This is a genomic window from Aureimonas jatrophae (assembly GCF_900104035.1).
In the GTDB taxonomy this organism is placed as follows: Bacteria; Pseudomonadota; Alphaproteobacteria; order Rhizobiales; family Rhizobiaceae; genus Aureimonas; species Aureimonas jatrophae.
Genome location: NZ_FNIT01000001.1, coordinates 835,698 through 891,518 on the forward strand (window position 1 = coordinate 835,698; position 55,821 = coordinate 891,518).

A 55,821-nucleotide genomic window follows, 5' to 3' on the forward strand; every position below is an offset into this window, starting at 1 on the left:
ATGCAGCGGAAAGCGGTCGGCGATGCGGTGGCGGATGTCGCGGATCACCGCGCCGGTCGGCGAGGTGACGATGCCGATGACGCGCGGCAGGAAGGGCAGGGGACGCTTGCGCGCCTGCGCGAACAGGCCCTCGGCCTCCAGCTTCAGGCGTCGCTCGTTGAGCAGCGCCATCAGGGCGCCGGCGCCCGCCGGCTCCATCTGCTCGATCACGATCTGGTACTTGGACGAGCCCGGGAAGGTCGTGAGCTTGCCGGTGGCGATGACCTCCAGCCCTTCTTCGGGCTTGAAGGCGATCTTCAGCATGGAGCCGCGCCAGATCACGGCCTCGAGCCGGGACTTGTCGTCCTTGAGGGCGAAATAGGCGTGGCCCGAGGAATGGGGGCCGCGATAGCCCGAGATCTCGCCGCGCACGCGCACATGCCCGAAGGCGTCCTCGACCGTGCGCTTCAGCGCGCCCGAGATTTCCGAGACCGTATACTCGGCGGCGTTCGTGCCGGCGGGCTCGGCCGCGGCCGCCCGGGCCGTCGTGCGGGCGCTCACCATGCGGCCACCGCTTCGGCGCGCGGCCGGACCGCACGGCCGGCCAGCGAGGCCGACACGCGCGGAGCCGGCAGGACGGGCTCGGTCACGAGGTTGCGCAACGAGGCGCGGATATGGTCGACAAGCGCGGCCGCCGCCGGCGAGCCGGCGTTGCGCCCCAGCATCACCGCGATCTGCGCGTCCGACAGCGCCGGAAACCCGTCCGCCTCGCCGAGCACCCGCATGCCGGGGCGTAGCGCGCATTCCGGCAGGACGCTGACGGCCAGGCCGGCGAGCACCGCCGAAGTCACGATCTGCGCCGACCAGGACGTGAACAGGATGCGGTGCGGCCGGCCGATCCGGTTCAGCGCCGCGATGCCCTCCTGGCGCCAGGCGCAGTCCGCGCGGCCGATGGCGAGCGGCAGCACCGGCTCCTCGTGCGTGGAATGGGCGGCGGAGGTCACGAAGTGCAGTGGCTCGGTGCGCACGATCTCCGACCAGGCGTTGGTGCGGGTCGGGCAGACGAGCGCGACGTCGAGGTGCCCCTTCTCGACATGCTCGATCAGGCTCGTCGTCGTCTCGCAGGCGATCTGCAGCTCGACGCGCGGGTTGGAGCGCACGAAGCGCGCCATGATCTCGGGCAGGAACCGCTCGGCATAGTCGTCCGGCAGGCCGATGCGCACGTGGCCCTCGATCGTCTCCTCGTCGAAGGCCGACAGCGTCTCCTGGCTGAGAACCAGCATGCGGCGGGCATAGCCCAGAAGCCGTGCGCCCGCATCGGTCAGCTTCACCTGCCGCCCCGAGCGCTCGAAGAGCTCCGTTCCCAGACGCTCCTCCAGGCGGCGGACCTGCATGGACACGGCCGACTGCGTCTTGAACACCTCCTCCGCCGCGCGGGTGAAGGAACCGGCGTCCACGATCGCCACGAAGGTGCGGAGCTGGTCGAGATCGAGAGGGGTCGCCATGGCGTTCATCCATCACGGTATCTGATGCAGACCATTCCAAACATTCGTTGGTCTGATCCGTCAAGCGGTTCTATCTCATTCTCAGCCCGACCGATGCGGCGTTCTTTTCCACCTCCCGGAACTCCCGTCCGGGCGGCCCGGCGAAGCTCTGTCCGAACGGTCCCGTTACCCCCCGGCCCAAGGAGATCCAGGCCATGTCGCTCGTCTCGCCCGCTTCCGAACTGTCGCTGTCCGCGCTCCTGCGCGCACCCGCCACCCTCGTCCAGGTCGCCCGCGCCATGGTGCGCACGCTCGTGAACCGACGCGCCGCCTATCGCGTCTCGGAACTGCCGGACTACCTCCTGACCGACATCGGCCTGAAGCGCGACGACGTTCATGCCGCGATGAACGCCGACTGGCGCGAGGATCCGACCCTCCGGATGGCGATCAGCGCCCAGAAGCGCCGGGCGCCGGTGCGGTCCGTCCGCCGGCCCTGAGGCCGCTGCACGCGACACGAAAAAGGCCCGCGCCGGCAGTCCCGGCGCGGGCCTTTTTGCATGGAGACGGCTGCCGTCAGGCGTCTTCGGATACGGTCTCGGCCGCCTGCGTGTCGGTGTAGGTCGCCAGCACCTTGTCGATGCGCCGGCCGTCGAGGTCCACGACCTCGAAGCGCCAATGGCCGTAGCGGATCGCCTCGCCGGCCTCGGGGATGTGGCCGAACTGATCGAGGATGAAGCCCGCGAGCGTCTCGTAGTCGCGCTCCTCGGGCAGGTTGGCGTTGCCGAGCGCGCGCTCGACGTCGTCGATCGGCATGCCGCCGTCGATCAGGAACGAGCCGTCCTCGCGCTTGACCACCGCGTATTCGTCGTCCGATCCCTCGGGCAGGGCGCCCGAGATCGCGGCGAGGATGTCGGTCGGCGTCACGAGGCCCTCGAACGAGCCGTACTCGTCGAGCACGATCGCCATGTGGATGTTGGCGGTGCGGAAGCGCTCCAGGAGCTTGAGCACCGGCATGGTCTCGTTGACGTAGAGCGGCTCGCGCACGGCGGCGCGGATGTCGACCGAGCCCGTGCGCCGGTACTGGTCGAGAAGCTCCTTGGCCTGCACGACGCCCACGAGGTCGTCGATGTCCTCGTTGGCGACGGGAAAGCGCGAATGGCCGCTCGAATGGATCTCGTCGAGGATCGCGATCGGGTCGTCGGCGAGCGACACCCAGGACACGTCGGGGCGCGGTACCATGATGGAGCGGGCGTTGCGGTCGGCGATGCGCAGGACGCCTTCCAGCATCTCGCGCTCCTTCTCCTCGAAGACGCCCGACTCGGTGCCCTCGGCGATCATCGCCTTGACCTCCTCCTCGGTCACCGAGTTCTCGGTCGTGGCGTTGGCGCCGACCAGCTTGCCGACGGCCTCGGTGGACACTCGCAGGAACCAGACGATCGGCGCGCCGATCATCGACAGGAAGCGCATGAACGGCGCGACGAAGCAGGCGATGCCCTCGGGATGGGCCAGGGCGAAGCGCTTGGGAACGAGCTCGCCCAGGATCAGCGAGAAGTAGGTGATCAGAACGACCACCAGCGCGAAGGCGGCGGTCTCGGCCGAGGCCGCGGGAACGCCCAGGGACTGGAGAAGCGAGGCGACCGGCGCGGAGAAGACCGAGCCGCCGTAGGCACCCGCGAAGATGCCGACGAGTGTGATGCCGACCTGGACCGTGGACAGGAAGCCGGTGGGATCCTCCACCAGCTTCAGGGCGGCGTTCGCCCCTCTCCGCCCGTTCTGCGCCATCTGCTGGAGCCGGATACGGCGGGACGACACCACCGCCAATTCCGACATTGCAAAGAACCCGTTCAGAAGAATCAGGAAAACGACGATCAGAAGGTTGAAGATCAGCATCCGGTGTCCGTGGGAGCGCGTCGGGCCCCCTGTTTCATCCGGCCGCAGTATAGGGTCTGGCTTGCCTTCACTCCATGGGGCAGGCCGCGAAACTTTCGTTGACCGGACGCGCGCCGGTTTTCATCAAGACTTGGATGACTTCTCGAAGCGCGAAAAGAGAGCCATCATGTCTCTGACCGCTTCGGCCTGCGCGGCCTGCGCATCCGACATCATGTCCCAGAACGAGGGGGGCGCTGCGCCCGCGCGCGGCGGCGACGACGCCGAACGCTTCGGGGCGGGCGCGGGCTGGAACAGGCTCGCGAACATGGCGAAGGGATCGGCGGCCGGCGGTGCGGCGCCCGCGGCGCCCGGCCAGCTCATCCAGGGAAGGCCGAGGCGCATCGCATCGGCGAAGAACGGCATGGACCCGGCGCCGGCGGTGCTTCCCGAGGGCCGGTTGAAGGCTTCCACCGCCGCCGCCGAGCGCTTCAGGGCCTCGGCCAGCGCCTGTCCCGCGTTGTCGGTCGGATAGTGGCGGCCCGCCATGCCGAGCATCGACTGGATCGTCAGTGCGCCGAGCGCGGGCATCATGGTCTGGATGACGTCCGGCGTCTGGCCGGTCAGGGCCGAGGCGCGCCGCGCCACCGCGTCGGACAGTTCCGGGCCGAACAGGGCATCCAGGAGACGCCGGCCGTCCGCCATGGACGGCACGGCACCGGTGCCCGGCACAAAGGCCTCAGCCGCCTGCGTGACGTCGGCCCAAGCCGCCGGATCGCCCATCGCCCGCCGAAGGCCCAGCATGAAGGCGGGCACCAGCGCGTCGGTCGTGGCGCGCATCTCCTCCTGGCTCAGCCGGAAGCGCTCTGCCAGGCGATCGGTCGCCTGTCCCGCGTCGGCCGCGCTCAGCCAGTCGAAGAAGTCGGGCATGGTGTCGAAGCCTTTCGGTGCGTGGAAAGGCCGAGTGTGGGGCCAACCGTGGTCCGCTGCCAAGGGCATGGCGGCCCACAAGCGGGCGGGACGGCGGGATCAGTAGGTCAGGTGGCGGAAAAGCGGCTCCATGCGCCGCTCCCAGGGTCCCTCGAACCGGCGCAGGAGCTCCTGCGCGGGCGTCGTTCCGCGCGCGGCCGTGTCCTCGAGCGGGGCCAGGAAGATCGTCTCGTCGAGACCGTCGCTGTTGAGCCGGTTGCGCCGCTCGAGGCCGCCCCGCGAGATCCCCAGCGCCTTGCGGGCGAGTTGGAGCGCCGTGCCGCCGCGGAACGGCGCGTCGAGACCCCGTTCGGGAACCGCCGCGCGCAGCGCCGCCACCTCCTCGAAGCCCCAGTCCCGCGTCATCGCCTCTGCTTCGGCCAGCGCATCCTCGTCGTAGAGAAGGCCGACCCAGAAGGCGGGCAGGGCGCAGATATCGCGCCACGGACCGCCGTCGGCGCCGCGCATCTCCAAGAAGCGCTTGAGGCGCACGTCCGGGAAGAGGGTGGAGAGATGGTTGGTCCAGTCGCCGAGCGTCGGCTCGGAATGCGGGAAGCGCCCCTGGCCCGCGCCGTCCAGGAACTGGCGGAAGGTGATGTCGGTGCAGTCGTGATAGCGCCCCTCGCGCGTCACGAAGTACATCGGCACGTCCAGCGCCCAGTCCACGTAGTCGCGGTAGCCGAAGCCCGGCTCGAAGGCGGCCGGCAGGAGGCCCGAGCGCCGGTTGTCGACGTCGCGCCACACGCCGCAGCGCCAGGACTGCTCGCCGTTCGGGGCGCCGTCCGTGAAGGGCGAGTTGGCGAACAGCGCCGAGGCCACGGGCTGCAGGCGCAGCGACACCGCCATCTTGCGCGCCATGTCGCGCTCCGAGGAGAAGTCGAGGTTCACCTGGATCGTGGTGGTGCGGAACATCATGTCGAGACCGCGCGTGCCGACGCGCGGCATGTAGCGCTCCATGATGGCGTAGCGGGACTTGGGCATGCGCGGCGTCTCGTCGAGGCGCCACAAGGGACTCGAGCCGAGGCCGAGAAAGTGCATGCCGAGCGGCTCGGCGACGCGTCGAGCCTGCGCGAGATGACGATTCGACTCCGCGCAGGTCTGGTGGATGGTTTCCAAAGGGGCGCCCGACAGCTCGAACTGTCCGCCCGGCTCCAGCGAGATCGCACCCTCTCCGTCGCCTCCGGCCAGACCGATGATGCGTCCCTCGTCGAGGATCGGCTCCCAGCCGGTCTCGGCTCCCATGCCCTCCAGAAGCGCCCGGATGCCGGTCTCGCCCTCGTAGGGCACGGGCGACAGGTCGGCGGGGCGGAACGGAAACTTCTCGTGCTCGGTGCCGATCCGGAACTCGGCGGGCGGACGCTCGCCCGAGCGGATGTGGTCGACGAGCTCGTCGATCGCTTGGATGGGCGTCAGGTCGCTGGTGTCGCGCGCCATGGGAAGCTCCGGCCGGAAGAACTGTCGAGGTCAGCGCCGGCGGAGCCGGACGGCGGAAAGGGTGTCTGCGGCGATTCCGGCCCTGGCGCAAGGGCGGAGCCGGCGAACGGTGCGGTCGCGCATGGGGATCAGCCCGTCCGCCAGTCGCCGGCCGCCGCCTGTACCACCGCAAGGGCGGCCACCGCCGCCGTATCGGCTCGCAGGATGCGGGGCCCGAGCGAGATGGCGCGCGCGAAGGGAAGAGCGAGCAGAAGGGTGCGCTCGGGCTCGGAGAACCCGCCCTCCGGCCCGATCAGGAGCGCGAGCGGCCGGCCGGCCAGGGGCGACAGAGCCGCGAGGGGCGATGCGCTCTCCGCCCGCTCGTCGCAGAACAGGAGCGTGCGTCCCGCGTCCCAGCCGCCCAGCACCGCGTCGAGGCGCCGCATCTCGCGGCATTCCGGCACATGAAGGACGCCGCACTGCTCGGCGGCCTCGATCGCGTTGGCGCGCGCGCGCTCGGCGTTGAAGCGGGGAGCCTGCGTGTGCTGGGTCTGGACCGGCTGGAGGATGCCCGCGCCCATCTCCACGGCCTTCTGGACGGTGTAGTCGAGCCGCGCCGACTTCAGGGGAGCGAAGAGGTAGACGAGGTCGGGGGCGGGCGGCTGCGGGCGCGTTTGCGCCTCGACCGCGATGCGGACCCGCCGCTTGCCCTCGCGGCGCAGCCGGGCCTGCCACTCCCCCGCGCGGCCGTTGAACACGAGGATCAGAGCCTCGTCCTCCAGACGCAGGACGTTCAAGAGGTAGTTGGTCTGGCCCGCGTCCGCCTCGATCTCGGTCCCGGCGGCCAGGTCCGCCTCGAGGAAGAGGCGCGTTCCCCTGAATTCGTAGTCGGGCATTTCGTCTCGCCACCTGCCGGGAAACCTTTGCGCGGCACTTCCCGTTGCGACCGCGACCCGCGACGCGGCGCCTATCGGAGGCACCGCCCGCCTGACCGCTTTCTAGGGGCGGCGCGACCGCTTTCCAGGGAGCCGCGCTCCGGTGGTCGGGCGACGGGCACGAACACGGGAACCGAAGAGAATGGATCTACGCATCAAGGGACGCACCGCCCTCATCACGGGCGCGTCGGGTGGCATGGGCTGGGCGGTCGCCAAGATCCTGGCCGAGGAAGGCGTCCGCCTCGTGTTGACCGACAAGGACGTCAAGGGCATCGAGGAGGAGGTTCTGCAATTGGGCACCGAGGCCTTCGCGGTGGGCGCCGACATGACCGTGGGCGCGGAGGTGGACGCGGTGGTCCGCCAGGCCGCCGATCGCTTCGGGGCGGTCGACATCGTGGTCCATACGAGCGGCATCACGGGCGAAAAGGGCGACCCGCTCGAGATGCGCGACGAGGATTATCTCGAAGCCTACCAGAACGACTTCTTGTCGGCGGTGCGCGTGGCGCGCGCCACGATCCCGGCCATGAAGGCGCGCGGGTGGGGCCGCTTCGTCGCGGTGGTGTCCGAGAACGCCACCCAGCCCTACTGGGAGGAGGCGACCTACAACACCGCCAAGGCCGCGCTCTCGGTGTTCGTGAAGGGACTTTCCTACAAGGCGGCCGCGGACGGGGTCCTGTGCAACACGGTCTCGCCCGCCTTTATCGCGACCGACATGACCGACGAGATGATGCAGAAGCGCGCCAAGGAGAAGGGCGTCTCGTTCGAGGAGGCGATCGAAAGCTTCCTGGAGGAGGAGCGGCCCGGCATCGTCCAGAAGCGGCGCGGCGAGGCCGACGAGGTGGCCGCTGCCATTGCCCTCCTCGTCTCGGAGCGCGCCTCGTTCATCAACGGCGCCAACATCCGCGTCGACGGCGGCTCGGTGCAGGCCGTGCAGAACTAGTGCAGAAGACGTCTTCGTTCGCGGCTTCCGTAAGGGCCGCGAACGCTTTCTTGAGACACGCCATGCCAAGGATCGTCGCGTTAGTCGCTCGGTCCTGAAGGCATCCCACCATGATTCCAGCGTCCTCGATTCCGGTCGCCGGTTCCCGGTCCGGCTTCCGTCTGGACTGGGGACTTCTGAAATACGGTCTGCGCCGCGATGCGCCGATCCATATGGTCGTACTTATGTTCGCGGCGGTTCTCTGGCCGTTCATCGGAGCCCACCCGATGGAGTGGTTGCTCACGCTGATCTCGCGCTTCACCAATTTTCTGCTTCTGTCGCTCGTGACCGCGATTGCCCTGCGGTTCTGTGTCTACGTCTCCCACCTGCGCCCCGCGAGCCCGATCCGTCAGCTCGTGGCGGATGCCGGCGAGGGCATGCGCGACGGGTTTCTGGAGCGGTGGCTGCCGTTGGCGCTGACCAGCGCGATCTTCATGGTCTGCTTCGCGCAGTTCAAGGCCAACATTCCCGAACTGACCGACGGCTTTCCGTGGGACGCAACTCTGGCCGCATGGGACCGGTCGCTTCACTTCGGTCGGCAGCCATGGGAATGGCTGCAGCCCCTGCTCGGATGGCCCGTCGTCACGTTCCTCATCAATCTGAACTACAACATGTGGTTCTTCTTCATGTGGGGCATGTTCTTCGTGTTTGCGGCTCAGGCGAGCGGTGCGACGGGACGCACCCGCTTTCTTCTCACCTTCTTTCTGACCTGGGCGATCGCCGGCAACCTCCTGGCCTTGACTCTATCTTCGGCGGGACCCTGCTACTACGCGCTCACCGTGGGAGGGGCTGACCCCTATGCGGGGCTGATGGCCTATCTGCGCCAGGCCGATACGGTGTTTCCGATCTGGGCGCTCGATGTACAGGACATTCTGTGGGCGCATTATCAAAGCGGCGACGCCGATCTCGGCATCTCGGCCATGCCCAGCCTCCACAACGCGATGGCTTTCCTGATGGTGCTGGCGTCCCGTGACCTCCACCCCCGCCTGCGTCCCTGGCTTGTCGCCCACATGGTGCTGGTGTTCGTTGGCTCGATTCATCTCGGCTGGCACTATGCGCTGGACGCCTACGTCTCGTTCGCCGTGACCGGAGCGATCTGGCTCGCGGTCACGCCCTTCGCCCGGCGCTGGGACGCGCGCTTTGCGACCGCAGCCGTCTAGGCGCGGACGCGCCGAGACCATTTGCGGCTTCGCATCCGCCGGCATCCCGCGTTAGGATCGTTCCAAAAGATCCCGGGAGGTCGCCCATGACCATCGCCATGCCCAAGCCCGATCCCGCGATTCTGGCGCGCCGCCATGAGATCGCCGAGGCCATGCGGCGCATCGTGCCGGGCGAGGGCGTGGTCGCCGAGCCGGTGGAGATGCGGGTCTTCGAGACCGACGCGCTCACCGCCTACCGCCAGATGCCGCTCTGCGTCGTTCTGCCGGAGACCGTGCCGCAGGTGCAGGCGATCCTGCGCTGGTGCCACGAGAACCGCGTGCCGGTCGTGCCGCGCGGCTCGGGCACCTCGCTGTCCGGCGGCTCGCTGCCGCTGGAGGACGGCGTCCTCCTCGTCCTGTCGCGCTTCAACCGCATCCTGGAGATCGATCTCGACAACCGCTGCGTCGTCGCGCAGCCCGGCGTCACCAACCTCGGCATCACGCGCGCGGTGGAGCACGCCGGCTTCTACTACGCGCCCGACCCGTCCTCGCAGATCGCCTGCTCGATCGGCGGCAACGTCGCGGAGAACTCGGGCGGCGTCCACTGCCTGAAATACGGCCTTACCGCCAACAACGTGTTGGGCGTCGAACTCGTCACGATGGAAGGCGAGGTGGTGCGCTTAGGGGGCAAGCACCTCGATGCCGAGGGCTACGATCTTCTCGGCCTCGTCACCGGCTCGGAGGGGCTTCTTGGCGTCGTGACCGAGGTGACGGTCCGCGTCCTCCAGGCGCCCGAGACGGCGCGCGCCGTGCTGATCGGCTTTCCCACCAGCGAGCAGGCCGGTGCGTGCGTCGCCGCCATCATCGCCCGGGGCATCATTCCCGGCGGCATGGAGATGATGGACCGTCCCGCGATCCATGCGGCGGAGGACTTCGTCCATGCCGGCTATCCCCGCGACGTCGAGGCGCTTCTGATCGTCGAGCTCGACGGGCCGGCGGTCGAGGTCGACCATCTCCTCGCCGAGGTCGAGGGCATCGCGTCCGCCAACGGTGCCACCACCGCGCGCGTCTCGCAGTCCGATGCCGAGCGTCTGAGCTTCTGGGCGGGGCGAAAGGCGGCCTTTCCGGCGGTCGGGCGCATCTCGCCCGACTATCTCTGCATGGACGGCACGATCCCGCGCCGCGAGCTGCCGCGTGTTCTCGCCGGCATGAAGGCGCTGTCGGAGCGCTACGGGCTCGCCGTCGCCAACGTCTTCCATGCGGGCGACGGCAACCTTCACCCACTGATCCTCTACGATGCCTCGAAGGACGGCGAGCTGCAGCGCGCCGAGGACTTCGGCGCCGACATCCTGCGCCTGTGCGTCGAGGTCGGCGGGGTGCTGACCGGCGAGCACGGGGTCGGCATCGAGAAGCGCGACCTCATGTCCGAGATGTTCGGCGAGGACGACCTTCGCCACCAGATCCGCGTGAAGTGCGCCTTCGACGATCGGCACCTCCTCAACCCCGGCAAGGTGTTTCCCGTGCTGCACCGCTGCGCCGAGCTCGGCCGCCTCCACGTCCACAAGGGAAAGCTGCCCTTTCCCGAACTGCCGCGGTTCTGACCGTTGAGCGCGATGGTGGAAACGCGGGCGTCCGAGCGCCTCATGCCGGGTACGGCCGAGGACGTGCGCGCGATCGTGGCCGACGCGGTGGCGCAGGGCACGCCGCTCGCGGTCGAGGGCACCGGCTCGAAGGGCGGGCTCGGCAGGCCCGTCCAGGTGGCCCGCACCCTGTCCACCGCCGGGCTGTCGGGCATCCTTTTCTACGAGCCGGAGGAGCTGGTTCTGTCCGCGCGCGCGGGAACGCCGCTCGCCGAGATCGAGGCGCTCCTGTCGAGCCGCGGCCAGCGCCTCGACTTCGAGCCGATGGACTACGGCCCGCTCCACGGACGGGCGCGGGGGGAGGGCACGCTCGGCGGGCTCCTGGCCTGCAACCTGTCGGGGCCGCGTCGCATCAAGGCGGGGGCTGCGCGCGATCATGTTCTCGGCATCGAGGCGGTGTCGGGCCGGGGCGAGATCTTCCGCAGCGGCGGACGCGTCGTGAAGAACGTCACGGGCTACGACCTGTCCAAGGGCATGGCCGGCTCGTTCGGCACGCTCGCCGTCCTCACCGAGGTCACGATCAAGGTCCTGCCGGCTAGCGCGACCGAGACGACGCTGCTCCTGCGCGGTCTCGACGACGAGCAGGCGGCGGGTGCGATGGCGGGCGCCATGGGCTCCTCGGCGGAAGCGTCGGGCGCCGCCCACCTTCCCTACGACGTCGCAGGCCGCGTCGTGGACGGCGCGCTCGGCCGGGCGCCCGCGACCGCGATCCGCCTGGAGGGCATCGCGCCGTCGGTGGCGGCGCGCGCCGACCATCTGGCACGCGGCCTGGAGCGCCTGGGAAGCCTGGAGCGGCTGGAGGGGGAGGCCTCGGTCCGCTTCTGGCGCGACGTGCGCGACGCAAGACCCTTCGCCGACGGGACCGAGCGCCCGGTCTGGCGCGTGTCGCTCGCCCCGACCCATGCACCGGCCTTCGTCATGGACCTGCGCATGGGGGCGGGCACGGATGCCTTCTACGACTGGCAGGGCGGCCTCGTCTGGCTGCGCATGGAGGCGGGCGCGGACGAGGCGCTGGTGCGCGGTCTCGTCGCGCGCCATGGCGGGGGCCACGCGACCCTGGTGCGCGCGAGCGTGGCCGAGCGCGCCGCAACGCCGGTCTTTCAGCCGCAACCGGCCGCGCTGGCCGCGCTCTCGGCTCGGCTCAAGCACCAGTTCGATCCGGCCGGCGTGCTGAATCCGGGACGAATGGGGTAGGAACAACCATCCATGCAGACCCACTTCACCCCGCAAGCCCTTCAGGATCCCGAGACCGCGCATTCCGAGGGCATCATCCGCAAGTGCGTGCATTGCGGCTTCTGCACGGCGACCTGTCCGACCTACGTGACGCTCGGCAACGAGCTCGACAGTCCGCGCGGGCGCATCTACCTCGTCAAGGAGATGCTGGAGACGGGGCGGCCGGCCGACCGCAAGACCGTCACCCATATCGACCGCTGCCTGTCGTGCCTCGCCTGCATGACGACCTGCCCGTCCGGCGTGAACTACATGCATCTCGTGGATCACGCCCGCGCCCATATCGAGCGGACCTACCGCCGCCCGCTCGCCGATCGCCTGATCCGGAAGCTGCTCGCCGCCGTCCTGCCCTATCCCCGGCGCTTTCGCCTGAGCCTGGCGGCGGCGCGCCTCGCGCGCCCGCTCGCGCCCGTCCTCGACCGCGTGGCGCCCTTGCGGCCGCTGGCCGCCATGCTGCGCCTGGCGCCGCTTCATGTGCCCGCCGCCTCCGCCAACGACCGCGACGGCACGCGCGCGGCCGAGGGACGGGCGGTGAAGCGCGTCGCGATCCTGCGAGGCTGCGCGCAACGGGTGCTCGACCCCGCGATCAACGAGGCGACCGTGCGCCTGCTCGGCCGTCTCGGCGTCGAGGTCGTGATGCCGCAAGGCGAGGGCTGCTGCGGGGCGCTGACGCACCACATGGGCCGGGAGGATGCCGCGCTCGGCTTCGCGCGCGCCAACGTCGATGCGTGGAGCCGTGAGATCGAGGGGCGGGGGCTCGACGCCATTCTCGTCACGACGTCGGGCTGCGGCACCACCGTCAAGGACTACGGTCACATGCTGCGGCTCGATCCGGCCTATGCGGAGCGCGCCGCGCGGGTGGCGAGCCTTGCCAAGGACGTGACGGAGTTCCTGGCGACGCTCGACCTGCCGCTGCCCGCGAACCCGGTGGATGCCGTGGTCGCCTACCACTCGGCCTGCTCCATGCAGCACGGTCAGCGCGTGACGCGCGAGCCCAAGGTGCTGCTCGCCCAGGCCGGCTTCACGGTGCGCGACGTGCCGGAGGGTCACCTGTGCTGCGGCTCGGCGGGAACCTACAACATCCTGCAGCCCGAGATTGCGGCGACGCTGCGCGACCGCAAGGTCGCCAACATCGAGCGCGTGGCCCCCGAGATCGTCGCCACTGGCAACATCGGCTGCATGACGCAGATCGGCTCGGCCACCGCGATCCCCGTGGTCCACACGGTGGAGCTTCTCGACTGGGCCTTCGGCGGCCCGACGCCGCGAAAGCTCGAGGGCCCGGCGTTTCGGGCGCTGCCCGTCCGCGAGGCCGCCGAGTAACGAAAAAGGCCCGCCGAAGCGGGCCTTTCGAAGTCTTGTGACGTGGGGGCGATCAGCCGCCGAAGATCGAGGCCAGCAGCGGGCGGCCGCCGGCCTTGGCCTGGCGGATCGAGCCGGTCTCGGCATAGACCTTCTGCGAGCCCGACGCGCCGGGCGCGAGCACCACGACCTTGGTGCCCTTGCCGACGCGCTCGTAGAGGTCGGTCACGTCCTCGTTCATCATGCGGATGCAGCCCGACGACATGTTGAGGCCGATCGTCCAGGGCTGGTTGGTGCCGTGGATCCGGAACATCGAGTCGCGGCCGTTGCGGTAGAGGTACATGGCGCGCGCGCCAAGTGGATTCTCCGGGCCGCCCGCCATGTAGGCCGGAAGGATGCGACCCTTGGCGCGCTCGCGGCGCACCATCTCGGCCGGCGGCGTCCAGCCGGGCCATTCGGCCTTGCGCTGGATGTTCATCGTGCCGCCCCAGGCAAAGCCCTCCTTGCCCACGCCCACGCCGTAGCGGATCGCCGTGCCGCCGCCCTCGACGAGATACAGGAACTTGCGGTCCGTATCGATGATGATCGTTCCCGCCTTCTCCTTGGTGGAGATGCGGACCGGCTGGCGCATGAAGCGCGGATCGACCTTGCGCATGGCGTTCGGCTGGCGGGTCTCGCCGCGTCGCACCTGCGGCTGGGCCGGGCCGCCGGAGCGGATCGCCGCGCGATCTCCCGAGCGCACCCACTGTCCCGTGCTGTAGTCGTAGTAGCGCACCTGCTGCGCCTCGGCCGCCGCGGCGCCCGCCAGCGTGGCCGCGGCGAGAAGCGCCGCGAAGAGAGGTGACTTCATGGGAAAACCGTCCTTGAAACAAGCTGTTGGGAGAAGGATGGAGAGACCGGGGTCGGACGCAAGACGCCAAGGGGACGGGGCGATCCGATGCGAGCCTTCGGGTGGGCGATTTGCAACTTTATGTTGCCGTCAAAGCACAACAACACGCGCGCCCACCGGCACGCTCTCGTAGAGTTCGATGACGTCCTCGTTGCGCATGCGGATGCAGCCCGACGACACGGCCTGCCCGATCGTCCAGGGCTGGTTGGTGCCGTGGATGCGGTAGAGCGTCGAGCCGAGGTAGAGGGCGCGCGCGCCGAGCGGATTGGCCTCGCCCCCTTCCATGCGGGCCGGCAGGATGCGGCCCTTGAGGCGCTCGCGTGCCACCATCTCGGCGGGCGGCGTCCAGGTCGGCCATTCCGCCTTGCGCGTCACGGCGTGGGTGCCGCGCCAGCCGAAGCCGTCCTTGCCGACGCCGACCCCGTAGCGTCGCGCCTGGCCGCCGGCTTCCACGCGGTAAAGGAAGCGCTCGCGCGTATCGACCACGATCGTGCCCGGCGCGTAGCCGCGCTCGAAGCGCACGGTCCGCGGCAGGAAGGCCGGATCCATCTCGGGCGCGCGCGTTTGCCGCACGGCGCCGCGCGGCGCGGCAAAGGCGGCCAGCGTCGGCGCGGTCGCCGCGGCGCGGCGTGCGGGGCGCGCCGTCTCCGGTCCGCCGAAGACGCCCATGACGCGGCGCTCCTCGCGATACGAGCCGAGCGGCTCCACGGTGCCGGTATCGTCGCGCACGATGCCGACCGGCACGCTGCCGCGGAACACCACGGTTCCCGCCGGATAGGGCCGCGCCACGCTCTGGCGCGCATAGCCCGGGACGACGCCGCTGCCGGGCGACAGTTGCCGGACGGCCTCGGCCGCCTGGTCGCGCGGAACCGAGAGCGGCGGGCGGTCGCGCGCGAAGGTCGGCGCGGGCAGAGCCGTGAGGAGGGCGAGGACGAGGGGCGCAATCCGGCGCATCGGGCGGGATCTCCGGGAAACGGGCCCGCTCTGGAATGCGGGCTTTCTGTCCCGAAGATGGGCCGTCGGTCCCCATCGAAAGGTGAACGGGCACCCGCTCTCCCGCGCGCTCTGGCGGGATGGTTAAGGCCTGGTTTGCCGGAGCGTCAGCGCGAAAGGCGCCGGCGCGCGTCGCGCTGGATCGCCGGCAGGAGGGGTGCCGCCTCCGTCTGCGACAGGCCGGGGCGCAGGCGCGGGTCGTAGAGCATGTTGAGGATCAACCGGTCGTAGGGCGTGAAGCTCGTCAGCCGCGAGGTGTCGTTGAAGACGCTGTCGGCTGCGTCGCTATTGTCGTTGAGCGGTCCCAGGCCCTGCAGGAGTTCCTCCACGAGGCAGCGCCGGAACAGGGCGTCGCCCTCGTCGGAAACCAGAACGGCGTCGGACCGCGTGATGCCGTCGCGCCCGTAGAGCGTGCGGACGATGCAGTTGCCCGGCGTTTCCATGAGGGGGTTGCCGTAGATCCGGCGCACGGTCTCGCCGTAGGCCGCCCGGTCCACGACATGCACCGTGAAGTTGCCCGGCTCGCCGCGTGCGGCCATGGCGATGTCGAGGCCCCGGATCGAGCGTCCCATCTGGCGCACGAAGGCGCGCACCGCCGCGCTCCGGTCGCTGCTCGCCCGCGCCTCGATCGCGACGCGCACGGGGCGGACGAACTTCTTGACGTAGCTCGAGTCGGAAAAGGCGCCCGTGTACTCGGCGCCGAACACCACCGTCTCGAACCCGCGAATCACCTCGGCCGGCGCGGGCAGCGGCGCGGCTTGGCCCGCCGGGGCAACGAGGAGAAGCGCCAGCGTCGCCAGCGCCCGTACCACTCGCCCCATCGCTTCGCCTCCCTGACGATCGCCGCCACCCCTTGCGTGTTGTCGGCAACCCGTGCGCGCGCCGCAAGCGGGTCCCGGCCCCATCCACGCAAGACTTGCCTTCCGGACCGCGATGGCGCCACCAAGTCGCAGGGGCGACGCGAAGGGCATGGCGATGGAGCAGGCGTGGAACGAGACGGCACGGCGCTGCGCCTGGGCGGGAAGCGATCCACTCTACCGCCGTTATCACGACCATGAATGGGGTCGCCCGACGGCCGACGACGAGCGCCTCTTCGAGAAGCTGTGCCTCGAGGGCTTCCAGGCCGGGCTCTCGTGGATCACGATCCTGCGCAAGCGCGAGCGGTTTCGCGAGCGCTTCCACGGCTTCAGGATCGAACGCGTGGCGCAGATGGGCGAGGCCGACGTCGCCTCCCTGCTGCAGGATGCGGGACTCATCCGCCATCGCGGCAAGATCGAGGCCGCGATCAGCAACGCGCGGGCGGTGCTCGCCCTGCGCGAGGACACGGGTCGCTCGCTCGCCGCCTTTCTGTGGAGCTTCGAGCCGCCCGCGAGCGAGCGGCCGGATAGGGTGGATGCGGAGTATCTGCGCCGCAATCCCGAGACGCCGGCCTCGCGGCGACTGTCGAAGGCGCTGCGAGGCCGGGGGCTGCGCTTCGTCGGACCGACCACGGCCTACGCCTTTCTCCAGTCCATGGGCTTCGTGAACGACCACGTGGAGGGGTGCTGCGTGCGCGAGGCCTGCGAACACGAGCGCGCCGTGTTCCAGAGGCCCGATCCGCCCGAACTTGCCGCGAAAACCTCGATCCGCTAGGACGCGGCACGATTTCGTTCATTCTTTCTCGCCCCTCGGGCGGCCGCCGCTGCGAGCCCCGAACCGTGGGGCGATTGCCGGATCCGGACCCGCCATGGCCAAGCCCCAGAAGCCCACACGCGTGCGCGCCCGCCAGCCGCGCGGCTTCACGGACCGCACCAGCGCCGACCTCGACGCGCAGGGCGAGATGCTCGCCACGATCCGCCGCGTCTACGAGACCTACGGGTTCGAGCCGGTGGAAACGCCGATGTTCGAGTACACCGACGCGCTCGGCAAGTTCCTGCCCGACCAGGACCGGCCGAACGCGGGCGTTTTCTCGCTGGAGGACGACGACGAGCAGTGGCTGTCGCTGCGCTATGACCTGACCGCGCCGCTCGCGCGCTATGTGGCCGAGAACTTCGAGACGCTGCCCAAGCCCTACCGCTCGTACCGGGCGGGCTACGTGTTTCGCAACGAGAAGCCGGGCCCGGGCCGCTTCCGCCAGTTCATGCAGTTCGACGCCGACATCGTGGGCGCCCCCAACGTCTCGGCCGACGCCGAGATGGCCATGATGATGGCCGACACGATGGAGGCGCTGGGGATCGAACGCGGCCAGTACGTGATCCGGGTCAACAACCGGAAGGTGCTGGACGGCATTCTCGACGCGATCGGGCTGGAAGGCGAGCCGGAGCGGCGCCTGACGGTGCTGCGCGCACTCGACAAGTTCGACAAGTTCGGCGTCGAGGGCGTGCGCCTGCTGCTGGGACCAGGCCGCCGCGACGAGGGCGGCGGCGAGGGCGACTTCACCAAGGGCGCCGAGTTGCCGGCGGAGGCGATCGAACGCCTCCTATCCCTGCTTAAGGCTGTCACTCACGAAAGCGACGAAGCTGAGTTCGCCAGCCGCGATACAAGCGACATGCGGGTGACCATCATTGATGGACGCAAGCATTTCACCGACAATCAAGCAACCCTTCGCGGTTTGCAACGTGTGGCCGGCGAGAGCCAGACTGCGATGGAAGGGCTCGCAGAGCTTCAACAGATTGCAGATGCTTGCGAGACAGCGGGCTATGGCTCCAAGCGCATTCTGATCGACTCCTCCGTTGTCCGCGGCCTCGAATACTACACCGGCCCCGTGTTCGAGGCCGAGCTCCTGTTCGACGTCGTCAACGAGCGCGGCCAGAAGGTCGTGTTCGGCTCGGTCGGCGGCGGCGGGCGCTACGACGGGCTCGTGTCGCGCTTCCTGTCCACCCCTGTGCCCGCCACCGGCTTCTCGATCGGTGTCTCGCGCCTCCAGGCGGCGCTCAAGAACCTCGGTCGCCTTCAGGCGCGCCCCCGCTCCGGTCCCGTGGTCGTCACCGTCATGGAGCGCGACCGGATGGGCGACTACCAGCTGATGGCTCGCCAGCTGCGCGAGGCGCTGAACGCGCCCGGCCAGCCGGTGGTGCCGGTCGAGGTCTTCCAAGGCAACCCCAAGCAGTTCGGCAAGCAGCTGCAATACGCCGACCGGCGCGAGGCGCCCGTCGCGATCATCCAGGGTTCCGACGAGCGCGTGGCGGGACAGGTGCAGGTCAAGGATCTGGCCGCCGGAAAGGCGCTCGCCGCCGGGATCACCGACAACGCGGAGTGGCGCGAGGCGCGCGCCGGCCAGGACGTCTTCCGCTATGCGCCGGGCGATCCGTCCGAGATGATCGCGGCGGTGCGCGCGATCCTGGCGCGGGGCGACGCCGCCCGATGAGCCTTCTGCCCGCGCCCGGCGATCCCGGCCCGGTGGCCGCAGCCGGCACGCCCTTCGACGCGACGCTCGCGGCGCTGTTTGCCGCGCGCGGCGCCGTGCCCACGGCGACCCCCATCCTCCAGCGCGCCGAGCCCTATCTCGACACGCTCGGCGAGGACCTGCGCCGGCGCATCTTTCTGACGCGCGGCGAGGGCGGCGAGACGCTGTGCCTTCGCCCCGACTTCACCGTGCCGGTGTGCCTCGCCCATATCGCGAACGGCGCGAGCTTGCCGCGCCGCTACAGCTACAACGGCCTCGTCTTTCGCCAGCGGCGCGGCGAGACGGCGGAGTTCCGCCAGGCGGGTGTCGAGAATCTCGGCGAGCCGAACCGCGCCGAGGCCGACGCGGCGACGCTCGCCGACGCCTTTGCGGGGCTCGACGCCTGCGGTCTGGCCCCAGCCGCGCTGCAAACGGTGATCGGCGACCAGGCGCTGTTCGAGGCCTTTCTTGCGGCACTGTCGCTTCCCGCCGGCTGGCGCCGCCGCCTCGTGCGCGCCTTTGGCCGCGACGACCTGCTTCAGGCCGCTCTCGCAACGCTGGCGAGCGGGGCCGGCACGCCGCCGTCCAGTGATCCGGACGTCCTGCGCCTGGCGCGTGCGCGCGACCGCGCGGGCCTCAAGGCGCTCGTCGCCGGGCGCATCGAGGAGGGCGGCCTGCCGCCCAAGCGCGGCCGGGGCGCAGCCGAGATCGCGGAGCGGCTTCTGGAGAAGACCGAGCTGGCCGACACGCGACTGGACGCCGAGAGCCTGGAGCGGTTGTCGCGCTTCCTTGCCATCGACTGTCCGGCCGACGAGGCGCCCGAGCGCCTGGCCCGCCTCGGCGGGGACCCGGCCTTCACGAACGCCATCGAGGGCTTTGCCGCCCGCAACCGCGCCCTGCAGGCGGCTGGCGTCGACCCCGCCGCGCTGCGCTACCGCGCGGCCTTCGGGCGGCCCATCGACTACTATACCGGCCTCGTGTTCGAGACCCTCGGTCCGGCGTCGCCCGAGCCGCTGGCGGGCGGCGGGCGCTACGACCGGCTGGTCGGCTATCTCGGCGCGCACGAGCCCATTCCCGCCGTCGGCTTCACGCTCTGGCTCGACCGGATCGGTGCCGCGCTCGCAGGGGAGGCGAGACCATGACGCTGACCCTCGCCCTTCCCTCCAAGGGCCGCCTCAAGGACCAGTGCGTCGCGACGCTGGCGAAGGCCGGCATCGAGGTGCGTTCGGCCAGCGACCCGCGCTCCTACCGCACCGAGGTGCGGGGGGCGGACGGTCTGGAGGTGCTGCTGCTGTCGGCCTCCGAGATCGCGCGCGAGCTGCGCGACGGGGCGATCGACCTCGGCATCACCGGCGAGGACCTCCTGCGCGAGACGATCCCCGACACGGATCGCCTCGTGCGCATCGAGGCGCGGCTCGGCTTTGGCCATGCCGACGTGGTGGTGGCCGTGCCCCATTCCTGGGCCGACGTCGAGACCATGGCGGATCTCGGCGACGTGGCGGCCGAGTTTCGCACGCGCCACGGACGCCGCCTGCGCATCGCCACGAAGTACTGGCGTTTGACGCAAGGCTTCTTCACGCGCAGCCATGGCATCCAGAGCTACCGCATCGTGGAAAGCCTCGGCGCCACCGAGGGCGCGCCGGCGGCGGGCTCGGCCGACCTCATCGTCGACATCACCTCCACCGGCTCGACGCTCGTCGCCAACCAGCTGCGCGTCCTCGACGACGGGGTGATCCTGCGCTCCGAGGCGTGCCTGGCCACGGCGCTCACGCGGCCACGCGACGTGGCGGCCACGGCGGCGCTGGACCGGCTCGTCGCGCGTTTCCGCGCGCCGACGTGAAAACGGCCGCCCGAGGGGCGGCCGTCTCATGAGCGATGCGAGATCGGGTCGATCAGGCGCGGGCGAGCGAGGCGCCGGCGCGGCCCGAGCGAGCGTCCACCGAGTAGGCGCCGGCACCGGCGGCGGCGAGCGCCAGGAAGCCGCCGCACAGGCCGATGTTCTTCATCAGCGCGGTCGACTGGTCCGGACCGAGATGGGCGAGAAGGCCGGTCGCCACGCAGAAGGCGGCGAGCACGTAGGCGACGATGCGGGTCTGGAAGCCGACCAGGATCGCCAGACCGCCGAAGAACTCCAGCGCGCCCACAAGGTAGGCCATGGCGACGCCGCCCGGCACGCCGAGCGAGCCGAGATAGCCGGCGAAACCGGCCGCGCCGGTCAGCTTGCTGAAGCCGGACACGATGAACAGGATGGACAGGAGGATGCGAGCGAGAAGCAGGACGGCGGGGTTCATGGAAGGGCTCCGGAAGGGCAGCGGGTTGTGATGCCCCTAGGGATGCCGGAGCTTGCCGCCCCCCGATAGCCGCGCCGAACACGACTGATCGTCAACGGGAACCGCTCCAATCCCATCGATTGGAGCGGTTCCAAGGTCCAGTCCTCAGCCGGGGCGCGTCATGGCCGCGGGATCCACCACGCGGTCGTAGGTCTCACCATCGACGAGACCCGAGGCGAGCGCCTCCTCGCGCAGCGTCGTGCCCCGCTTGTGCGCGGTCTTGGCGATGGTCGCGGCGTTGTCGTAGCCAATCGTCGGCGCCAGCGCCGTCACCAGCATCAGCGACTGCTCCATGAGCGAGCGGATGCGGTCCTCGTTGGCGACGATGCCGTCGACGCAGTGTTCGCGGAAGCTGTCCATCCCGTCGGCTAGGAGCCGTATCGACGACAGGACGGCGTTGGCGATCACCGGCTTGAAGACGTTGAGCTCGAAGTGGCCCTGGGAGGCCGCCACCGTCACGGTGGTCTCGTGGCCGAACACCTCCGCCGCCACCATGGTGAGGGCCTCGGCCTGCGTCGGGTTTACCTTGCCCGGCATGATCGAGGAGCCGGGCTCGTTCTCGGGCAGCGAGAGCTCGCCGAGGCCCGAGCGCGGGCCCGAGCCCAGGAAGCGGATGTCGTTGGCGATCTTGAAGAGGTCGGTCGCCAGCGCGTTCAGGCTGCCGTGGAAGAAGGCGAGCGCGCCGTGCGAGGCGAGCGCCTCGAACTTGTTCTCGGCCGTGCGGAAGGGCAGACCCGTGAGCTGGGCGATCTCGTCCGCGATGCGCACGTCGAAGCCGACCGGCGCGTTGAGGCCGGTGCCGACCGCCGTTCCGCCCTGCGCGAGCGCCAGCACGTCGTGCAGCGCCTTTTCGATGCGGATCTTGCCGAGCTGGAGCGCCGCGGCGTAGCCGGAGAACTCCTGGCCGAGCGTGATCGGGGTCGCGTCCTGCGTATGCGTGCGCCCGATCTTGATGATGTGGTCGAACGCCTTGGCCTTGGCGTCGAGCGAGGCGTGCAGCGCGTCGATCGCGGGCAGCACGCGGTTCGTCGCCTCGATCGCCACCGCCACGTGGATCGCGGTCGGGAACACGTCGTTGGACGACTGGCCCATGTTGACGTGGTCGTTGGGGTGGACCGGCTTCTTCGTGCCCTTCTCGCCGCCGAGCATCTCGATCGCGCGGTTCGAGATGACCTCGTTGACGTTCATGTTGGTCTGCGTGCCCGAGCCCGTCTGGTAGACGACAAGCGGGAAATGGTCGTCGAGCGTGCCCGAGATCACCTCGTCGGCGGCCCGGACGATCGTGTCGGCGAGCTCGGCGGACAGCTTGCCGTAACCCTGGTTGACGCGCGCCGCCGCCTTCTTGACGGTCGCCAGCGCGTGGATCACCGCGATGGGCTGCCGGTCGGTACCGATGCGGAAGTTGTTGAGCGAGCGCTCGGTCTGGGCGCCCCAGTAGCGGTCGTCAGCCACCTCGATCGCGCCGATCGAATCCGTTTCGCGTCTGGTTCCAGCCACTGCCTTGCGTCCTTGCCGAGAGGATTGGGTCGTGGCGCGGTTAACACGGGACGGGCAGGCGCAAAACAGGAAAAGCCGGCCCATGGCCGGCTTCTCGCTCACGCAACGCTAGAATCGATCTTAGTGACCGACCTGGTCCTTCACGGCGTCCTTGACCTTGCCGTAGTTCTTCTGGGTCTTGCCCTCGGCCTGGTCGGCCAAGCCATCGGCCGCCATGCGGTCGTTGCCGACCGCGTTGCCCACGGCTTCCTTGAGCTTGCCGCCGAGTTCCTTGGCGCCGCCCTTGATCTGGTTCGAGTCGACCATGATGCCACTCCATCTGCTTCGAAGGGGCCGGACCTTTCCGTCCGGTCTATGGCTGGAAAACCCGGGGTGCGACAGATTGGTTCCTGGCTGACGACATTAACTCTTGGAAAGGAGCCCGACGATCTGCTGAACCGCCAGGAGGCAGATCAGGACGCCGACGACGCGCAGGAGCAGGCGTTCGGGAATGCGGCGCACGGCATAGCCCGCCAGCGGCGCGGCCAGGACGCCGCCCGCGATCAGGCCGAGCACCGACAGCGCGTGGGTCGAGAGATCCCCGGCCTCCTCCCAGTGGCCTGTGACCAGCGCCAGCACGAAGGAGATCGAGACCGCGAGCGTGATCAGGAATTCGGCGGCGTTCACGGTGCCGATCACGTAGCGGGGCTGGCCGCCGGCACCCAAGAGGCCCGAGGTGACGATCGGACCCCACCCGCCGCCGCCGATCGAGTCCAAAAAACCACCCGCCAGGCCGAGCGGCGGCACGAGCCCCATCGGCGTCTGCGGGCGAGGCGCCTTGCGGAAGGAGCGCAGCGTCAGCAGCACGCCGATCACCGCGAGGTAGGCCGCCACGAAGGGTCGGATCGCATCGCCCTCGATCGAGGTCAGGACGTAGGTTCCCAGCACGCCGCCCGCCACGCCGAAGGGCACGAGGCGCCAGAACAGGCGCCAGTCGATGTTGCGGTTGGCGATGTGGGCGGAGCCGGATGCGGCGGTCGTGAAGAGCTCGGCCGTGTGGACCGAGGCCGAGGCCACCGCCGGCGCCACACCGAAGCTGAGAAGCACCGTGGAGGAGATCACGCCGTAGGCCATGCCGAGCGCGCCGTCGACGAGCTGCGCCAGCGCACCGACAACGAGAAAGAGAAGAAAGTCGGACATCGGTCTCCGCGAATCGATGGGGCCGGGCGTTCGGGTCACACCCAGCCTCTTATACGAAAGAAGGCCCGGCGGATCGCTCCGCCGGGCCTTCCCGATGCTTTCGAGACGGGGGTCCCGAGCTGCAGGGACTTAGAAGTCCATGCCGCCCATGCCGCCCATGCCGCCGCCCATGCCGCCCGGCATGCCGCCCGCGGCCGACTCCTTGCGCGGAGCCTCCGAGATCATGGCTTCGGTGGTGACCAGCAGACCCGCGACCGAGGCCGCGTCCTGGAGCGCCGAGCGCACGACCTTGACCGGATCGACGATGCCGGCCTGGATCATGTCGCCGTACTCGCCGGTCTGGGCGTTGTAGCCGAAGGTCGTCGAGGTGTTCTCGAGGAGCTTGCCGACCACGATCGAGCCTTCGCCGCCCGCGTTCTGGACGATCTGGCGGACCGGCGCCTGGAGCGCCTTGCGGACGATGGCGATGCCGGCGTCCTGGTCGGCGTTCTCGCCCTTCAGGTCCACCGCGTTCGAGGCGCGCAGCAGCGCCACGCCGCCGCCGGCCACGATGCCCTCTTCCACGGCCGCGCGGGTCGCGTTGAGCGCGTCGTCAACGCGGTCCTTCTTCTCCTTGACCTCGACCTCGGTCGAGCCGCCCACGCGGATCACGGCCACGCCGCCCGCGAGCTTGGCCAGACGCTCCTGGAGCTTCTCGCGGTCGTAGTCCGAGGTGGTCTCCTCGATCTGCGCCTTGATCTGGCCCACGCGCGCCTGGATGCCCGAGCTCTCGCCTGCGCCGTCGACGATCGTGGTGTTCTCCTTGGTGATGGAGATCTTCTTGGCGCGGCCCAGCATGTCGAGGGTCACGTTCTCGAGCTTGATGCCGAGGTCCTCGGAGATGACCTGGCCGCCCGTGAGGATCGCGATGTCCTCGAGCATCGCCTTGCGGCGATCGCCGAAGCCCGGCGCCTTGACGGCGGCGATCTTCAGGCCGCCACGCAGCTTGTTGACGACGAGCGTGGCCAGAGCCTCGCCCTCGACGTCCTCGGCGATGATGACGAGCGGACGCGACGACTGCACGACGGCCTCGAGGACCGGCAGCATCGCCTGGAGGTTGGAGAGCTTCTTCTCGTGGAGGAGCACGTAGGCGTCCTCGAGATCGGCCACCATCTTCTCGGCGTTGGTCACGAAGTACGGCGAGAGGTAGCCGCGGTCGAACTGCATGCCCTCGACGACCTCGAGCTCGGTCTCGGCGGTCTTGGCTTCCTCGACGGTGATGACGCCCTCGTTGCCGACCTTCTGCATCGCCGAGGCGATCATCTGGCCGATTTCCTTCTCGCCGTTGGCGGAGATGGTGCCGACCTGGGCGACCTCGTCGGAGGTCTCGATCTTGCGGGCCGAGGCCAGCAGCGACTCGACGACCTTCGAGACGGCCGCGTCGATGCCGCGCTTGACGTCCATCGGGTTCATGCCGGCGGCCACCGCCTTGGCGCCCTCGCGGACGATCGCCTGGGCGAGAACCGTCGCGGTGGTGGTGCCGTCACCGGCCTTGTCGTTGGTCTTCGAGGCCACTTCGCGCACCATCTGGGCGCCCATGTTCTCGAACTTGTCCTCGAGCTCGATCTCCTTGGCGACGGACACGCCGTCCTTGGTGATGCGAGGCGCGCCGAACGACTTGTCGATCACGACGTTGCGGCCCTTGGGGCCGAGCGTGACCTTCACCGCGTCGGCGAGAATGTCGACGCCGCGCAGCATGCGCTCGCGGGCGTCACGTCCGAACTTTACGTCCTTGGCTGCCATGGTCTGGTCTCCTGGCGTTTCGCGGGCCTCAAGCCCGTCCACGCCTTTTCAAGGATTGAAGGGAAGAAGAAGGGAAGGCTGTTAGCCGACGATCCCGAGGATGTCGGATTCCTTCATGATGAGCAGGTCCTCGCCGCCGAGCTTGATCTCGGTGCCCGACCACTTGCCGAACAGGATGCGGTCGCCGGCCTTGACCTCGAGCGGGTTGACCTTGCCGGTCTCGTCGCGAGCGCCCGCGCCCACCGCCACGATCTCGCCTTCCTGCGGCTTCTCCTTGGCGGTGTCGGGGATGATGATGCCGCCCGCGGTCTTGCTCTCGGACTCGACGCGCCGGACAACGACGCGGTCGTGGAGCGGGCGGAAGTTCACGCTGGCCATGAATCGAACCTTCCTTCTGGTAGGAGCCCGGGCCGGTGGCAACGCCATCGGAGGGCTCAAGACGATTTGGCACTCACCGATGGAGAGTGCTAACGGCGCCGCAGATAGGGGAGAAGGGGTTCGGCTGTCAAGCTTTGCGCCAGGTCGAAATCGCATCCCGGGGCGATCGCGCGTTGCACGGTCCATGACGGCTCGGACGCGCGCACGCCACCCCAGATGGGGGTGCGCCCCGGCTTATCCAAGACGCAATCGCACAGGAGGCAACCGGGCCGCCTGCATCTCGCAAGCCTGCGCGACACCCGCATGACGCCCGCCATCCGCCGCGCCCTTGCGGCACCGCGCTCGCTTGACCCTTCGCCTCGCGCTCCGCTATCGCCACGCGACCGGGCGGCGGCCGCCCGGCAAAGGAGTGAATCGCTCATGAGCGACGACGGCGCCCCCTTGCGCGGCATCGAGAGCCTGTCCGAGGTCGCGGGCGACTACGACACCTTGTTCTGCGACGTCTGGGGCGTGGTGCACGACGGCGTGCGACAGAACCCGGAGGCCGTGGCCGCGCTGCGCCGGGCACGCGAGGCGGGGGCACGCGTCGTGCTTCTCACCAACTCGCCGCGCCCGTCGGCCGGCGTCGTCGCGCAGCTGGACGCGCTCGGCGTCGACACCGAGGGCTACGACCGCGTCGTCACCTCGGGCGATGCGACGCGCGCCATGATCGCGGCAGGTCCCCAACGCTTCCTTCATATCGGCGCACCGCGCGATCGCGATCTCTTCGACGGCCTCGACGCGCGGCCCGTCGCCGAAGCGGACGCCGAGGGCATCGTCGTCACGGGCCTTGCGGACGACGAGCGCGAAACGCCCGACGACTACCGCGCGCTGCTCGAGCGCCTCGCCGCGCGCGGCCTGCCGCTCGTCTGCGCCAATCCCGATATCGTGGTGCATCGGGGCGAGCGGCTGATCTTCTGCGCCGGGGCGCTGGGCCAGCTCTATGACGAACTCGGCGGCGAGGTGCATCTGGCCGGCAAGCCGCACCGTCCGATCTACGAGGTGGCGAGCGCGTCGCTGCCCACCCCGCCGCGCCGCACGCTGTGCATCGGCGACGGGCTGTTCACCGACGTGCGGGGCGCGGCGAACTTCGGGGCGGACTGCCTCTTCGTCACCCACGGCATCCACCGCAATGAGCTCGCCGCCGTGCTCGGTCATCCCGGCCATCTGGCCGCCGCCATGGCGGACCGCGGCGTCAGCGCCCGCTACATGATGGCGTCGCTGCGGTGACCGGCCTGCGGGTCGCCTCGACAACCCGGCTGCCGGCGGAGCTGCGCGGCGGCGTGGTCGCGATCGGCAACTTCGACGGCGTTCATCGCGGGCATCAGGCCGTTCTCGGCGCGGCGCAGGCGATCGCCGAGCGCGAAGGGCGCCCGCTCGTGTGCCTCACGTTCGAGCCTCATCCGCGCACGGTGTTCCGTCCCGCCCATCCCGTGCCGCGCCTGACGCCGCCGGCGATGAAGGCACATCTTCTTGGCCTTCTCGGCTTTCGCGCCGTCGTGGAGCAGCCCTTCGATCTCGACTTTGCCGGTTGCACGCCCGAGGCGTTCGTGGACCGCACGATCCTCGCCGATCTCGGCGCCGCCCATGTGGTGGTGGGCTACGACTTCCGCTTCGGCGCGCGGCGCGCGGGCGACGTGCGCTTTCTCGCCGAGCGGGGCGAGGCGGCCGGGCTGCGCGTCACCACGGTTCCGGCCTTCGCCGACGAGGATGGGCTCGTCGTCTCCTCCTCGCGCATCCGCGAGGACCTGATGAACGGCGACGCGGCGGCCGCGGCCGCGCTGCTCGGCTACCGCTGGACGTTCCGGGGCGAGGTCGTCCACGGCGCCAAGCTCGGCCGCACGCTCGGCTATCCCACCGCCAACATGGTGCTGCCCGAGGACGGGCTGCTCGCCCACGGCATCTATGCCGTGCGTCTGCGGCGCGGGGACGGTGCGCTTCACGACGGCGTCGCCAGCTTCGGCCGGCGCCCGACATTCGACAACGGGCACGCGCTCTTCGAAACCTTCCTGTTCGACTTCTCGGGCGATCTCTACGGCGAGACCGCCACCGTCTCGGTGTTCGGCTTCATTCGCGGCGAGGAGCGCTTCGACTCGGCCGAGGCGCTGGTCGCGCGCATGGACATCGACGCCGAGGAAGCGCGGGCGCTGCTCGCCGGCGCGCAGCCGCTCTCGCCGCTGGACCGCGCCGTCGCGTTCTAGGGCGCCGCGCGCGAGACGAGGGCGAGCGAGAAGATGTCGAGCCCGTCCACGTCGCGCTCGATCCGGCGCCAGCCGAGCCGCTCGTAGAAGCCGCCGTTGCGCGGCTCGGCGCACAGGAACAGCGTCGCGTGGCCCTGCGCGAAGCCGCGCGCCGTCGCGGCCTCGACCAGCCTCGTTCCCAGACCCTGGCCTCTCGCCTCCGGCTCCACATAGACGGCCGCGATCCAAGGGGTCAGCGCGGGACGCGCGTCCATGTCGCTCGCGATCAGCGAGGCCATGCCGAGGAACGCGCCGCCCCGGTGAGCGATCAGCGTAAGCGGCATGGCGTTGGGCCCCAGGCTCTCGGCCGTGCGCGCTCGGTGGTCGGCCAGCGTCACCGCGCTGCCCTGCCACCACTCGCGCCAGCCCCGCTCGGCCGCCACGTCCTCAAACCGGGGCACGTCACGAAGGTCGTCGATGTCGGGAACGGGATGCATCAGATCCATCCTTTCGGCCAGGCGTCTTCGCCGGTCTGCGGCCTTCCTACCGATTCGCCGTCTTCCCGGCACGGCGCGGGGGCGCCTTTTCCTGTGCGCCCGAACTTGCTACATGCCGCGCCATGCCGGACGCGCCTGCCCATCGCCCTTCGCGAATTCCCAGCCCGGCCCTCTGATCGGCCGAAGGGCCTGCGAGGGTCCGGGATTGCCTTGCCGCCGCCGACTCCCGACGAATTTTCCGCGCCGCCGCCGAGCCTTGACGCTTCGCCGCGCCGCGAGACGGACGATGATCTCATGAGCGAGACGACCGCCGAGACACCCGCGCTCGATTATTCCAAGACCCTGTTCCTGCCCGAAACGGCGTTTCCGATGCGCGCCGGCCTGCCCGAGGCCGAGCCGCGCTGGCTCGCGCAATGGGACGCGATGGACCTTTACGGCACGCTGCGCCGCGAGTCGGCGGGCCGCCCGAAATATGTCCTCCACGACGGACCCCCTTACGCCAACGGCCATCTCCACATCGGCCACGCGCTCAACAAGGTTCTGAAGGACGCGATCACGCGCTCCTTCCAGATGCGCGGCTACGACTCGAACTACGTGCCGGGCTGGGACTGCCACGGCCTGCCGATCGAGTGGAAGATCGAGGAGGAGAACTACCGCTCCAAGGGCAAGCCGAAGCCCGACCTGCGCGATTCAGCGGCCATGATCGCCTTCCGCCGCGAGTGCCGGGCGTATGCGCAGGAGTGGGTCGGCATCCAGAGCCAGGAGTTCCGGCGCCTCGGCGTCGAGGGCGACTTCCGCAACCCCTATCTCACGATGAACTACGGTGCCGAGAGCGTGATCGCGGGCGAGCTGTTGAAGTTCGCCATGAGCGGTCAGCTCTATCGCGGCTCCAAGCCCATCATGTGGTCGGTGGTCGAGAAGACCGCGCTCGCCGAGGCCGAGGTCGAGTACCAGGACTACGAGTCCGACACGATCTGGGTGAAATTCCCCGTCCTTCGCTTCGCGGAGCCGGGTGTCTCGCTTGGCTCGTGGACGGAGAACCGCGACGAGGTTCGCCGGCAGAACGCCGAGGGGCGGGATGGCCCGCTCGGCGATCTTCAGGGCGCGTCCGTGGTGATCTGGACGACGACGCCTTGGACGATCCCGGGCAACCGCGCCATCAGCTACTCCGACCGCGTTTCCTACGGTCTCTACGAGGTGACGGCACCGGACGAGCCGGACGCGCCCCGTTGGGCGTTGAAGGGCGAGCGCATGGTGCTGGCCGACAAGCTCGCCGCCGACACCTTCGCCAAGGCACGCGTGCCGGAGGGCGGCTTCCGGCGGCTCCAGGACGTGTCCGCCTCGGATCTCGCGCGCCTCGTCTGCGGCCATCCGCTGCGGCAGCTGGGCGGCGGCTACGAGTTCATGGTGCCGCTCCTGGCCGGCGAGCACGTCACCGACGACGCAGGCACAGGCTTCGTCCACACCGCTCCGTCCCACGGACGCGAGGACTTCGACGTCTGGACCGCCAGCCGCCGCGGGCTCGCCGCGCGCGGCATCGACCCCGCGATCCCCTTCCCGGTGGACGACGACGGCTTCTACACGAAGGACGCCCCGGGCTTCGGGCCGGATGCCGAGGGCGGCCCCGCGCGCGTCCTCGACGACAAGGGCAAGAAGGGCGACGCCAACAAGCGCGTCATCGACGCCCTGATCGCGGCCCATTTTCTGCTCGCGCGCGGCCGCCTCAAGCACCAGTACCCCCATTCCTGGCGCTCCAAGAAGCCGGTGATCTACCGCAACACGCCGCAATGGTTCGTCCACATGGACAAGGATCTCGGCGGCTACGGCCTTGCCGACGGCGCTTCCGCCCCGGCCGGCGAGGACACGCTGCGCGCCCGCGCCCTCAAGGCAATCAGCGACACGCGCTTCGTGCCGCAGAGCGGCCAGAACCGCATCGGCGCGATGATCGCCGACCGGCCCGACTGGGTCCTGTCGCGCCAGCGCGCCTGGGGCGTGCCGATTTGCGTCTTCGCCGACGAGAACGGCGAGATCCTCAAAGATGAGGCGGTCAACGCCCGCATCCTGGAAGCCTTCGAGCAGGAAGGGGCGGATGCCTGGTTCGCGGACGGTGCCAAGGAGCGATTCCTCGGCAACGAACATGACGCCTCGCGCTGGACCATGGTGCGCGACATCCTCGACGTGTGGTTCGATAGCGGCTCCACCCACGCCTTCTGCCTCGAAAAGCGCCCCGACCTGAAGTGGCCGGCGGATCTCTACCTCGAGGGCTCCGACCAGCATCGCGGCTGGTTCCATTCCTCGCTCCTGGAATCGTGCGGCACGCGCGGACGCGCGCCCTACGACGCCGTCCTCACCCATGGCTTCGTCATGGACGAGGAGGGGCGCAAGATGTCGAAGTCGCTCGGCAACGTCGTCACGCCGCAGGAGGTGATCCGGCAGTCGGGCGCCGACATCCTGCGCCTGTGGGTGGTCTCGTCGGACTATTCCGAGGACCTGCGCCTGGGAAAGACGATCCTCCAGACCAACGTCGATTCCTATCGCAAGCTGCGCAACACCGTCCGCTGGATGCTCGGCACCCTGCATCACGACCGGGGCGACGAGGTGCCCCTGGCCGAGATGCCGGAACTGGAGCGCCTGATGCTCCATCGTCTCGCCGAGATCGAGGCCGTGGTGCTGCGCGCCTACGACGCCTTCGACTTCAAGCGCATCGCACGCACGCTTCTCGACTTCGCGGTGGTGGAGCTGTCGGCCTTCTACTTCGACATCCGCAAGGACGCGCTCTACTGCGACGCGCCGTCCTCGGCCCGCCGCCGCGCGGCGCTGCAGGTCGTGCGCGCGATCTTCGACCGGCTCGTCCTGTGGCTTGCCCCGCTTCTGCCGTTCACGACGGAGGAAGCCTGGCTTGAGCGCCATCCCGATCGGCGCTCCGTGCATCTGGAGCAGTTCGCCGCCTGCGATCCGGCTTGGGCGGACGCCGCGCTCGCCGAGAAGTGGGCGCGCATCCGCCGCGTGCGCCGCGTCGTGACCGGGGCGCTCGAGGAGGAGCGGCGCGCCAAGCGCATCGGCTCCTCGCTGGAGGCCGCGCCCGTGATCCACGTCGAGGATGGCGAGCTTCGCGCGTTGATCGACAGCGTCGACTGGGCCGAGGTCGCGATCACGAGCGCGGCCAGCCTGTCGGGCGATCCGGCGCCCGAGGGCGCCTTCCGTTTGGCCGACACGCCCGGCGTCGCCGTGGTGCCGGGCCGGGCCGAGGGCCGCAAGTGCGCGCGCTCCTGGATCGTCTCGCCGCTGGTCGGCTCGGACCCGGACTTCCCGGACGTGACGCCGCGCGACGCCGCGGCCCTGCGCGAGCTGGGCATCCGCCCCGCCGCATGAGGCGGAGCTTCGGCGCCCGGTGGACAGCCGGGCGCCGGACGCGATAGGACTCGCCCGCAAAATCGCCGGATTGTCATGGAACGGCGGCCATATAGAGATTCGGAGCGCCCGTTCCAGGGGGAAGGGTGCCGCTCGTGAGGGGAAGCCGCATGACCTCGAACGCCATCCGCGCCGCGCTGGCCTGCGCCTCGCTCCTCGCGCTCGCCGGCTGCATGGGGCCGACCTACGGTACGGGCGTCAGCCAGGGCCAGCAGCTCTTCAACGACCTCGACAACGTCGTGGCGCTCGGCGGCAACAAGGAGCGCATCGACTACACGCCGCGCGCCGAGCTGGTGAAGCCCAAGACCATCGGCGACCTGCCGCCGCCACGCGAGCCCGCGTCGAGCGGTCCGAACCTGCCGGAGTCGCCGGAAGCGCGGCGCGGACGCCTGTTTGCCGCCGCTCCCGACACCAGCGAGCAGCCGCTTCCCGCCTCCTTCGCGACCGCGCAGAAGGAAGGGGTCGATCCCGCCGAACTGCGCCGTCGCTCGGCCGCCGCGCGCTCCGACGTCGGACGCCGTACCGAGGTCGAGAACAACTGGGTGGATCCGCGCGTGATGGCCGGACAGCGCCTTGCGGTCGCCGAGCGCGCCTCGGTCGGCCGGCAGGGCTCGCCCGAGGTGCGCCGCTACCTGTCCGAGCCGCCGCTCGCCTATCGCGCGCCGGCCGCCACCGCCCCGGTGGGCGAGCAGGGCACCGACGAGGAGGTCAAGGAGCGCCGCGCCAAGGGCACCGGCACGATCGCCTCGAAGCTCGGCAAGCTCTGGCCGTTCTGACGCGCTAGCGCCGCTCGGCGAAGAAGCGGCGCAGCATCAGCGCGCTCTCGCTCTCGCCGATTCCGCCATAGACCTCCGGAGCATGGTGGCAGGTGGCCTGCGCGAAGAAGCGCGGGCCCCAGTCAACCGCGCCGCCCTTGGGATCGTCGGCGCCGAAGTAGAGGCGCCGGATCCGGGCAAACGAGATCGCCCCCGCGCACATCGCGCAGGGCTCCAGCGTGACATAGAGATCGAGCCCCGGCAGGCGCTCCGACCCGACGGCGCGGCAGGCGCGGCGGATCGCCAGGATTTCGGCATGGGCGGTCGGGTCGAGCCGCTCGCGCGTCTCGTTCCCGGCCCGCGCGACGATGCGCGTTCCCTCGGCCACCACGGCGCCGACCGGTGTTTCCCCCCGATGGGCCGCGCGGCGCGCTTCCTCCAGGGCCTCGTCCATCAGGGAACCGGCGGCGTGCAATCCATTTTCCTTCACAAGCGGCGACGCGAGTTTGCTATGCGTCGCCCCAACGGTTTCCAAGAGCAAAAGCGATCATGAGCGACGAGAACGGGGGCGCCGGCTGCTCCGGCAACGGCAGGAGCAACGGTCCGCGCGGCGGCGGCGGTGGGGGCGGCAAGCGCTTCGGCGGCGGTGCGGGCGGCCGGGGACCGGGCGGTCCGAAGCGCTTCGGCGGCGCCAAGGCCGGCGAGGGCGGCCAGCGCTTTGGCGGCGGCGGCAAGCCCGGCGGCAGCCGCGACGGCGGGGCCAAGCCCTACCGCGCACGTCCGGCTGCAGACGCCGGTGCGGGCGGCGAGCGCACCGAGCGCCCGTTCCGCCCGCGCGGCGAGGGCGGCCGGAGCGAGGGTGGCGAGCGTTCGTTCAAGCCCCGTTCCTTCAAGCCGCGCGGCGACGGCGCCGCCTCGAGCGAGGCGCCCCGCCGCGAGCGATCCGAGCGCGCGGGCGGCGACCGGCCCTTCCGCGAGCGCACGCCCCGGCCGGACGGCGATGCGCCGCGCCCCTATCGCAACCGATCCGACGGCGGCAGCGATCGCCCGGCACGCGGCGAGGGCGACCGCCCGTTCCGCGCCCGCCGCGAGGACGGGGAGGGCGGCGAGCGCCGTGCGTCGCGCCCGCGCGAAACGCGCGAGGGAGAGGGTGGCGAGCGCCAGTCCTTCGTGCCGCGCTCGCGCGGCATGCGCGGCTCGCCCGACGGCTCGACACCCCGAGGCGCGGGCGACGAGCCGCGCCGCGACCGCTCGCGCGGCCAGCGTTCGCACGAGGACGGGGGCGACCGTCGCCCGCGCGCCCTGGAAGGCGGCGCGGAGCGTCGCTCGCGGACCGACCGCCGACCGGCGGCCGCGGCCGCAACGGACAGCGCCTCCACCGGCTCGATGCGCATCGCCAAGCGCTTGGCGCGCGCCGGCATCTCGTCGCGCCGCGACGCGGAGGGCATGATCGCCGACGGGCGCGTGTCGGTGAACGGGCGCAAGCTCGACTCGCCCGCGCTCGACGTGACCATGAGCGACCGCATCGAGATCGACGGCAAACCCTTGCCCGCGATCGAGCGCACGCGCCTGTGGCTCTTCCACAAGCCCGCCGGCACCGTGACCACCAACCACGACCCGGAAGGCCGGCCGACCGTGTTCGACCGCCTGCCGGACGAGATGCCGCGCGTCCTGACCGTCGGTCGGCTCGACATCAACACGGAAGGGCTGCTGCTCCTCACCAACGACGGCGGGCTCGCCCGTGTCTTGGAACTGCCGTCCACCGGCTGGCTGCGGCGATACCGCGTGCGCGCCTATGGCGAGATCATGCAGGAGCGCCTCGACGAGTTGCGTCAGGGCATCGCGGTGGAGGGTGTCTTCTACGGTGCGATCGAGGCGAGCCTCGACCGCACGCAGGGGCACAACGTCTGGCTGACGCTCGGCCTTCGCGAGGGCAAGAATCGCGAGGTCAAGCGCGTCCTGCAGCATCTCGGCCTCGAGGTGAACCGGCTGATCCGCCTGAGCTTCGGACCCTTCCAGCTCGGCGAGCTGGAGGAGGGCGCGGTGCAGGAGATCAACGGACGCACGCTGCGCGACCAGCTCGGGCCCGCCATGATCGAGGAGTCGGGCGCCGACTTCGACGCGCCCATCATCAATCCCTTCTCGAACAAGCCGGTCGCCGCCGCGCGGCCGGGCCGCGACGAGACGGTTGAGGGCGACGACAAGCCGGAGCGCGCCGCCAGGCCCGAACAATCGGAATGGCGCAGCTTCGGCGGCGAGCGGCCCAACCGCAAGCGCTTCGGCGAGGCCAAGCGCGCCGATGCGCTCGGCCGCCTCGACACGCGGCCGCGCGAGGGCGGGCGCGGCGAGGGTCGCTTCGGCGACAAGCCGCGCTTTGCCGACAAGCCGAAGTTCGGAGAGGGCCGCAAGTTCGCCGACAAGCCGCGCTTCGGCGCGGGTCGCAGCGACGGCGACCGTCCCGCCCGCGACCGCGGCGAGGGGGGCGAGCGCCCGCGCCGCTTCGAGAGCCGCGACGGTGGTGCGGCCGCGGGCGGCGAGGAGAAGCGCCTGAGCCGTCCCAAGGACGCTCCGCGCCGCTCCGCCAACGTTTGGATGGCGCCCGGTGCCCGCGCGACCGGCGAGAAGAAGAAGCAGGAGCGTGCCGACCGGCAGCGCGAGCGCGACGAGCGGGCCTCGCGCCCGCCGCGCTCGGGACCCTCTCGTTCGGGCGGCGGCGGGGATCGGCCCCGTTCGGGACCCGGCCGGCCTCGCCCGAGCGGCGGTGGCGGACGCTCCGACCGGAGCTGACGGCTCGTGACGCTGCGCATCGTGGCGGGCAGGCTCAAGGGGCGCCCGCTCCAGTCGCCGGAGGGAAGCGCGATCCGGCCGACTTCGGAGCGCCATCGCGGCGCGCTGTTCGACATCCTCGCCCACGGCGTGGGCGTCCGCTTCGAGGGCGCGCGCGTCCTCGACCTGTTCGCGGGCACCGGCGCGCTCGGGATCGAGGCCGTCTCGCGTGGTGGCCGCTTTGCGGTCTTCGTCGAGGAGAGCGCGGAAGGGCGCGGCCTGATCCGGGGCAACTGCGAGGCGCTCGGCCTCAACGGCTGCACCAAGATCCTACGGCGCGACGCCACGCGCCTGGGGCCGGCCGGCACGATCGAGCCGTTCGACCTCGTGCTTCTCGACCCGCCCTACGGTCGGCGGCTGGGCGAGGCGGCGTTGGCCGGGCTCGTCGCGGGCGGCTGGCTGCGTCCCGATGCCGTGCTGGTGCTGGAGGAAGGGCTCGACGCCCCGTTCTCGCCGGTTGCGGGACTGGCGCCGCTCGACGAGCGCGCGATGGGCGAAACGCGGCTGCGCTTCCTTCGCCCGGCGTGAGCGCGGCCCGAGCCCTTACAAAAACGTAATTGGTGCCTTTGTGGTCGACGCACGATATCGGCCCCGAACCCTTGTCTTCGGCTCCCCGCGAGGAAGATCCCGCCTGATGACCGTTTCCGCCCGGCGCTCCGGCGTCTGCCTCCTGGCGCTCGCCGCCGTTCTGTCCCTGCAGCCCGCCCGCGCGCAGGAGAGCCCGACCCCGCCGGTCGCGGCGCCCGCTGCCGCCGCGGTTGAGGCGCAGGCCAAGCGTCCCGCGATCACCTCGTTCACGCTGGAGAACGGGCTCCAGGTCGTGGTGCTGCCCGACCGGCGCGCGCCGGTCGTCACGCAGATGATCTGGTACAAGGTCGGCTCGGCCGACGAGGAGCGGGGCCAGTCCGGCATCGCCCACTTCCTCGAGCATCTGATGTTCAAGGGCACGCGCAACCATCCGGCGGGCGAGTTCTCGGGCGCGGTGGCCGCGATCGGCGGCGAGGAGAACGCCTTCACCTCCTACGACTACACGGCCTACTACCAGCAGGTCCCCGTCGAGGCGCTGGAGCGCATGATGGGCTTCGAGGCCGACCGCATGGAGAACCTCGTGCTCACCGACGAGGTCGTGCTGCCCGAGCGCAACGTCATCCTGGAAGAGCGCGGCATGCGCATCGACAACGAGCCGGGGGCCCAGCTCGGCGAGGCGATCGACGCCGCCCTGTTCCAGAACTCGCCCTACGGCACGCCCGTGATCGGCTGGCGCGGGGAGATGGAGAAGCTGTCGCGCGACGACGCGATCCGCTTCTACGACAAGTACTATACGCCCAACAACGCGACGCTCCTGATCGCGGGCGACGTCGACGCCGAGGCCGTGCGCGGCATGGCCGAGCGCACCTTCGGGCAGGTCAAGCGCCGCGCCGAGCCGGGCCCGCGCCTCCGGCCGCAGGAGCCCGCGCCGCTCGCCGCACGCGAGGTCTCCTTGAGCGACGCGCGCGTCACGCAGCCGAGCGTCCAGACGGTCTACCTCGCCCCGTCCGAGATGAACGGCAAGCCGGGCGAGGCCGAGGCGCTGGACCTTCTGGCCGACATCCTGGGGGGCGGCACGACGAGCCGACTTTATCGCGCTCTGGTGGTCGAGAAGGGCCTGGCGGCCGGCACCGGCGCCTACTACCAGGGCACCGCGATCGACGACGGCCAGTTCATCACCTACGCCACCCCGCGCGGCGAGGCGACGCTCGCCGACGTCGAGACGGCGACCGAGGAGGAGGTCGCGCGTCTCTTGCGGGACGGCGTGACGGCGGAGGAGCTGGAGGCCGCGAAGAACCGCGTGCGCAAGGCGCTGATCTATCTCGCCGACAGCCAGACCGCGATGGCGCGCCGCTACGGCGCGGCGCTCTCGATCGGGCAGACGATCGACGAGGTCGACAGCTGGCCGGCGCGCATCGAGGCCGTGACGGTCGACCAGGTGAACGCGGTGGCCCGCGAGGTGCTGCAGGCGAAGCGCTCGGTGACCGGCCGCCTCCTGCCGGGCGGCTTGAGCGACGAGGCCGACGCCAAGGCACCCGCCGGTTCGCCGGCCGCCGCCGGCATTCCCGCCGATCCGAACAGCCCGCCGGCGCCGGTCGGCGACACGCGCTCGTGACCGTGAGATTCCCAGGATGAATCCGATCTTTCGCCCCATCGCCCGTTTCTCCGGCATCGTCGCCTTCGCGGGCACGCTGCTGGCCGCTCCGATCGCCCAGGCCGTCACGATCCAGGAGGTGACGAGCCCCGGCGGCGTGCACGCGCTTCTCGTCGAGGACTACACCAACCCGCTGATCGCCATGCGCTTCGCCTTCAAGGGCGCCGGCTCCACCGGCGACGACCCGGACCGCGAGGGCACGGCCAACCTCCTGTCGGGACTGCTCGACGAGGGCGCCGGCGACATCCCGAGCCAGGACTTCCAGCGCAAGCTTGACGAACTCGGCGTCAGCCTTTCGTTCGACGCGGGTCTCGACAACTTCTCGGGCAACTTCCGCACGATCGTCGAGAACGAGGACGAGGCCTTCGACCTCCTGCGCCTGTCGCTCAACGCGCCGCGCTTCGACGAGGAGCCGGTGGAGCGCATCCGCGGCCAGATCCTGGCCGGCATCCGGGGCGACGAGAACGATCCCGGCACGCTGGCCGGCCGCGCGTTCCGCAACACCGTCTTCCCGAACCATCCCTACTCGCGTCCCGTCGAGGGCACGCTCGAGTCGGTTCCCGCCATCACGGTCGCCGATCTCGACCGCTTCCGCCGCACCGCCTTCTCGCGCGGCAACCTCGTGGTGGGCGTCGTCGGCGCGATCAGCAAAGAGGCGCTCGCGGCCCGGCTCGACGAGGTCTTCGGACCGCTCGCGGCGACGCCGAAGCTGCGCCCGGTTCCCGAGATCGTGCCGGTCACCGGCAAGGTCGAGGCCGTCCCGCTCGACCTGCCGCAGACCCGCATCCAGTTCGTGCTGCCGGGCGTGAAGCGCGACGATCCCGACTTCTTCGCCGCCTATCTCATGAACCATGTGCTCGGCGGGGGCACCTTCACCTCGCGCCTCTACCAGGAGATTCGCGAGAAGCGGGGCCTGGCCTACGGCGCGGGCTCGTCGCTGTCGAACTACGAGCACGCCGCGCTGCTGGCGGGCTCGACGGCGACGCGCTCCGACAAGGCGAGCGAGAGCGTCGCCCTGATCCGGCAGGAACTGAAGCGCATGGCCTACCAGGGACCGACCGAGGAGGAGCTGAACAGTGCGAAGGCCTTCGTGAAGGGCTCGTATGCGGTGCAGAACCTGTCCTCCTCGCTCGCGATCGCCTCGACGCTGGTCGGCATCCAACTCGACAACCTCGGCACCGACTACATCGACCGTCGCCAGGCGCTGATCGATGCTGTGACGATCGAGGACGCACGCCGCGTCGCGCGCGAGCTTCTGTCGGCGGACCCGACCGTGATCACGGTCGGTCCCGAGGGAGCCTGAGCGGACCCGCATGCCGGACGACGCCCCGCCGCCGCCTCGCATCGGCCTTGCGCTCGGCGGCGGCGGGGCGCGGGGCATTGCCCATCTCCATGTGCTGCAGGCGCTCGACGATCTCGGCCTGCGGCCCGCTCATGTCGCCGGTTCCTCGATCGGCGCGTTGATCGGGGCGGGCTGCGCCTCGGGCATGCGGGCGCGCGAGATCACCGCCCACGTTCTGGACACCCTTGCGACGCCCCGGATCGCGGCGGGGCGCTTGTGGCACTCGCGCCCCGCCTCGCTGGCCGAGTTTCTCGCCGACGGGGGCCTCCGGATCGGCCAGCTCAACGCCGAACGGCTCGTCACCGCCTTTCTGCCGGCCCGGGTGCCCTCCCGCATCGAGGACATGCCGATCCGCCTGAGCGTCATGGCGACGAGCTTCTTCGAGGGTGAGGAGCTGAGCATCGAGACGGGCGACACGGCCTCGGCGGTGGGAGCCTCGATCGCGATCCCGAGCCTCTTCCGGCCCGTGCGCCGGGGCGGACGGGTGCTGGTCGACGGCGGCATCGCGAACCCGCTGCCCTTCGATGTCGTGGCGCGGACCTGCGACTTCGTGATCGCGTGCGACGTCACCGGCGGACCGGAGCCGGGCGCCGCGCCGATGCCGACGCCGCTCGAGGCGATGATCGGCGCCTCGCAGATCATGATGTCGGCGGTGATTCGGGCGAAGCTGACATCCGGCGCGCCCGACATCTTCCTCCAGCCGCCGGTCTCGCGCTACCGCGTCCTCGACTTCCTGCGCGCGCGCACGATCCTCGCCGAGACCGAACCCTTGCGCGAAGAGGCGCGCGACCGCGTGGCCGCCGCCTTTGCCGAGCGTGGCTGGCCACTCGGCCGCCCTTCGCCCGAAGAGGTCGCCCGCTTCGTCGTGTAGCGCCGGCAAGCGGACGCGCCGGGGCGACCCAACACTTCTTTCCCGCCCGCGCTTCGTTGCGGATGCTCGTTGACGCCGTTTGCGCCGGGCGCGACCGCAGAAGCCTTCGCCGGTCCGGCCCTCAGGCCTGCGCCGTTTCCTCCAGGAAGCGCATCAGGCCGGTCTCGACGCTGGTCAGCCCCTCGCGCGCCCGACCGCGCAGGAGGTTCGGCGACAAGCGCTCCTCCTCGAAGGCGGTGACGATCTCGGGGTGGACATAGGACGCGCGCGCCACGGTCGGCGTGTTGCGCAGGACGGTCGAGACCGAGCGCATGGCCTTCGCCACCGCGCGGCGGCGCTTGGGCAGCGTGTCACGCTCGGCGGCCGACACGTCTTCCAGAAGAAAGCGCAGCGCCTCGGCCGAGCCGTGGAAGGTGCGGAAGTCCTTGGCCGAGATGCGCTTGCCGGATGCCGAGCGCAGGTAGCGGTTGAGGATGTTGGCGGTGAGGTCGTGACGCTTGAGGTCGGAGCCGGTGAAGCGGAACAGGCGCTTCGAGCGTCCCGACTTCATGCGCTCCAGCGAGCGCACGAGCTGCCGGTCCTCGATCTCGACGACGTTGGTCTGGTGCGACTTGCCGACGAACTTCAGCACCGCGCGCTTCTCGCCGAGCCTGAGGTTCTCGCGGCGCAGCGAGGCGACGCCGCGCCCGCCGTCCTCGGCGTATTTCTCGTGGCCGGGTCGCATGGCCGAGTGGTCGATCAGGCGCGCGGCCACCGCTGCCGTCGCCCGCTCGTCGTCGGCATTGCGCTTCATGTCGGCCTCGAGACGCTCGCGCAGCGTCGGCAGCGCCCGGCCGAAGCGCAGGAGGCGCTCGGTCTTCACCGCGTTGCGCACGTTCACCCAGGCCTCGTGGTAACGATACTGGATGCGGCCCTTCTCGTCGCGGCCGGTTGCCTGGATGTGGCCGTTCTCCTCGACGCAGATCCGCACGTCGCGCCAGGCGGGCGGCAGCACGAGCGCCTTGATCCGCGCCTTGAGGCGGCGGTCGGTGATGGCCTCGCCGCCCGCGAAGCAGATGCGGTGGCCGCGCCCGTGGCGGCGGCGCTCCACGGTGAAGAGGGTGGGGTCCACCATGACGAGGCCGAAGCGCTCGGCATGGAACAGAAGGCGGTCGTGCATGACGACGGGGCTCTCGGAACGATCAGATCGTCGTTCCAACGAGGGCCGGGGCCGCCGCGTTCCGAGCGGCCGGGCGCGCCGCATCGCCGCGCTGTGGACAACGGAACGCGGCAGGGAACCCGTGGTCGTGCCGCCTCATTGGCCTTCCCAGCACAGCCAACAGGAGTTCGCCGACATGACCGATATCCGCAAGGGCACCGAGGTCGAATGGAAGTACGGCTCGTCCAAGGCCGATGGCAAGGTCGAGCAGAAGTTCACCAAGGAAGTGACGCGCAAGATCAAGGGCAAGGAGGTCACCCGCAAGGCGACCAACGACAACCCCGCCTATCTCGTGAAGCAGGACGACGGCACGAAGGTGCTGAAGAGCGGCAGCGAGCTTCACAAGGCCTGACGGCCGACGGCCGAACGCTCGTCCGCCCTCAGCGGACGGGCTCGGGCTCGGGCTTGGACCTGGCACCGGCCGGCGCGGGCGCGGCGTCCTGGGTGCGGGCCGTGCGCGCCTTGGAGCCGGGCGGGCGCGGCTCGGGCAGGGGCTCGGGCGTGACGCGCGTCGGCGCCAGCACGCTCGACCCGGTGCCCGCCGTGCGCGCCTGCTGCAGGAGGATGCGCTCGGCGTCGCGCGTTCGCACGTCGCCCACCACCGCCGCGGCCTGGCTGTGGTCGAAGCCCAACGCCTCCAGCGTCGCACCGCCGAAGCTCAAGGCCGATTCCAGCGTCTCGCGAATCTCGAAGGCGACGCCACGCTCGCGCAGCGCCAGCGTGTGGTTTCGGTCGTAGGAGCGCACGAACAGGCGCACGTCCGGGAATTCGGCGCGGATGAGATCGACGATGCGGGTCGTCGTCTCCGGCGTGTTGGTGCACACCGCCACGATCTTGGCGCGACGGATGCCGGCGGCCTCCAGGACCTCCAGCCGCAACCCCGAGCCGTAGTAGATGCGGAAGCCGAAGCGCGCCGCGTTGCGGATGCGCTCGGGCGAGGAGTCGAGGATCGTGAGGCCGAGGCCGCTCGACAGAAGCACCTGCGCGGCGATCTGCCCGAATCGCGAAAAGCCGATCATCAGGATGTCGGAGCCCGCGCCCGCGAAATCCTCCTCGGGCGCCTCGAGCCCTTCCTCCTCCACCGAGAAGCGACGCCCGAGATAGTCGGTGAGCGGCGTCAGCGCCATGGAGAGCGTGACGACGGCGACGAGCAGCGAGCCGAGCTCGGCCGGCAGGATCGCAGCCCCGCTCGCCGCCGAGAACAGGACGAAGGCGAACTCGCCGCCCTGCGGCAGGACGAGCGCGACGCGCAGGGCCGCGGTGTGGCTCTCGCCGAACAGACGGCACAGGGGATAGAGCACCGCCGCCTTCACCAGCATCAGGACGGGTGTGCCGAGAAGCACGATCCACCAGTTGGCCGCGATCACCGAAAGGTCCAGCGACAGGCCGACCGCGATAAAGAAGAGGCCGAGCAGGAGACCGCGGAACGGGTCGATATTGGCCTCCAGCTCGTGGCGGTACGAACTTTCGGCCAGCAGCACGCCGGCGATAAACGCGCCCATGGCCATGGAGAAGCCGGCCAGCCCCATCAGGAGCGCCGAGGCCAGGACCACGAACAGCGCCGCGCCGATCATCACCTCGCGCGCGCCCGACTGCGCGAGAATGCGGAAGAGCGGATTGAGGACGTAGCGCCCGACCACGATCAGCGCGAGCAGCGCTCCCACCGACCAGAGCGGCGAGACCGGCGCGTGCACCGCCACTGACGCCTCGCCGGCGGGCGACAGGAGCGGCAGGACGGCGAGCAGCGGCACGATCGCCAGGTCCTGGAACAGAAGCACGGCAAAGGCGCTCTGGCCAAAGCGCGTGGCGAGCTCGCCGCGCTCTTCCAGCACCTGCAGCGCGAAGGCGGTGGAGGAGAGCGCAAGGCCGAAGCCGATCACGGTGGCGGCCTGCCAGCTCGTCGCCAGCATCATCGCGCCGGTCAGCACCGCGCCGGTCACCGCGACCTGAGCGAGACCGAGGCCGAAGATCTGGCGGCGCAGCGCCCACAGGCGCGAGAGCTTCAGCTCCAGCCCGATGATGAACAGGAGGAACACGACGCCGAGTTCGCCGAGATGCAGGATCTCTTCCTGCCCGTGCTCGATGAGCTGGAGCACCGGCCCGATCAGGATGCCGGCGAAGAGGTAGCCCAAGACCGTGCCGAGACCGATCCGCTTGAACAGCGTGCCGGCCACGATGCCCCCGCCGAGGATCAGGAGGATTTCCGCGAAGAGTGGTGCCGCCTCCATGGCGCGGGTCTCCCCATCGTCGGCGCGCCGGACCGTCGGCGTGCTTGAAGCCCGGGCTTCGCATAATAGATGGGGCGAGTGCAAAAGCTTTGGCGGTTTCCCCATGAGTGACGACCTGTCCCCCCTCGCCGATCTCGGGGAGCGGCTGATCGCGGCCGCCCGCCGCCACGGGGCCGACGCCTCGGACGCGGCGGTGGTGCGTTCGCGCTCGCGCTCGGTCGAGGTGCGCCTCGGCAAGGTCGAGGAGACCGAATCGTCGGAAAGCGACGACCTGTCGCTGCGCGTCTTCGTGGGCCGGCGCTCGGCCACGGTCTCGGCCGACATCCGCGCCGACCCGGACCGCCTGGCCGAGCGCGCCGTCGCCATGGCGCGCGTTTCGCCGGAAAACCCCTATGCCGGCCTCGCCGAGCCCGAGCTTCTCGCGCGCGAGATCGCGGATCTCGACCTGTTCGACCCGAGCGAGGTCGGCGGCGAGGCGCTGGTCGCGGCCGCCTTGGAAACGGAAGAGGCCGCACGCGCCGTGCCTGGCGTCACGAATTCCGGCGGGGCTTCGGCGGGCATGGGCGCAACGGGCCTCGTTCTCGTCACCTCGACCGGTTTTCGCGGCACCCGCCAGCGTTCCGGCTTCTCGCGCCAGGTGAGCGTGCTGGCCGGCGAGGGCACGCGCATGGAACGCGACTACGACTTCGACAGCCGCATCCACCTCGCCGACCTGGAGGACGCGAGCGCGATCGGCCGGCGGGCGGGCGAGCGCGCCGTGCGCCGCGTGCATCCCGACAAGGTGGCGACCGGACGCTACGCGATCGTCCTCGACCCGCGCGTGTCGCGCGGCCTCGTCGGAAGTCTGGTGGGCGCGATCAACGGCTCCGGCATCGCGCGCGGCACGAGTTTCCTGAAGAACCGGATGGGCGAGGCGGTGCTGCCCGACGCGCTGTCGCTCATCGACGAACCGCTGCTGCGCCGGCGGGCCGGGTCGCGTCCGTTCGACGGGGAGGGCGTGCGCGGCGAGCGTCTGGCGCTCGTCGAGAACGGCATCCTGCGCTCGTGGATCCTCGACAGCGCGGCGGCGCGCGAACTGGGCCTGCGCACCAACGGGCGCGCCTCGCGCTCGTCGTCGGGCGTGTCACCCTCGTCCACCAACGTGACGCTTGAGGGCGGCGCCCGGCGCCCGGTGGAGGACCTCCTGCGCGACACCTGGTCGGGCATCTACGTTACCGAGACGATCGGGCACGGCGCCAATCTCGTGACCGGCGACTACTCCACCGGCGCCTCGGGCTTCCTGATCGAGGACGGTCGCCTCGGCCGTCCCGTGTCGGAGTTCACGATCGCCGGGAACCTCGCCGACATGTACCGCGCGATCGAGACCGCCGACGATGCCGACACGCGCTTCTCGCTGGTAGTGCCCAGCTTGCGCATCGGCGAGATGACGGTGGCGGGCCGTTGAGCATGGAGGATATCGACCTCCTGGCGCAGGCCGCGCGCGAGGCCGGACGGATCGCCATGGGCTACTGGCGGCAGGACCCCGAAAGCTGGCTGAAGAACGGCTCGTCGCCGGTCTCGGAAGCCGATCTCGCCGTCGACCGCTTCCTGCGCGAGGCGCTCGGCCAGGCCCGGCCCCGCTACGGCTGGGTCTCCGAGGAGACCGAGACGGAGGGCACCGCCGAGGGCGAGGACCGCTTCTTCGTGGTGGACCCGATCGACGGGACGCGCGCCTTTCTGCGCGGCGAGGAGACGTGGTGCGTGTCGGTCGCGGTGGTGGAGGCCGGGCGGCCGGTGGCGGGCGTCCTGGAAGCGCCCGCGCTCGCTGAAACGTTTCTGGCCACCGCTTCGGGGCCCGCGACCCTGAACGGCGCGCCGATCACGGCCTCGGGGGGCGGATCCGGCGCAATGCGCCTGTCCATGCCCGACGGCATGCGCCGGCGCCTGGAAGGGCGGCTCGGCGGCGAGGTCGACTTCCAGCGCTCCATTCCCTCGCTGGCCTATCGCCTAGCCCTGGTGGCGGCCGGCCGGCTCGACGGCACGATCGTCGGTCCTCATGCCAACGACTGGGACGTGGCGGCGGCCGACCTGATCCTCGAGCGAGCCGGCGGGCGGCTCGCGCGGCTCGATGGGGAGCGCCACCTTTACAAGCTCCGGCCGGCGAGGCATGGCGTACTGGTGGCCGGCGCCGATGCCGCGCTGGAGCGCCTGTTCGGCTACGGCCGTGCGGCCGCGGCGGCCTGAGCGGCCCCTCCTGGAACGGACTTTGGAAGACGATGGTCAGCGAAGAAACCTCGCCGCAGCGGCTCCACCTCGTGTTCGGCGGTGAGCTGAAGAGCCTGTCGGGCGTCGAGTTCCGCGATCCCGCCGCGATCGAGATCGTGGGCGTCTTCCCGGATTATGCGTCCGCGCTCACGGCCTGGCGCGGCAAGGCGCAGGCGACCGTCGACAACGCGGCCATGCGCTACTTCATCGTCCACCTTCATCGCTTCCTGAACCCGGACGCCGCTTGAGCGAAGGGGACGAGGCGGCGGGCGCGCCGGAGGCCGCGCGCCCCCGTCGCAAGCGCCTGCGCGTCCGCCTGCAACGCCGCGTCAAGTCGCTGTCGCGCCAGCCCCTGGTGATGCGCGTCGCGGGCCGGGCGGTGTTCGATCTGCTGCGCTTCATCGGCGCGGCGCAGCGCCCCGTGTCGGGGTCCGACGACTTCTCGGCGGTCCTGACCAGGCAGCATCCCGCGATCGTCGCCCTCTGGCACGGGCAGCATCTGCTGGCGCCCTTTTTCCGGCCGCGCCACCTGCCCTACGTCGCGCTTCTGTCGCGCTCGGCCGATGCCGAGATCAACGCGGGCGTGGTGGAGCGCTTCGGCATCCGCACCGTGCGCGGCTCGGGCGGGCGCGTGCGCGAGGCGGCCTCGCGCAAGGGCGGGGCCCGCGCGCTGATCGAGCTGAAGCGCCTTCTGGACGCGGGCACCGGCGTTTGCATGATCGCGGATGTCCCGAAGGGCGTGCCGCGCGAGGCGGGGCTGGGCATCGTGACGCTCGCCAAGCTCTCGGGCCGGCCGATCATCCCCTCGGCTGCCGCCACCAGCCGGCGCCGGGTGCTCGAAAAAACCTGGGACCGCACCACGATCCCGCTGCCTTTCGGGCGCATGGCGGTGGCCATGGAGCCGCCGATCCTCGTTCCCGCCGATTCGACCCCCGACGACATGGAGCGCATCCGTCGCGAGGTGACCGCCGCCATCGAGCGCGCGAACCGCCGCGCCCTGGCGCTGGCCGACGGCCGCACGCCCGAGGCGCGCTCGTGAGCGATCGCCTGTCGCGCACCGCGCTCGGCGCCTATCGCCTGATCGGTCAGGCCGCCTATCCCGCGATCGGCGGCTACGTGCGCTGGCGCGCCAGCCGCGGCAAGGAGGAGCCCGCGCGTCGGCGCGAGCGCTACGGTCACGCGAGCGAGCCGCGCCCGCCCGGCCAGCCGCTGGTCTGGGTGCACGCGGCGAGCGTCGGCGAGAGCGCGGCGGTCGAGCCCCTGGTGCGCGAGATCGCGGCCACCGGCGTCGCCGTCCTGATGACCACGGGCACCGTGACCTCGGCGGGACTGGTCGAGGAGCGGCTCGGCACCGAGGTCATCCACCAGTACGTGCCGCTGGACCTGCGCCCCTGCGTGCGGCGCTTTCTCGACCATTGGCGGCCGGACCTTGCCATCTTTGCCGAGAGCGAGCTCTGGCCGATGACCATGGCCGAGCTGCAGCGCCGGCGCGTGCCGCAGATCCTCGTCAATGCGCGCCTGTCGGACCGCTCGTTCCGGCGCTGGAAGTCGGTGCCCTGGCTCGCCGAGACGCTTCTGGAGAATCTCGCCCACATCGTCGCCCAGTCGGCGATCGACGGCGAGCGCTACCATCTGCTCGGCGCGCGTTCGGTGAGCGTCGCCGGCAACCTTAAGGCCGACGCGCCGCCGCCGGGCGCCGACGCGCGGGATCTTCAGGAGGCCCGTCGCGTGATCGCGCTGCGCCCGGTCTGGGCCGCGCTCTCGACCCACGAGGGCGAGGAGATGATGGCGGCGCGCATCCACCTTGCGCTGCGCGAGGACCGGCCGCGCCTCCTGACCGTGATCGTGCCGCGCCACATCGAGCGCGCCGACGCGATCGAGCGCGAGCTGGGAACGCTCGGTCTTCGCGCGGCGCGCTGGAGCCGGGGCGAGCTGCCGGATCCGACCACCGACGTCCTGATCGGCGATACGATCGGCGACATGGGCTTCTACCTCCGGCTTTGCGAGATCGCCTTCGTCGGCAAGTCGCTGAGCGCCGAGGGCGGGCAGAACCCGATGGAGGCCGCCATGCTCCAGACGGCGATCGTCTCGGGTCGCATGGTGCAGAACTTTCGCGACGTCTACGCCAAGCTCCTGTCGCGCGGCGGCGTGCGCCTCGTGGACAGCGAGGCGGAGCTGGGACAGGCGGTGGCCGAGCTCTTCGCGGAGCCCGAGACGCGGCGCGCCATGATGGCGGGTGCGCGCGAGGCGGTGGGCGAGATGGGCGGCGCGCTGGACCGCACGATCGCCGCGCTCGACCCCTTTCTCCTGCCGTTGCGGCTCGAGGTGCGGCGCGACCGCCGGGGCGGACGCTAGCCGTGCCCCAGGCGCCCGCCTTCTGGTGGCGCGAGCCGGGCTTCCGGTCGGCCGCCCTGGCGCCGCCCGCCCTTGTCTACCGCCTCGCGGCCGACCGGCGACTGCGGGCGGGCGCCACCGCGCGCGCCGCGCTTCCCGTCCTGTGCGTCGGCAACCCGACCGTGGGCGGAGCCGGCAAGACGCCCACCGCCCTGGCCCTGGCTGAGGCGGCGTTGGGGATGGGCTTGCGGCCCGGCTTCCTCACGCGCGGCCACGGCGGGACGGCCGGGCGCAACGCGCCCCATCTGGTGGATCACGGGCATGACGGGGCCGCCCTGGTCGGCGACGAGTCCCTGCTTCTGGCTAAGCGGGCGCCCACCGTTGTCGCGCGCGATCGAGCCGCCGGCGCGGCGCTGCTGCGGGCCGAGTGGTGCGACCTCGCCATCATGGACGACGGCTTCCAGAGCGCGCGGCTCCATCCCGATCTCGCGCTGCTCGTGGTGGACGGCCGCCGCGCCTTCGGCAACCGCCGCGTCCTGCCGGCTGGCCCCTTGCGCGCGAGCCTCGCCGTCCAGATGGATCGCGCCTCGGCGCTGCTGGTGGTCGGCGAGGGGGAGGGGGCTCGCGCCGCGCAGGCGCTCGCCGACGTGTCGGGCCGCCCGCTCTACCGCGCCCGGGCGCTCTCGCCCAATGCCGACGCGTTCCATGGGCTGCGTTGCCTTGCGTTTTCCGGCATCGCCGACGGCGAGAAGTTCGTGCGCGCGCTGCGCGCTGCAGGCGCCGAGATCGTCGCCGACGAGCGCTTTCCCGACCACCACCCCTATACCGGCGAGGAGGCGCGCTCACTCCTGCAGGAGGCCGACAGCCTCGGGCTGGCGCTGGTGACGACCGCCAAGGACCAGGCGCGCATGACGGGCGCAGGGCCCGGTCCCGTGCGCGGGCTCGCCGCCCGCGCGCTCGTCCTGGAGCACCGCCTGGAGCTCGAGGGCGACACGGCGCGGCGCCTCGTCGAGGAGACGCTCCGGCTGTTTCAGGCCCGGCCGCGCAGCTGAAGCTCGCGCTGGAGCGAGGCGGCCGCGTCGCGATAGGGTTCCTGGCGCTCGGCGCTCCAGTAGCGCAGGAGGTCGAGCGGGATCGCCTCGCCCGTCACCGCGCAGCGCACGAAGGCGCCGGGGCGCAGCACCTCGAAGTCGGCATCGCCGTAGCGCAGCTTCGCCTCGCCGCCGCTGTCCATGCGGTTCATCATCGGATTTGGCCTCGATTCCATGCGTTTCGCGGGTTCCGTGTTCGCGCGAAGCGGCGCGCGAAGTCAACGCCGGCCGAACAGGCGCTCGATGTCGGCGAGCTTCAGCTCGATGAAGGTCGGGCGGCCATGGTTGCAGGTGCCGGATCCCGGAACCGCCTCCATCCGGCGCAGGAGCGCGTTCATCTCCTCGGGACGCATCGTGCGCCCGGCGCGCACCGAGCCGTGGCAGGCCATGGTCGCCGCCACGTGGTCGAGCCGCGCGCGCAAGGGGGCGCCAGAGCCCTCGCCCTCCGCACCCTCGTCGGCCAGATCCTGAAGCAGCCGTCGTGCGTCCACCTCGCCGAGCATCGCCGGGGTCCCGCGCACCATGAGCCCGGCCGGGCCGAAGCGCTCGACCACGAGGCCGAAGCGCGCGAGCGTCTCGCTCTCAGCCGCCAGCCGGTCCGCCTCGGCCTCCGTGAGGTCGACGACCTCAGGCAGGAGCAGCATCTGGGCGGGCAGTGCGCGGGCGTGCAGCGCCTCCTTCAGCGCCTCGAAGACGAGGCGCTCGTGCGCGGCGTGCTGGTCGACGATCACCAGGCTGTCACCGGTTTCGGCCACCACGAAGGCCCGCCCGACCTGGGCGCGCGCCGCGCCCAGCGGATAGTCACCGGCCGGCGCCTCGGGCAGGCCCACGGGCGCGGCGCGCGCGGAGGGCTCGAAGCCGCGAAACCCCGCATCGCGCTCGGACAAGCCGGACTTGTGCTCGGCGCGGCCCGATGCCAGGGCCGGCCCGTCGTCGAGCGGGCGAAAGGGATGGCTCGCCGCCTCGAAGGGGCGGGGTGCGGGCGGCGCCTGCCAGCTGCCGGTCGCGCCGGGACGAAAGCGCCCCAGAAGCCCGTCGGCCCCTTCCGTCGAGCCGCGCAGCCCCTGGTCCAGCATCAGGCGCCGGATCGCGCCGACGACGAGGCCACGCACCAGCGCGGGATCGCGAAAGCGCACGTCGCTTTTGGCGGGATGGACGTTGACGTCGACGTCGCGCGGATCGACGTCGAGGAACAGGACGCAGACCGGGTGGCGGTCCTTGACCATGAGGTCGCCATAGGCGCCGCGGATCGCCGACAGGATCTGCCGGTCGCGCACGGGGCGCCCGTTCACGTAGGCGTATTGGTGCGCGGCCGTGCCGCGATGGAAGCTCGGCAGGCCCGCCCAGCCCGTCAAACGGATGCCCTCGCGCTCCGCGTCGAGGGGCAGTGCGTTCTCGGCGAAGTCCGCGCCGATCACGGCGGCCGCGCGCGCGATGCGGTCGCTCGTGTCGACGGCGGCAAGCACCGTCTCGGCCCGGTCCTCGCCGGCGAGCTCGAAGCGCACGTGGGGAAAGGCCAGCGCGATGCGCCGCACGACCTCGGTCACGGCCTGGGCCTCGGCACGCTCGCTTTTCAAGAACTTCAGGCGTGCGGGCACCGCCTGGAAGAGGTCTCGCACCTCGATCATGGTGCCGCCGCCCAGCGCCGTCGGTCGCGGCCCGCTCATGCGACCGCCTTCCACCACCATCTCGTGCGCGGGTGCGCCCTTCACGCGCGAGCGCAAGGTGAGGTGCGCGACCGAGCCGATCGAGGGCAGGGCCTCGCCCCGGAACCCCAGCGTCGCGATGGCGTCGAGACCGCCCGCCATCTTCGAGGTGCAGTGGCGGCGCAGCGCCAGCGCCAGCTCGTCCTCCGGGATGCCGCAGCCGTCGTCGGACACGCGGATCAGCGCCTTGCCGCCGCCGGCCGTCACGATCTCGATGCGCGTCGCGCCCGCGTCCAGCGCGTTCTCTACGAGCTCCTTCACGACGCTCGCCGGGCGCTCCACCACCTCGCCGGCGGCGATCTGGTCGATCAGGGTGGGGGGCAGTTCCTGGATGGGCATCGGCGACGTCGGGTCTCGCGCAAAATCGCTATGTAGCGCCTCGCCGCCGCGGTTTCACGCCTCGGCGCCGAAGATCACGACCGCGCGCGGCGGGAGCGTCAGGGGCGCCGTTCCCAGCGTCTCGCCCGGCGCGTCGGAGCGTAGGAGAAGGCGCCAGCGGCCGGGCGGCGGCGTCACCGTCACGCTCGCCTGCGCGGCGTTCAGGTAGGCCAGCACCGCGCGGCCCTCCTCGCCGCCGGCCAGCCGCAGGCCGAGCCAGGGTTCGCCGCGGCTCGTCCACTCCGGCGCGACCATGGGCGAGCCGTCCGGTGCGAGCCACGCGACGTCGGGCTCGCCGCAAAGATCCGTGCCGACCAGGAAGCGGTCGAGATGGAGCGCGGGCTCGCGGGCGCGCAGCGCGGCCAGCTCGGCCGTGAAGCGGGCGAGGTCGAGGTCCGCCCCGGACCAGTCGAGCCAGGTCGTCGGGTTGTCCTGCGCGTAGGCGTTGTTGTTGCCCCCTTGCGTGCGGCCGAACTCGTCGCCGGCGACCAGCATCGGCGTGCCGCGCGCGAGAAACAGGGTGGCCAGCAGCGCGCGCACGTCCCGGGCGCGCGCCGCGCGGATGCCCGGATCCTCGCTCGCGCCCTCCACCCCGTTGTTCCAGGAGTGGTTGTCGCCGTGCCCGTCGCGGTTCTCCTCGCCGTTCGCCCAGTTGTGCTTGTCGGCATAGGACACAAGGTCGAGGAGCGAGAAGCCGTCGTGGGCGCAGACGAAGTTGACGCAATCGCTGGCCTGCCGCGCGGCGGGGTCGAAGCGGTCGGGCGAGCCGGCCAGCCGCGTGGCCAGCCCCGACAGCGTGCCGCGATCACCACGCCAGAAGCGCCTGACGTCGTCGCGGAACCCGTCGCCCCATTCCAGGAAGGGCTCGGGGAAGCGCCCGACCTGATAGCCGCCGAGGCCGATGTCCCAGGGCTCGGCGACGTGGATCATGGTGGCGAGGACGGAGTCGGAGGCGATGGCCCGGAGCAGCGGCGCGTCCGCGCGAAAGCCCTCGTCGGTGCGGCCGAGAACGGGCGCGAGATCGTAGCGGAAGCCGTCGATGCCACCGCACTCGCCCCAGGTCCGCAGCGTCTCGACCGCCAGCCGCAGGCCCGGCTCGCGGTCGAGCGCGATCGTGTTGCCGGTGCCCGTCACGTTGACGAGCTCGCCGTCCGGCTCGTGCCGGTAATAGGCGCGATTGTCGAGGCCGCGGCAGGAGACGGTCGGGCCGATGCGGTCGCTCTCGCCGGAATGGTTGAGGACGACGTCGAGCAGCACGCGGATGCCGCGCGCGTGGAAGCCTTCCGTCACGCGGCGCACCTCGGCCCAGCCGCCGGGCACGAGGCGCGGGTCGGGCGCCATGTGGCAGATCGGGTTGTAGCCCCAGGCATTGGTGAGCCCGAGGCGCACGAGATGGCGCTCGTCGAGAAACGCGGCGATCGGCATGAGCTCGACCGTCTCCACGCCGAGCCCGGCGATATGGTCGAGGACGGCGGGTTCGGCGAGCGCGCCCAGCGTGCCGCGCAAATGCTCGGGCACGCCGGGATGGCGCTGCGTGTAGCCGCGCACGTTCAGCTCGTAGGTGAGGCCGGGTCGACCGGGCACAAGGCGCCCGGCGTCGCGCGGAGGATCCGCCACCACGGCGCACGGCACGAGGGCGGCCGTGTCGAGACGCTCCGATGCGGGGGCGGCGAGCGCGGGGTGGTAGACGAAGGGCCGGTCGAGCGCCAGCGCATAAGGGTCGACCAGAAGCTTGGCCGCGTCGAAGCGCAGGGCGCGTGCGGGATCGTAAGCGCCGTCGGCGCGAAAGCCGTAGAGTGCACCAACCCCGATCCCCGGCACGAAGCCGAACCAGGTGTCACCCCGGCGGCCGGGGAGGGGAAGGCGCGCCGTCTCGCGCGCCGAGCCCGGCTCGAACAGGCAGAGATCGATGCGTGTCGCGTCCGCCGAGGTGACCGCGAAATGGACGCCGGCAGGCGTCGGGCTCGCGCCGAGGCGCGCGGGGCAACCGTGCTCGGCCGTGATCGTCTGCATGTCAAGCGCCTCCCTGCCATTGCCGCACCGCGTCCAGCGGGTAGACCAGCATCAGGACGTTGAGTGCGAGGCCGTCGCGGATCAGCCACGTCGTCAGGACCTCGAAGCCGACCGCGATGAGGACGCTCGCCCATACCGGAAGGCGCGAGGCGAGCCAGAAGCCCACCCACATGAAGGCGATGTCCGATAGCGAGTTGACGACGCTATCGCCGTAGTAGTCGAGCGCGATCGTCGCCTCGCGGTAGCGCCCGATCACGGCGTCCGTGTTCTCGGCGATCTCCCAGGCCGCCTCCGCGAGCGTCGCGAGAAGAAGACGCAAGCCCAACGAACGACGCGGCAGGAGAAGATGCAGCGCGCCGTAAAACAGCAGCCCGTGGATCAGGTGCGAGGGCGAGTACCAGTCGGACAGGTGCTGCGAGTTCTCCGAGGACACGACCTGCCCGTGCCAGAGCTTCACGGTGCCGCAGGTGCAGATCGGCACGCGGCCCATCAGAAGCAGCACCGCGCCCGCCCCGAGCGCTGCGAGAAGCGCCAGGAGGAGCCAGCGGGGCTCGATGCCCCGCCGGGAAAGGGTGGCGCTCATCGCCGCGACAGGCTCAGGTCCGCACGTCCGGCTGGTCGCGGCCCGTACGCTTGCGGATCTCGCCGATCACGTCGGCGGTCTCCGTGAGCTCGCGCAGCGCCTCCTCGACCGACAGGTCGTGGCGCGCGGGCTCGGGCTCGAAACGCTCGATATAGACGCGCAGCGTCGCGCCCACCGTGCCCGTGCCCGACAAGCGGAACACGATGCGCGAGCCGCCCGAGAACACGATGCGCACGCCCTGGCCCGTCGAGACCGAGCCGTCGACCGGATCCTTGTAGGAGAAGTCGTCGGCCTCGGAGACGACGAGCGTGCCGAAGCGCTGCCCGGCCATCGAGGCGAGGCGGTCGCGCAGGTTGTCCATGAGCTCCTCCGCGGCGGCCTTGTCGACCTCCTCGTAGTCGTGGCGCTGGTAGTAGTTGCGCCCGAACTCGGCCCAATGCTCGCGCACGATCTCCGAGACCGACTGGCCGCGCTCGGCCAGGATGTTAAGCCACAGGAGGACGGCCCAGAGCCCGTCCTTCTCGCGCACGTGGTCGGAGCCGGTGCCGGCGCTCTCCTCGCCGCAGATCGTGACCTTGCCGGCATCCAGAAGGTTGCCGAAGAACTTCCAGCCGGTCGGCGTCTCGTAGAGGCCGATGCCGCGCTTGTGCGCCACGCGGTCGGCGGCGCCGCTGGTCGGCATGGAGCGGGCGATGCCCGCGATGCCGCGGGCGTAGCCCGGCGCCAGATGCGCGTTGGCGGCCAGCACCGCAAGCGAATCGGAGGGCGTGACCACGATGCCTCGGCCGAGAATCATGTTGCGGTCGCCGTCGCCGTCGGAGGCGGCGCCGAAGTCGGGCGCGGTCGGCCCCATCATCAGGTCGACCAAGGGCGCCGCCCAGACGACGTTGGGATCGGGATGGCCGCCGCCGAAATCCTCGGACGGCGTGCCGTTGAGCACCGTGCCGACGGGCGCGCCGAGGCGTCGCTCCAGAATCTCGTGCGCGTAGGGACCGGTGACGGCGTGCATGGCGTCGAAGCGTAGCGTCAGGCCCTTCTCGATCGCCGCGCGGATCTTGGCGAAGTCGAAGAGCTCTTCCATGAGGCTGGCGTAGTCGGCCACCGGATCGACGATCTCGACCTCGGTCTCGCCCAGCATCGTGGTGCCGACGATCGAGAGGTCGGGCGCGTCCTCCTCGAGGATCTTGTACTCGCGGATCTCGCGCGTGCGGCGGAAGATCGCCTCGGTCACGCCCTCCGGAGCCGGGCCGCCGTTCGCGATGTTGTACTTGATGCCGAAGTCGCCGTCGGGGCCGCCGGGATTGTGCGAGGCGGACAGGACGATGCCGCCCGCCGCCTTGCGCTTGCGGATGAGGTTCGAGGCGGCCGGCGTCGACAGGAGGCCGCCGCGCCCGACGATCAGCTTGGCCACGCCGTTGGCGGCGGCCATGCGGATCGCGGTGCGGATCACGGAGGCGTTGAAGAAGCGCCCGTCGCCGCCGATCACGAGGCTCGAGCCCGGCTCGAGCTTGGCGCCGTCGAGGATCGCCTGGATGAAGTTCTCGGCGTAGTTCGGCTGCTGGAAGTGCGGCACCTTCTTGCGCAGGCCCGAGGTGCCGGGCTTCTGGTCGTCGAACGGCTGGGTCGCGACGGTGCGGATCATGGGGCGCTGTCCTGGAGAAGGCTGGAATACAGGTCTTTGTAGCGACGGGCGCTGGCGGACCAGCCGACCTCGCTGCGCATGGCGGTGATCTGCAGCTCGCGCCAGAGCGCGGGGTCGGCGTAGAGGCGCAGAAGCCGGCCGATCCCCTCGCGCAGGGCGGCGGCGGTGACGGGCGCAAAGATCACGCCCGTGGCGACGCCGGCCGCCTGCGCCGCGAAGTTCGCGTCGATCACCGTGTCGGCAAGGCCCCCGACGCGGCTCACCACCGGCAGGCAGCCGTAGCGCAGGGCGTAGAGCTGGGTCAGGCCGCAGGGCTCGAAGCGCGAGGGGACGAGAAGCGCGTCGGCCCCCGCCTGGACGCGGTGCGAAAGAAGCTCGTCGTAGCCGATGCGAACGCCCATGCGGCCCGCATGGCGCGCGGCGGCCGACAGGAACGAGCCCTCCAGCATCCGGTCGCCCGAGCCGACCACCACGAGCCGGCAGCCCATGGCGAGGATGTCGTCGCAGCTCTCGGCGAGTACGTCGAGGCCCTTCTGCCAGGTGAGGCGGCTCACCACGGCCAGGATCGGCTCCTCGCTCTCGGCCAGCCCGAACTCGGCCTCCAGCGCCCGCTTGTTGATCTGGCGGCGGAAGAGGTCGCTGGTCGTGTAGTTGGCCGTGATGTGCGGGTCGGCGTTGGGATCCCAGATGTCGGTGTCGATGCCGTTGACGATGCCCGTCAGCGCGTCGGCGCGACCGCGCAGCAAGCCGTCGAGGCCCATGCCGTTCTCGACCTGGAGGATCTCGCTCGCGTAGTTCGGGGAGACCGTCGTGATCGCGTCGGCGGCGTGGAGACCGCCCTTCAGGAAGCCGACCGAGCCGTAGTATTCGAGGCCCTCGATCGACCAGGCGCGCTCGGGCAGGCCGAGCTCGGCGAAGATCGACTGCGGAAAGGCACCCTGGAAGGCGAGGTTGTG

51 protein-coding genes (2 of these 51 running past the window's edge) are annotated in these 55,821 nt (G+C 70.9%); 26 read left to right on the plus strand and 25 right to left on the minus strand.

What is annotated here, in order from left to right; all coding sequences use genetic code 11:
* Nucleotides 1-543: the 5' end (the start) of an exodeoxyribonuclease VII large subunit gene (gene xseA / locus BLQ76_RS04105; RefSeq protein ID WP_090669146.1), read on the minus strand. Its footprint begins 1,119 nt before the window's first position; only the first 543 of its 1,662 coding nucleotides appear in the window; it begins with the start codon at nt 541-543; its stop codon lies off the left edge, out of view.
* Nucleotides 537-1,484 (minus strand): LysR substrate-binding domain-containing protein, encoded by a 948-nt coding sequence (locus BLQ76_RS04110; protein WP_090669633.1) that lies wholly within the window; start codon nt 1,482-1,484, stop codon nt 537-539. The genes xseA and BLQ76_RS04110 overlap by 7 nt, the downstream gene beginning before the upstream one ends.
* Before the next feature lie 194 nt (nt 1,485-1,678).
* Here BLQ76_RS04110 and BLQ76_RS04115 point away from each other — a divergent pair, with 194 nt between their 5' ends.
* Nucleotides 1,679-1,960, plus strand: a complete 282-nt coding sequence (locus BLQ76_RS04115) for a DUF1127 domain-containing protein (protein ID WP_244519461.1) — start codon at nt 1,679-1,681, stop codon at nt 1,958-1,960.
* A 76-nt stretch (nt 1,961-2,036) separates the two neighbouring features.
* On the opposite strand, the gene BLQ76_RS04120 is transcribed toward BLQ76_RS04115, so the two are convergent.
* The 4 genes from BLQ76_RS04120 to BLQ76_RS04135 all read right to left on the minus strand — a co-directional run bounded on the left by BLQ76_RS04120 (nt 2,037) and on the right by BLQ76_RS04135 (nt 6,607).
* Nucleotides 2,037-3,353, minus strand: coding sequence for a hemolysin family protein (locus BLQ76_RS04120; protein WP_090669149.1), 1,317 nt, complete (start codon nt 3,351-3,353; stop codon nt 2,037-2,039).
* Nucleotides 3,354-3,476: 123 nt separating this feature from the next.
* Nucleotides 3,477-4,259, minus strand: a complete 783-nt coding sequence (locus BLQ76_RS04125; protein WP_090669152.1) for a DUF937 domain-containing protein — start codon at nt 4,257-4,259, stop codon at nt 3,477-3,479.
* Between the two features lie 99 nt (nt 4,260-4,358).
* Nucleotides 4,359-5,732: a glutamate--cysteine ligase gene (locus BLQ76_RS04130; RefSeq protein ID WP_090669154.1), complete on the minus strand. Its 1,374-nt coding sequence runs from the start codon at nt 5,730-5,732 to the stop codon at nt 4,359-4,361.
* Between the two features lie 128 nt (nt 5,733-5,860).
* Nucleotides 5,861-6,607, minus strand: coding sequence for a 16S rRNA (uracil(1498)-N(3))-methyltransferase (locus BLQ76_RS04135; RefSeq protein ID WP_090669157.1), 747 nt, complete (start codon nt 6,605-6,607; stop codon nt 5,861-5,863).
* 181 nt (nt 6,608-6,788) lie between these two features.
* Between BLQ76_RS04135 and BLQ76_RS04140 the strand changes: the two genes are divergently transcribed.
* From BLQ76_RS04140 to glcF, 5 genes are all read left to right on the plus strand, one after another.
* A complete protein-coding gene (locus tag BLQ76_RS04140; RefSeq protein ID WP_090669160.1) occupies nt 6,789-7,586 on the plus strand; it encodes an SDR family oxidoreductase in 798 nt (265 codons plus the stop codon).
* Nucleotides 7,587-7,696: 110 nt separating this feature from the next.
* Entirely contained in the window at nt 7,697-8,785 is a 1,089-nt protein-coding gene (locus BLQ76_RS04145) for a phosphatase PAP2 family protein (RefSeq protein ID WP_090669163.1), read from the plus strand.
* Between the two features lie 86 nt (nt 8,786-8,871).
* Complete coding sequence (locus BLQ76_RS04150; protein WP_090669166.1) at nt 8,872-10,365, plus strand: FAD-linked oxidase C-terminal domain-containing protein; 1,494 nt, start codon at nt 8,872-8,874, stop codon at nt 10,363-10,365.
* A gap of 12 nt (nt 10,366-10,377) precedes the next feature.
* Complete coding sequence (gene glcE, locus BLQ76_RS04155) at nt 10,378-11,598, plus strand: glycolate oxidase subunit GlcE (RefSeq protein ID WP_090669168.1); 1,221 nt, start codon at nt 10,378-10,380, stop codon at nt 11,596-11,598.
* Between the two features lie 12 nt (nt 11,599-11,610).
* A complete protein-coding gene (gene glcF / locus BLQ76_RS04160; protein ID WP_090669171.1) occupies nt 11,611-12,954 on the plus strand; it encodes a glycolate oxidase subunit GlcF in 1,344 nt (447 codons plus the stop codon).
* Nucleotides 12,955-13,006: 52 nt separating this feature from the next.
* Here glcF and BLQ76_RS04165 read toward each other — a convergent pair whose 3' ends face one another.
* The 3 genes from BLQ76_RS04165 to BLQ76_RS04175 all read right to left on the minus strand — a co-directional run bounded on the left by BLQ76_RS04165 (nt 13,007) and on the right by BLQ76_RS04175 (nt 15,636).
* Nucleotides 13,007-13,783, minus strand: a complete 777-nt coding sequence (locus BLQ76_RS04165) for a L,D-transpeptidase (RefSeq protein ID WP_090669174.1) — start codon at nt 13,781-13,783, stop codon at nt 13,007-13,009.
* Between the two features lie 129 nt (nt 13,784-13,912).
* The gene (locus tag BLQ76_RS04170) at nt 13,913-14,776 is read right to left on the minus strand and encodes a L,D-transpeptidase (protein ID WP_090669177.1); all 864 of its coding nucleotides are present in this window, start codon (nt 14,774-14,776) and stop codon (nt 13,913-13,915) included.
* A gap of 146 nt (nt 14,777-14,922) precedes the next feature.
* Complete coding sequence (locus BLQ76_RS04175; protein WP_090669180.1) at nt 14,923-15,636, minus strand: DUF2927 domain-containing protein; 714 nt, start codon at nt 15,634-15,636, stop codon at nt 14,923-14,925.
* A 148-nt stretch (nt 15,637-15,784) separates the two neighbouring features.
* Between BLQ76_RS04175 and BLQ76_RS04180 the strand changes: the two genes are divergently transcribed.
* From BLQ76_RS04180 to hisG, 4 genes are all read left to right on the plus strand, one after another.
* Complete coding sequence (locus BLQ76_RS04180) at nt 15,785-16,447, plus strand: DNA-3-methyladenine glycosylase I (protein ID WP_090669183.1); 663 nt, start codon at nt 15,785-15,787, stop codon at nt 16,445-16,447.
* 94 nt (nt 16,448-16,541) lie between these two features.
* The gene (gene hisS / locus BLQ76_RS04185) at nt 16,542-18,161 is read left to right on the plus strand and encodes a histidine--tRNA ligase (RefSeq protein ID WP_090669186.1); all 1,620 of its coding nucleotides are present in this window, start codon (nt 16,542-16,544) and stop codon (nt 18,159-18,161) included.
* Complete coding sequence (locus BLQ76_RS04190; RefSeq protein WP_090669189.1) at nt 18,158-19,321, plus strand: ATP phosphoribosyltransferase regulatory subunit; 1,164 nt, start codon at nt 18,158-18,160, stop codon at nt 19,319-19,321. Before hisS ends, BLQ76_RS04190 begins: the two co-directional genes overlap by 4 nt.
* Nucleotides 19,318-20,019, plus strand: coding sequence for an ATP phosphoribosyltransferase (gene hisG / locus BLQ76_RS04195; protein WP_090669193.1), 702 nt, complete (start codon nt 19,318-19,320; stop codon nt 20,017-20,019). The genes BLQ76_RS04190 and hisG overlap by 4 nt, the downstream gene beginning before the upstream one ends.
* 52 nt (nt 20,020-20,071) lie before the next feature.
* On the opposite strand, the gene BLQ76_RS04200 is transcribed toward hisG, so the two are convergent.
* From BLQ76_RS04200 to groES, 6 genes are all read right to left on the minus strand, one after another.
* Nucleotides 20,072-20,470 (minus strand): DoxX family protein, encoded by a 399-nt coding sequence (locus BLQ76_RS04200; RefSeq protein ID WP_090669197.1) that lies wholly within the window; start codon nt 20,468-20,470, stop codon nt 20,072-20,074.
* 144 nt (nt 20,471-20,614) lie between these two features.
* Complete coding sequence (fumC, locus tag BLQ76_RS04205) at nt 20,615-22,006, minus strand: class II fumarate hydratase (RefSeq protein ID WP_090669200.1); 1,392 nt, start codon at nt 22,004-22,006, stop codon at nt 20,615-20,617.
* A gap of 120 nt (nt 22,007-22,126) precedes the next feature.
* On the minus strand, nt 22,127-22,312 hold the full coding sequence (locus BLQ76_RS04210; protein ID WP_090669203.1) for a CsbD family protein: 186 nt from the start codon (nt 22,310-22,312) through the stop codon (nt 22,127-22,129).
* A 96-nt stretch (nt 22,313-22,408) separates the two neighbouring features.
* Nucleotides 22,409-23,185 carry a sulfite exporter TauE/SafE family protein gene (locus BLQ76_RS04215; protein WP_090669206.1) on the minus strand — a complete coding sequence of 259 codons (777 nt, stop codon included), beginning with the start codon at nt 23,183-23,185 and terminating at the stop codon, nt 22,409-22,411.
* Nucleotides 23,186-23,314: 129 nt separating this feature from the next.
* Nucleotides 23,315-24,967: a chaperonin GroEL gene (gene groL, locus BLQ76_RS04220; protein ID WP_090669209.1), complete on the minus strand. Its 1,653-nt coding sequence runs from the start codon at nt 24,965-24,967 to the stop codon at nt 23,315-23,317.
* An 81-nt stretch (nt 24,968-25,048) separates the two neighbouring features.
* Complete coding sequence (groES, locus tag BLQ76_RS04225) at nt 25,049-25,345, minus strand: co-chaperone GroES (protein ID WP_090669212.1); 297 nt, start codon at nt 25,343-25,345, stop codon at nt 25,049-25,051.
* Nucleotides 25,346-25,765: 420 nt separating this feature from the next.
* On the opposite strand from groES, the gene BLQ76_RS04230 reads away from it, so the two are divergent.
* Both BLQ76_RS04230 and BLQ76_RS04235 read left to right on the plus strand, forming a co-directional pair.
* The gene (locus BLQ76_RS04230; protein WP_090669215.1) at nt 25,766-26,614 is read left to right on the plus strand and encodes a TIGR01459 family HAD-type hydrolase; all 849 of its coding nucleotides are present in this window, start codon (nt 25,766-25,768) and stop codon (nt 26,612-26,614) included.
* Nucleotides 26,611-27,585, plus strand: coding sequence for a bifunctional riboflavin kinase/FAD synthetase (locus BLQ76_RS04235; protein WP_090669218.1), 975 nt, complete (start codon nt 26,611-26,613; stop codon nt 27,583-27,585). Before BLQ76_RS04230 ends, BLQ76_RS04235 begins: the two co-directional genes overlap by 4 nt.
* On the opposite strand, the gene BLQ76_RS04240 is transcribed toward BLQ76_RS04235, so the two are convergent.
* Complete coding sequence (locus tag BLQ76_RS04240; RefSeq protein WP_090669639.1) at nt 27,582-28,061, minus strand: GNAT family N-acetyltransferase; 480 nt, start codon at nt 28,059-28,061, stop codon at nt 27,582-27,584. The genes BLQ76_RS04235 and BLQ76_RS04240 overlap by 4 nt on opposite strands.
* 294 nt (nt 28,062-28,355) lie before the next feature.
* On the opposite strand from BLQ76_RS04240, the gene ileS reads away from it, so the two are divergent.
* The gene (gene ileS, locus BLQ76_RS04245; protein WP_090669642.1) at nt 28,356-31,433 is read left to right on the plus strand and encodes an isoleucine--tRNA ligase; all 3,078 of its coding nucleotides are present in this window, start codon (nt 28,356-28,358) and stop codon (nt 31,431-31,433) included.
* Nucleotides 31,434-31,582: 149 nt separating this feature from the next.
* A complete protein-coding gene (locus tag BLQ76_RS04250; protein WP_090669221.1) occupies nt 31,583-32,248 on the plus strand; it encodes a hypothetical protein in 666 nt (221 codons plus the stop codon).
* A gap of 4 nt (nt 32,249-32,252) precedes the next feature.
* On the opposite strand, the gene BLQ76_RS04255 is transcribed toward BLQ76_RS04250, so the two are convergent.
* The gene (locus BLQ76_RS04255) at nt 32,253-32,681 is read right to left on the minus strand and encodes a nucleoside deaminase (protein ID WP_090669645.1); all 429 of its coding nucleotides are present in this window, start codon (nt 32,679-32,681) and stop codon (nt 32,253-32,255) included.
* A gap of 95 nt (nt 32,682-32,776) precedes the next feature.
* Between BLQ76_RS04255 and BLQ76_RS04260 the strand changes: the two genes are divergently transcribed.
* The 5 genes from BLQ76_RS04260 (at nt 32,777) to BLQ76_RS04280 (ending at nt 39,448) form a co-directional block, all read left to right on the plus strand.
* Complete coding sequence (locus BLQ76_RS04260) at nt 32,777-35,014, plus strand: pseudouridine synthase (protein ID WP_090669223.1); 2,238 nt, start codon at nt 32,777-32,779, stop codon at nt 35,012-35,014.
* 12 nt (nt 35,015-35,026) lie between these two features.
* Nucleotides 35,027-35,581, plus strand: coding sequence for a 16S rRNA (guanine(966)-N(2))-methyltransferase RsmD (gene rsmD, locus BLQ76_RS04265; RefSeq protein ID WP_090669649.1), 555 nt, complete (start codon nt 35,027-35,029; stop codon nt 35,579-35,581).
* 106 nt (nt 35,582-35,687) lie between these two features.
* Nucleotides 35,688-37,196, plus strand: coding sequence for a M16 family metallopeptidase (locus BLQ76_RS04270; protein ID WP_090669226.1), 1,509 nt, complete (start codon nt 35,688-35,690; stop codon nt 37,194-37,196).
* A 16-nt stretch (nt 37,197-37,212) separates the two neighbouring features.
* On the plus strand, nt 37,213-38,538 hold the full coding sequence (locus BLQ76_RS04275) for a M16 family metallopeptidase (RefSeq protein ID WP_090669228.1): 1,326 nt from the start codon (nt 37,213-37,215) through the stop codon (nt 38,536-38,538).
* Between the two features lie 10 nt (nt 38,539-38,548).
* Nucleotides 38,549-39,448 (plus strand): patatin-like phospholipase family protein, encoded by a 900-nt coding sequence (locus BLQ76_RS04280; RefSeq protein ID WP_090669231.1) that lies wholly within the window; start codon nt 38,549-38,551, stop codon nt 39,446-39,448.
* 121 nt (nt 39,449-39,569) lie between these two features.
* Here the strand turns inward: BLQ76_RS04280 and BLQ76_RS04285 are convergent, their stop codons facing one another.
* Nucleotides 39,570-40,607, minus strand: coding sequence for a DNA topoisomerase IB (locus BLQ76_RS04285; RefSeq protein ID WP_090669234.1), 1,038 nt, complete (start codon nt 40,605-40,607; stop codon nt 39,570-39,572).
* A gap of 175 nt (nt 40,608-40,782) precedes the next feature.
* On the opposite strand from BLQ76_RS04285, the gene BLQ76_RS04290 reads away from it, so the two are divergent.
* Nucleotides 40,783-40,998, plus strand: a complete 216-nt coding sequence (locus tag BLQ76_RS04290; RefSeq protein WP_090669652.1) for a hypervirulence associated TUDOR domain-containing protein — start codon at nt 40,783-40,785, stop codon at nt 40,996-40,998.
* 28 nt (nt 40,999-41,026) lie between these two features.
* Here the strand turns inward: BLQ76_RS04290 and BLQ76_RS04295 are convergent, their stop codons facing one another.
* Nucleotides 41,027-42,874: a monovalent cation:proton antiporter-2 (CPA2) family protein gene (locus BLQ76_RS04295; protein WP_090669236.1), complete on the minus strand. Its 1,848-nt coding sequence runs from the start codon at nt 42,872-42,874 to the stop codon at nt 41,027-41,029.
* A gap of 103 nt (nt 42,875-42,977) precedes the next feature.
* On the opposite strand from BLQ76_RS04295, the gene BLQ76_RS04300 reads away from it, so the two are divergent.
* The 6 genes from BLQ76_RS04300 to lpxK are packed head-to-tail and all read left to right on the plus strand — an operon-like array spanning nt 42,978 to nt 48,504.
* Complete coding sequence (locus tag BLQ76_RS04300; protein ID WP_090669239.1) at nt 42,978-44,318, plus strand: TldD/PmbA family protein; 1,341 nt, start codon at nt 42,978-42,980, stop codon at nt 44,316-44,318.
* 2 nt (nt 44,319-44,320) lie between these two features.
* Nucleotides 44,321-45,097, plus strand: a complete 777-nt coding sequence (locus tag BLQ76_RS04305; RefSeq protein WP_090669242.1) for a 3'(2'),5'-bisphosphate nucleotidase CysQ — start codon at nt 44,321-44,323, stop codon at nt 45,095-45,097.
* A 32-nt stretch (nt 45,098-45,129) separates the two neighbouring features.
* Nucleotides 45,130-45,366: a DUF4170 domain-containing protein gene (locus tag BLQ76_RS04310; RefSeq protein ID WP_062013269.1), complete on the plus strand. Its 237-nt coding sequence runs from the start codon at nt 45,130-45,132 to the stop codon at nt 45,364-45,366.
* Nucleotides 45,363-46,157: a lysophospholipid acyltransferase family protein gene (locus tag BLQ76_RS04315; protein WP_244519462.1), complete on the plus strand. Its 795-nt coding sequence runs from the start codon at nt 45,363-45,365 to the stop codon at nt 46,155-46,157. Before BLQ76_RS04310 ends, BLQ76_RS04315 begins: the two co-directional genes overlap by 4 nt.
* Complete coding sequence (locus BLQ76_RS04320) at nt 46,154-47,473, plus strand: 3-deoxy-D-manno-octulosonic acid transferase (protein ID WP_090669244.1); 1,320 nt, start codon at nt 46,154-46,156, stop codon at nt 47,471-47,473. The genes BLQ76_RS04315 and BLQ76_RS04320 overlap by 4 nt, the downstream gene beginning before the upstream one ends.
* A gap of 2 nt (nt 47,474-47,475) precedes the next feature.
* Nucleotides 47,476-48,504, plus strand: a complete 1,029-nt coding sequence (gene lpxK, locus BLQ76_RS04325) for a tetraacyldisaccharide 4'-kinase (RefSeq protein ID WP_090669247.1) — start codon at nt 47,476-47,478, stop codon at nt 48,502-48,504.
* On the opposite strand, the gene BLQ76_RS04330 is transcribed toward lpxK, so the two are convergent.
* From BLQ76_RS04330 to glgA, 6 genes are all read right to left on the minus strand, one after another.
* On the minus strand, nt 48,483-48,698 hold the full coding sequence (locus BLQ76_RS04330) for a DUF2093 domain-containing protein (RefSeq protein ID WP_090669250.1): 216 nt from the start codon (nt 48,696-48,698) through the stop codon (nt 48,483-48,485). The two genes, lpxK and BLQ76_RS04330, sit on opposite strands and share 22 nt — an antisense overlap.
* Nucleotides 48,699-48,761: 63 nt before the next feature.
* Nucleotides 48,762-50,588 (minus strand): DNA mismatch repair endonuclease MutL, encoded by a 1,827-nt coding sequence (gene mutL, locus BLQ76_RS04335; protein ID WP_090669258.1) that lies wholly within the window; start codon nt 50,586-50,588, stop codon nt 48,762-48,764.
* A 54-nt stretch (nt 50,589-50,642) separates the two neighbouring features.
* A complete protein-coding gene (gene glgX / locus BLQ76_RS04340; protein ID WP_090669261.1) occupies nt 50,643-52,640 on the minus strand; it encodes a glycogen debranching protein GlgX in 1,998 nt (665 codons plus the stop codon).
* Between the two features lies 1 nt (nt 52,641).
* Nucleotides 52,642-53,223, minus strand: a complete 582-nt coding sequence (locus BLQ76_RS04345; protein WP_090669264.1) for a DUF2585 family protein — start codon at nt 53,221-53,223, stop codon at nt 52,642-52,644.
* Between the two features lie 13 nt (nt 53,224-53,236).
* A complete protein-coding gene (locus BLQ76_RS04350; protein ID WP_090669267.1) occupies nt 53,237-54,865 on the minus strand; it encodes an alpha-D-glucose phosphate-specific phosphoglucomutase in 1,629 nt (542 codons plus the stop codon).
* A protein-coding gene (gene glgA / locus BLQ76_RS04355) for a glycogen synthase GlgA (protein ID WP_170842472.1) crosses the window boundary here: on the minus strand, nt 54,862-55,821 show its 3' portion. 486 nt of this gene lie beyond the right edge of the window; only the last 960 of its 1,446 coding nucleotides appear in the window; its start codon lies beyond the right edge, outside the window — the gene reads right to left on this strand; it ends in the stop codon at nt 54,862-54,864. The genes BLQ76_RS04350 and glgA overlap by 4 nt, the downstream gene beginning before the upstream one ends.

Bases quoted from the DNA above. Each gene is read 5' to 3' on its own strand.
- BLQ76_RS04110 (WP_090669633.1), bottom strand. From the start codon at position 1,484: ATGGCGACCCCTCTCGATCTCGACCAGCTCCGCACCTTCGTGGCGATC.
- BLQ76_RS04115 (WP_244519461.1), top strand. From the start codon at position 1,679: ATGTCGCTCGTCTCGCCCGCTTCCGAACTGTCGCTGTCCGCGCTCCTG.
- BLQ76_RS04120 (WP_090669149.1), bottom strand. From the start codon at position 3,353: ATGCTGATCTTCAACCTTCTGATCGTCGTTTTCCTGATTCTTCTGAAC.
- BLQ76_RS04125 (WP_090669152.1), bottom strand. From the start codon at position 4,259: ATGCCCGACTTCTTCGACTGGCTGAGCGCGGCCGACGCGGGACAGGCG.
- BLQ76_RS04130 (WP_090669154.1), bottom strand. From the start codon at position 5,732: ATGGCGCGCGACACCAGCGACCTGACGCCCATCCAAGCGATCGACGAG.
- BLQ76_RS04135 (WP_090669157.1), bottom strand. From the start codon at position 6,607: ATGCCCGACTACGAATTCAGGGGAACGCGCCTCTTCCTCGAGGCGGAC.
- BLQ76_RS04140 (WP_090669160.1), top strand. From the start codon at position 6,789: ATGGATCTACGCATCAAGGGACGCACCGCCCTCATCACGGGCGCGTCG.
- BLQ76_RS04145 (WP_090669163.1), top strand. From the start codon at position 7,697: ATGATTCCAGCGTCCTCGATTCCGGTCGCCGGTTCCCGGTCCGGCTTC.
- BLQ76_RS04150 (WP_090669166.1), top strand. From the start codon at position 8,872: ATGACCATCGCCATGCCCAAGCCCGATCCCGCGATTCTGGCGCGCCGC.
- glcE (WP_090669168.1), top strand. From the start codon at position 10,378: ATGGTGGAAACGCGGGCGTCCGAGCGCCTCATGCCGGGTACGGCCGAG.
- glcF (WP_090669171.1), top strand. From the start codon at position 11,611: ATGCAGACCCACTTCACCCCGCAAGCCCTTCAGGATCCCGAGACCGCG.
- BLQ76_RS04165 (WP_090669174.1), bottom strand. From the start codon at position 13,783: ATGAAGTCACCTCTCTTCGCGGCGCTTCTCGCCGCGGCCACGCTGGCG.
- BLQ76_RS04170 (WP_090669177.1), bottom strand. From the start codon at position 14,776: ATGCGCCGGATTGCGCCCCTCGTCCTCGCCCTCCTCACGGCTCTGCCC.
- BLQ76_RS04175 (WP_090669180.1), bottom strand. From the start codon at position 15,636: ATGGGGCGAGTGGTACGGGCGCTGGCGACGCTGGCGCTTCTCCTCGTT.
- BLQ76_RS04180 (WP_090669183.1), top strand. From the start codon at position 15,785: ATGGCGATGGAGCAGGCGTGGAACGAGACGGCACGGCGCTGCGCCTGG.
- hisS (WP_090669186.1), top strand. From the start codon at position 16,542: ATGGCCAAGCCCCAGAAGCCCACACGCGTGCGCGCCCGCCAGCCGCGC.
- BLQ76_RS04190 (WP_090669189.1), top strand. From the start codon at position 18,158: ATGAGCCTTCTGCCCGCGCCCGGCGATCCCGGCCCGGTGGCCGCAGCC.
- hisG (WP_090669193.1), top strand. From the start codon at position 19,318: ATGACGCTGACCCTCGCCCTTCCCTCCAAGGGCCGCCTCAAGGACCAG.
- BLQ76_RS04200 (WP_090669197.1), bottom strand. From the start codon at position 20,470: ATGAACCCCGCCGTCCTGCTTCTCGCTCGCATCCTCCTGTCCATCCTG.
- BLQ76_RS04210 (WP_090669203.1), bottom strand. From the start codon at position 22,312: ATGGTCGACTCGAACCAGATCAAGGGCGGCGCCAAGGAACTCGGCGGC.
- BLQ76_RS04215 (WP_090669206.1), bottom strand. From the start codon at position 23,185: ATGTCCGACTTTCTTCTCTTTCTCGTTGTCGGTGCGCTGGCGCAGCTC.
- groL (WP_090669209.1), bottom strand. From the start codon at position 24,967: ATGGCAGCCAAGGACGTAAAGTTCGGACGTGACGCCCGCGAGCGCATG.
- groES (WP_090669212.1), bottom strand. From the start codon at position 25,345: ATGGCCAGCGTGAACTTCCGCCCGCTCCACGACCGCGTCGTTGTCCGG.
- BLQ76_RS04230 (WP_090669215.1), top strand. From the start codon at position 25,766: ATGAGCGACGACGGCGCCCCCTTGCGCGGCATCGAGAGCCTGTCCGAG.
- BLQ76_RS04240 (WP_090669639.1), bottom strand. From the start codon at position 28,061: ATGCATCCCGTTCCCGACATCGACGACCTTCGTGACGTGCCCCGGTTT.
- ileS (WP_090669642.1), top strand. From the start codon at position 28,356: ATGAGCGAGACGACCGCCGAGACACCCGCGCTCGATTATTCCAAGACC.
- BLQ76_RS04250 (WP_090669221.1), top strand. From the start codon at position 31,583: ATGACCTCGAACGCCATCCGCGCCGCGCTGGCCTGCGCCTCGCTCCTC.
- BLQ76_RS04255 (WP_090669645.1), bottom strand. From the start codon at position 32,681: ATGGACGAGGCCCTGGAGGAAGCGCGCCGCGCGGCCCATCGGGGGGAA.
- BLQ76_RS04260 (WP_090669223.1), top strand. From the start codon at position 32,777: ATGAGCGACGAGAACGGGGGCGCCGGCTGCTCCGGCAACGGCAGGAGC.
- BLQ76_RS04270 (WP_090669226.1), top strand. From the start codon at position 35,688: ATGACCGTTTCCGCCCGGCGCTCCGGCGTCTGCCTCCTGGCGCTCGCC.
- BLQ76_RS04275 (WP_090669228.1), top strand. From the start codon at position 37,213: ATGAATCCGATCTTTCGCCCCATCGCCCGTTTCTCCGGCATCGTCGCC.
- BLQ76_RS04280 (WP_090669231.1), top strand. From the start codon at position 38,549: ATGCCGGACGACGCCCCGCCGCCGCCTCGCATCGGCCTTGCGCTCGGC.
- BLQ76_RS04285 (WP_090669234.1), bottom strand. From the start codon at position 40,607: ATGCACGACCGCCTTCTGTTCCATGCCGAGCGCTTCGGCCTCGTCATG.
- BLQ76_RS04290 (WP_090669652.1), top strand. From the start codon at position 40,783: ATGACCGATATCCGCAAGGGCACCGAGGTCGAATGGAAGTACGGCTCG.
- BLQ76_RS04295 (WP_090669236.1), bottom strand. From the start codon at position 42,874: ATGGAGGCGGCACCACTCTTCGCGGAAATCCTCCTGATCCTCGGCGGG.
- BLQ76_RS04300 (WP_090669239.1), top strand. From the start codon at position 42,978: ATGAGTGACGACCTGTCCCCCCTCGCCGATCTCGGGGAGCGGCTGATC.
- BLQ76_RS04305 (WP_090669242.1), top strand. From the start codon at position 44,321: ATGGAGGATATCGACCTCCTGGCGCAGGCCGCGCGCGAGGCCGGACGG.
- BLQ76_RS04310 (WP_062013269.1), top strand. From the start codon at position 45,130: ATGGTCAGCGAAGAAACCTCGCCGCAGCGGCTCCACCTCGTGTTCGGC.
- BLQ76_RS04330 (WP_090669250.1), bottom strand. From the start codon at position 48,698: ATGATGAACCGCATGGACAGCGGCGGCGAGGCGAAGCTGCGCTACGGC.
- mutL (WP_090669258.1), bottom strand. From the start codon at position 50,588: ATGCCCATCCAGGAACTGCCCCCCACCCTGATCGACCAGATCGCCGCC.
- glgX (WP_090669261.1), bottom strand. From the start codon at position 52,640: ATGCAGACGATCACGGCCGAGCACGGTTGCCCCGCGCGCCTCGGCGCG.
- BLQ76_RS04345 (WP_090669264.1), bottom strand. From the start codon at position 53,223: ATGAGCGCCACCCTTTCCCGGCGGGGCATCGAGCCCCGCTGGCTCCTC.
- BLQ76_RS04350 (WP_090669267.1), bottom strand. From the start codon at position 54,865: ATGATCCGCACCGTCGCGACCCAGCCGTTCGACGACCAGAAGCCCGGC.